Origin of the sequence: Planococcus wigleyi (assembly GCF_014836985.1) — a bacterium.
Taxonomy (GTDB): domain Bacteria; phylum Bacillota; class Bacilli; order Bacillales_A; family Planococcaceae; genus Planococcus; species Planococcus notacanthi.
Window position 1 is genome coordinate 228,721 of record NZ_JACSPU010000003.1, and the last position, 56,488, is coordinate 285,208.

Genomic DNA, 56,488 nt, shown 5'->3' on the forward strand with positions numbered 1-56,488 from the left:
TAGATTTGGTTCGTTTCTTAGGTTCTTCAAATATAGCCATCTTTATTCCCCCTCCTCATAATCAATCGCGCTATACGTATCTTTCTTCCTCACCATTGCATACAGGATGGCTTGATTCATTCGTTTCTGCGGGTTTGTGGCAGGGCGGATGATTAAGAACAATCCGAACAGCACAATGAAGCCTGTAAACGGCCAGACCAGCGATGAATGGACAAAAGGCAAGACAATCATCCGCAGCAAGATCAACCCGATTATTAGAAAAAGGTCGAACAGGTATAGCGCTTTGTTGATTTTCAGCTCCGTTGTAATTTCATTCGGGATTTGGTAGATCCTCATCGTTGCCAGCTCCTTTATAAAAAAGGACAGCGCAGTTTTGCGCCGTCCTCATCGGTTATCTATTTCTTCTGTAATTCTTGATGCGGTCCAGTGTGTTCGACTCTTGTTGATTCAAGTTATGCATGCGCGGTCGGCGGCTCTCATTTACACGCGTTCTATCGGTCTGTTGCGTATCTTGCAGTTGATTCCGATTGACTGTCGTTTCATTCACGATGTTCTCGCGGGAGGAACTGTCTTGGTTGATTGTCCGGCTGCTTCCGCTCCTCGATGGCGATGAACCTCCCGAAGCAGCTGGTGCTTCAGAATTAAAGCCGCCTGCACCCGAACCACGACTCGTATTCTCGGTCACGTTTCGGGAACCCTGCGCGATATTGCTTTGTGATTCAGTCACCACAACGTTTTCATCAATTGTTTGATCACCGCCGGAGCGATTGATATTGGTGGTCGTTTGTTGCCGTCCAGAAGAGCCGCTGCTGTTTTCTGTGCGACTTTGTCCAGTTGTTGAAGAAGGAGCAGAGTTGCTTGTATTCGGGCTGGCTGCAGCACTTAGACCCGAACCGGAACTTCCGGCCGAGTTATCACGAACCGTCGCATGGCCGTCTGCCTGTTCATTGATGCTTTCGACCTCGTAATCCGTCCGGCCCGTTGTCCGTTGCTCCATGCGTTCATTTTGGACACTGCCGGCAGTTGATGCCGCTGATGACCCGCCATTCGAGCGATCTGCATCGTTTGGTGATGGTGCAGAACCACTTGATCCGACTTGTCTTGCATTGCCTCCAGAAATACTAGAATCGACGCGTTCTAAATCGTTTGGCGAAGGTTTATGTCCTCCGGATGCTCCCGTGCCTTGCGAGGGCTCCTGAGGGCCTTTTTCGTCACTAGGTAGATTTCCTTTAGCTGAATTGACGTTTCCTGGAGAGTTATTACCGTTTCCGGATGTTCCATTTGTTTCTGTTTTGCCTTTCGAAAGTTCAATGCCGTCATTCGGCGATGGCGCCTGTTCGTTTTTAACGTCCTCATTTTTTTCAGCCAATCCCGCATTGGTACCTTTGTTGCCGGCCATTCCGCCAACAGCAACTCCAGCGGCTGTACCCCGAGCACCGTGTGCCCCACCTGCATCTTCACTGGCATTCGGTGATGCGGCACTTTCGGTAGCGGAACCATTCTTGGTACGTCCGCCAGTTGCCGTTCCGCTCTTGCCCTCTTCATCGTCTTCTTCTGAATCACCGGAACCCTTGGCACGACTCATGGTATTCATGACAGCGCCTCCGGCACCCGAAATCAGTTTACCGCCGGCATACGCGCCTGCTAAGACGCCCCAGCCGTTTTTCAGGCCGGCATCAATGCCGAATAACCGTTCCACGATGTTCGGTCCATCGATTACGGCAACCGAGAACGCAATTAACGCAATCAAATACGCCAAACCATCCAGTTCAGCAGCCACATAAGCGGTCCCAATCATGTAAATCTTCATGGAGAGGAAGATTAGGATGATGACGAGAAATGTATTCAGAATCGATTGCATGATTTTTTTGGTCTTTTGGCCATCGTGGATATCGGCCGGTGCCACAAGTAAGGCCAGGATGTAGTTGAACGTTAATTCAAAAGACAGCCTGGCCAGTTTGTATGCAATTGAGAAAAGCGTGAACGCCATGACAGCCAATGTCGTCAGCACCGTCAGCCAATTCACGTCGTAGCGGTAATAAGATTCATTCGTCCAAGGCATCAATTTACTGTCTTCCAATTCCAGCAATTCTTTTTCACTGACGGACCATGTTAATTTATGTGAAAGAATATCTTTGCTTTCTCGTGTTATGTCCAATTCGTTACGCTCTTCATCCAGCTTTTCTGTAACCGACAGATGCCCAATCATAGAGAGCGGCAGAGTGTTTGGCGGATTTAGTTCAGTTGTTTCCCAACCATTCTTATCGAACTCCAATAAATCCGTGAGCTGCCTGGAAATAATATTGTCAGATAAAGAACCTTCCCCTTCATCGTACAGCTCGGTCGTATTGATGGCGTTGATGGCCTCATCGGTAAATTCATTGGCTTTGCCCATTCCTTGAGACAGGGCGACCACAATGATCAGGGCGATAAACAAGTTCATGGCCATGCCTTCTCGGTCGAACTTCTTCTGGAATATCAGCATATAACCGGCGTAAAGCAGGCTGAACGCTAAAAGAATGTACAAAAAAGGGCGTATCGTGTCAACGAACGCCGCAATTTCTGGATTCTGAAAGAATTGTTTGACGAGCAACACATCGTCTGTCACGCTTTCGAGTCCATCTACTATAAAGGCAAGCCCTTTGATAAACACCCATCCCAACCAACGCACCATGTCGCTGATTGGGGTGCCGATGCTTAAAAACTCGCTAAATTCCTCAATCTTTTCTACAATTTCCGTGTCTTTCATGTAACTTCACCCCTCATTGGTCAACCGGAAATCATTTATAAAGTTCCACGAAGTGTTCGACCTCTTCCGTCAACTTCATGTCCTCGTAGCCGCCCACATCAAGATTCCCCTTCACTTTATTGTCTTCAACATAGAAGAGTTCATTGAAACGGGAGAAGTCATCATACGGTAATGCGGGGCGATTGTCTTCCGCTCCCTCTTCTGATTCATAGACATTATACATATCAATTATAATTTCTTCGTTTTCCGCTACGCCCTTCACGTATTGCTGGAAGTCCTGATTATTTTCATTCACAATCAAAATAAATCCGTCTTTATCTTCTTCCATGTATTCTTTAACGTCCCCCAGGTAAATCTGTTTGAAGTATTCCTTTTCGCCGCAGCCAGCCAACATTAGAACAACTGCTAGTAAAACACCAGTTCTTTTCATAAAATCACTCCTAATTATTAGTTATGACAATGCTTCATTACCATTACCTTAGTTTCGCGCTGGTTTCCTCTACTCCGTAACTCAAGGAGCCGAAAGTCACTACCTCTTTGTCTGGATAATGTTCTTTGAAGCATTGAAGAAATGCACTTCTGTCTAACTTAACATAACAAGCTGGGTTCATTACAGGGGATAGGACCTTTCCATCACCTATATCCACGGTTAGATAATCCCCTTTGGTTTCATCGTAAAAGGTGTACTCGAATACAAATACCTGGTCAAAATAATTGTTTTCCATCACATCAAATACAATATCTTCTTTCGCTTTGGCGTAATAGGGTGAGAAATAATCCGATAGTTGCTGCAGGGATGCGGCCTTCTTCATCGCCTCTTCCCTATTCTCTGCTTCAAAGACATGGTTGGTGCCGATCGATATTTCGAATTCATCGCTCTGGTAGAGAAACGAAACTGCGTAATTCATTTTAGGTGACCTCCTTTAGTCGGGTGTTTTGCTAGTAAATCGTGTACCGCTAGATTCAATTGGTCATCAAACTGTTCAATCAACGTGACAACTTTCTTTCCGCCTTCGGGATTTTCTTCTTTGTACACCGTCAACATGCCATCCGTTAGTTTGACGGTCAAGACTTCTCCGGCCTCGAGCCGGTCTTTGCGCGACAGCAAATAGCGGTCCAGCTGCTCTATCTTCTCGTTCATCCAGTTACACGCTCCTCTTCTTCTTTAATTTTCGTCAATGTGCCGTTTATCTTCGTTAAGATGACGGAGCAGAACTTGTCTTCGATTTGGTGATCGTTGGCCAAGATGAATTCCCGGAAGTCGACGATGCCCATCTCCATGTATTTCTCTGGGTTTTCAGCATCCACATTTTTAAGGAAGGTGCTGTTGAAGAGCTGCTGAACTTTGTAGTGATCATTCACGAACTGATTGAAGTCGATTTCTTTCTGCATCTCCGCTCTTCGTTTCTCGTGCCGTGCAGCGGCTTTCTTCTGTTTGACCGAAGCGACGGCTGCCGATTTTTCAGCACCCTCCTTTTCTAGCAACTGTTTGCTTAAGTTATCCGCAAAGTTATTCGTAGTAAAGGAAGCCCGAAGCTGGTTCAAGTCCGTCATGGAATGCTCGCATGGGATGTCGATGTCGTTAATGGAATTATCGGTATTGTAATACGCCGACAGGTACTCCCAGCGATATTTGAGCGCGGTTTTGCCGGTCAAGAAAATCGGATACGACTTGATGCGCTTCCGGTCCTTGTCTTGGCGTTTGATGATGCGGATCACAATCATCTCCCCTTCTTTCAGCCCCATGACTTCGGTGGCCGTCATCAGTCTCCTCGAATCCACACTCTCTGTCTTCGACTTGCTCATGGACAGCGTCTGGCCGGAGCGGGACTTCGTAAGGATCGTTTCATCGCCCAGTTTCTTGGAAATCAATTCCGCTGTCGATTCGTCTGCGGTCAATAGATAGAGCGTGTTCCCGCAGTTGCCGTCAATGGTCTTCCAGTCGTCGCCATACAGGTTCTCCAATTGGGCATACGCCTGGATGACCAAGTTGAAGCGGATGTTCCGGCCCAGGCAAACTGTGACGATGTTGGCCATTCCTTCAATCGCCGGCATGTTCCCGAATTCATCCAGGATAAAGATGACTTCACGATGACACTTGCCGCCTTCCGAATTCGAGGCGATGCGGGCTAAGTTCGTATAGACTTGCTTGACGTACAAGGACCCGATGACATTCAGTGTGGCGTCATAGTCCGGAACGATCATGAAGACCGCTGTCGGCTTGTCGAATTCCATGATGGCTTGTATTTCCACGTTACCACTCACTACTTCGTATTCCAGAAGTCCTTCGTGAATCATCACGCCATCTTTCCGTTCCCGTTCAATCAATCCGATGACATTCAACACGGTTTCCTCTTTGCCGACCTTTACAGTGAAGGAATCGCCAACCTGCAGCGGATGCTTGTGGAATAGCGTGAACATGCCGTCTGCGTCCGTCCGGATCGTGGCTGTTTCATTATTAGAAAAAGTGACATGAATGCGTGTATCTGGAGTGGTCTTCCCTTTGATCCAGCGGGAAAAGCCGATTTTCGACATATCGAATGAATTCCGAGATGTCAGCTTTGCCGTTCCGTCCAGCGTGAAGACACCGAGTTTGGCATTGGCGTTGGCTAAGATACTGGCTCGCGTTTGACCGCTGGAGAAGTTGATTGTGGCATACTGCATCTTGGCCGGATGATTCTCCGGGAACTTGGAAAAGAAATCGTCCAGGGCGCTGACTTCCTCCTCATCTTCATTCATCACCGTGCGCGTCCCTAAATCCGAGAGCATCAACGCGACGTTGTACATGTTGATTTTCTCCCGCTCCAGTTTGCATTGTTCGCATAAAGCTAAGATAAGCGCGGTACATAAATCCGTTGCTGAGTTCGCCCAGAAGGGATCCTTTGCTTTCGGATCGTGGTAAAGCATGAAGGCCACAGAGCGGGCGTATTGCTGTGATAAGGAATAGTTGCCTTCCATGAACGCATCGATGGTGAGCTGCAGCAGATTGTAGGACATGCTCTGGATGGGATTCATCAGATTCAGGACTTCGACGTGATACCCCAGCCCTTCGAGCGTATCTTTGGAAGCTGCGTACAGTTCGCCTTTTGGATCGTTCAGAATCATGCTGGCTTGCTTCTCAGCACGGCTGTAGATGTCGATGGCCGAGAAGACGAATGTTTCCCCCTTCCCGCTTCGTGTGGTACCGATGACCATGTTATTCACGGGACTGTCGTCGATGAAGATCCGCTTCTTATGCCGGGCTACCGGCACCCCGCCGCTGCCTTTGAACTTCTCCCCTTTTTCGGGGACATCTCGGTACTGTTGCTGGATTTCCTTGAACGTGGTGAAGCGGGCACTGCCTTTCTGCTCTTTCTTGATTTGGCCGAAGTTGGTGATGTATTTGAATGTAAGTACAACAGCCGGCACAAACGCGAGCAAGAACAGCACAGCATAGACAAGGCTTGCTGTTTCTAAGAAGGGGAAAGTATAAACCATTTCCGTTGTCAGATTAACCGGCTCCGGTTCAAGTAGGCTTCCGGTATTGAATGTCTTCTGGAATACTTCAACGATTGCATTCAACAAGGCATTCAGTGTAAGAAAAAAGATCGAGAATGACATCGCCAGTAGCAGCAATGGAATCCCAATCTTCTTCAGGTAATAAATAAGATTTTCATTGAACATCCATCTCTACCTCCTTTACAGCGTCGCCAATTCGTTTTGTTTCTTCTTCAATTCATCCGTGATGCCTTTAATGGCCTTGTCATCCTTTTTCTTGGCTTTTTTGGCATCCGCTAACTTGTCCTCAAGTGTTTTGATTTCGGCTGTCAGGACTTCGTGCAAATCAATTTTCTGCTCCAATTTATCGCTGTTGTTGTTGTTCAGCTCTGCTTTGGCTTCTTCAAGCTTTCCGAGCTTCAGCAGGCCATACGTTTTCATTTCTGAACGTTCGACCGTCATGTTGATGGAAGGGAGATTCATCATCAATTCGTAGTCTCCTTCAAAGTAAGCCAAATCGAATCGGGCTTCGTTTGTCGGATACAGCTGATTGAACTCACTGATTTGCTTGATTTTCTCCTCCTTGTCCAATTGCGGATTCTTCATGATGAGCGTTTCCACATACACGGTATCCTCCATGATCTCTACAGCCTTCTCAAATTCACTTTTTTCGAGATAAAGGGCGGCTAGTATCCGTTTTTGGCTTTCGCTCAACGTGTCCTGGGCTTCTAGGGATTCCAAGAACTCTTCCTCTTCTCCCAATAAGCCGTATTCATAGGTTTCAATCGTTTGTTCCTGCTGGTCAACAATGCTTCGTCCTTCCTCCAAAGCTTGCTCATACTGCACTTTCTGCAGGAAGAACAAAGCCCCCAAGAACAATAGCCCCGCGCCTAAGACGCCGGCTAAGGAGTATACCGTAACCCGCTGCCACTTCTTCAAACGGGAGATGCGGTCTTTATCGACATTGACGAGTGTCCGGTCAATCGTTTCCTCTTTCTTGAATTCTTCCGGTGTTTGTTTTTCGATCTGATCCAATAAAAAGAGCTTATCTTCCTGCTTTTCTTTCTCGACGCGGATTTTTGTGGCCCGGTCTTTGATCTGGTGATACAGGTTCGGGTAATCATAGGAGCCGAACGTGAACACGCCTTTATAGAGATCCAGGCCGTCTTTGCCGATCACAAAGAACTCCGCAGCTGCTTCCCGTTGTTCATTGCGGTACGTCAGCTCCAGTTCGTGCGTGAGTGCCACCGCTTGGCTAAACTCGAGCTTCTCATGGTTCGGGATGCTGTCAGCAGGAGCGCCCACGAATAATATCTTCAACATATAATAATTCTCCTTTCGCCGGTTATATAGAAAGAAGCCGCTCATTCCGGAGCGGCTTCTTCTGGTATAGCTATCAAAATTTGATATTGCTGTCGATGCCTTCTGCAATTCCGTAGGCGCCCATTACAACAATCAGGCCAACTGCCGCTCCAATGAAAAAGCCAATCGCTTTCGGACGTCCACGATCTCCGCCCAGCATCAGGAAGTATCCTCCAACTAAGAAAGCAAGCGCTGCGGCGATTAAGCCCAAACCTTGTGCCCATTCTAATAAAGCGAGAGCCGTGTTCGTTAATCCATCCATTTAAAACCCTCCTTTTTTCTAGGAATTCTGTGAAGCTGTTCCGGTACCAGCGGCTTTCCGCTCTTTCTTCAAGAGGTTCATCAACAACGGGATGTTTTCGGAAACCACTTCCCGGTGTTTTTCCTCTAACCAGTCATCGTAATCTTTGCCATTATAGGCCAAGAGATCCTCTGCATTCGCCTTCAGTTCCTTTTGTTCCTTTGTTGCTGCCATTCCTAAAACCGCCTTTCGTTTTTGGTTGGTAGTAGCACACCATTAAGAACAGTAAGGAGAGGCGAATTTATAGCAGGTTCATTCGCTAACTCTATGCAGCGTATAGCTGCAACGTACAGGGTTTTTAGCTTACCCAGAACTACAATCTGGCAACGGGACAACAGCCAGTTTTAGGAGACTCTGGCCAAACCATCTCGACGTATATCTATACCGCAGGTTGCCATCCGCGACAGACACGCACTATGAAGTTGTCCTTTTTGTTGCTTACTGTTCTTAAGGGCATGCTACTGATGGCTCATTTTACTTTTTTTATGCCACTCACTTTCAACAATTCGTCGTGCGCATTCTTCCGTTTGGCCAACAGCCGTTTGTTCGAAATCACCGAGCGCGTTCGATAGTAAAGATCCGTGATGTGCCGAACTTCACCAGACTCTTTCTCCACGCCAACAGCCCCTTTCAATTCGTAGACCTTGCCCTCAAATGTTTTCAAGCTGGACGCCGACGCCAAGTCGTATAGATAAAACCGCTCTGCCATCTGATTGCACCTCGCTTCCGTGTACTTGTCTTTAAATAAGATGTGTTCCCATGGGAAGTTATTCATGGAAATCCCCAGTGACTCGACCAGCAATCTCACATTCTGAGCGGTCGGGTTTCCGTTTTTTCGTTGCTCCCACATACTGATTGTGCTTTGCGGAATCTGTTTGCCGGTCCTGTCGGATAACTCAGACTGAGAAATGTTAAGCGCCATTCGTTGTTCCTTGATCCAATCGCCAAACCATACAGGCAATGTAAATCCCCTCCCATCATCGGTTCTAAAAACAGAACAATTTAGTGATTTGAGTGTATCAGTATACCGATAATATTACAACGGTATACCGATAAATAAAACAGTATACCGATACTTTAGGCCGATAAAGCCCTATTTCTAGGGTTTTTTGTAAGAGCGGCGTTTTTAGTTTTTAAGTCGAATGGTGTCGAATATAGGTGGGTATTGTAGGAGGGTTTTTGCAGTTCGGGATAAAGGAACACGAAACGTGGGCATATACACACCCGACACGATGACTTATGTATCATTTTGATTTTATCTGAATTTTGTAGGAAATCTATTGCCATTGTTAGGGATTATAGTTTGAGGTAAAATATCTTGTATTAAAGATTTATAAATGATCTGGTGAGTACAAGCGGTACATGGCATAAACCAGAATGTAAATGAAAAGAGGTATTGTATGCAAATTGATGAGGCAGTGACTACTCGAATTCAGCAGCTATTGAAGGAAAGAGGATGGACTGCAAACGAGTTGATCAGACGCTCGGGCGTCAAACAATCCACCATGGCCGAAATAATGTCTGGCAGATCCAAGTATCCGCGGATCAACACGATTAAGAATATTGCTCATGGATTCGGCATGACGCTGTCCGAATTTTTCGATCACAAAATGTTCGAGGATTAAGAAGCTATCAAGTAAAGAAATACGTTACGATCAGCATGATTAGGTAAAATGCAAGGAGCAGCGTAGCAATCCCGATAGCGAACCGAAGGATTGTTTTAAAGATGTAAACCAGTCCGCTCCAAAGGCTTTCAGAAAACATGGCCAAAACTACCAACACGCCCAACGGTAAAAATAAGCCTTTGGGAAGTGTTGCTACAAATAAGATGATCCCCAGAAAAAAAAGCCCCTTCAATTTAATATCCGCATTCATGAACTTCTCTTTTACTCTCGCAATTTCCATCGCTATTCCCTCCTTCTTTTATAAAAACTTATCAACTGTTGAGTCCGGTACACTTACAACGATAGTGTTGAGTTCACGATATCTAGACAAATCACCACTATCCATTTCAATAAGTTCGTATCCTTCGAACTATTCATTACTGGCTTGTGTAGGTGTGTTCTCTACTACTGGTTCATTAACACCGCAGGGGTCATTTCTTCTTTTCCCTCCTTTTATTTGTTTCAGCTAGGTTCCTTCTTGAACATCTGTTTCAAGGGTAACAATCTCTTGCGGATTTTTTCTGATTCGGTCCAGCCTAACATAAAGATGGTCGTTAAAAGTACAATTAAATAGTTGATTTTCTTTTTCATTTTAGCACTTCAATAATAGTTTTATTTAATGGTTCTTCATTCCTCATTGACTGGCACAAAATTTTACACACGGAGCTCAAATCATTTGCAATATTTATCCTCTATCACTTCTATATGAAACTAGCAGCCAATCAGATATGATTTACAATCATTCTATATTTTCTTTTGTAAAACATGAAACCCTCAGCATTTTTAATTGTTATCAGATACTGGCATGCTTGCATATGCGTATACACGTATGCAAGCATACATCTGACTAAATCTTCTAAAATAAAATCTGTTTAATTATCTACCTAACAAAGGTAGAAATATCTACCTCGCAAAAGTAGAAATATCCACCTAACACAAGTAGAAATATCTACTTGTGTTAGGTGGGTGGTTTTTAATGAAAGAATAATAAGAACTCAATATGATTATTCTTCATTTTCATTAAAGAATTCTGTCATATACTCAAATTGCTTTTGTTGTCTGTCAGTCAATTCATTTTTTGTGTAATATTCTACAAGTTCTGAAATGATAGCATAGGTTTTATTTTCGTCCATGAATTTTCCAAGGACTCCAATTTGAGTATGAAGATCATGAGGAACTTTAATAGATTTGACATTATTATTTTTACCCACTACCGACTTAGTTTTGCGAGCAGGTTTTGTCTTTAGTTCAGAAACTGGAATTGCAGTTTTTTTCTCTACTGGAGGAATTGAGACAGCCTTTTCTTTATTGATAGGCTCATTACTTGTAAGTTGTAGTGGATTTGATTGCTCATTATTAAACTTAAAATCGTTTTGGCTACTTATTACTACAGGTTTTGGTCTCTCAAGAGTATTAGTTTTTGTTTTTTTCTTAATTAAAGGTCCTTTCTTTGAGTTTTCAGACATGGGTATTTTCCTCCTCAAATCTTGCAAGTTTTTCCTCGATTTCATCCACTACATCTAAAAAGGTTTGATGTGCTTTACGATCATGATGATCCTCGTTTTTAATTCCGGTTACATCCCAAGCCTTTAAGCGTTCTAAATGCTTTATAACATTTTTGAAGACATTATCCTCTCCGAAAAGTTCAGTGGCACGTTCAACTGTACTTTGATCAACTCGGCCACCTGCTCTAAGAAGAACTGGCAATACACCAAGAACTTGTATATCTGCTTCATATTCGTCTGCCATAAATTGCAGATACGATACATAAGTTTCGGCACCTTCCAAAGATAGTTCTTGGGCTTGCAATATAATAAGGACATAATCAGAAGCCATCATGGCATTGTCAGAGTAATCACTGATAGTCGGTGGTACATCAATGAAAATATAGTCATAATCTGCTTTTAATGGTTCTAGTAGTGTTTTTAATAAAGTAATTTGATCTAAATCATTTTGATAGTTTTGATATAAAAATTTTGAAAAGTTTTTGAAAGAAACAGCTGCAGGAATCAAATCGAGATTTTCTGTAACTTTGACAACCACATCTCGGAGATTACCATTCTTGAAGCCATCAAATATAGTTTGATTAATCTCTTCAATTCCTGCTGATCGAGCAATCAAGGTACTCGCATTTCCCTGGGGGTCCATATCAACAAGCAATACCTTTTTATTATGTACTTTTGCATACTCCCAGCTCGTCATTACCGAGACTTTGGTTTTTCCTACTCCGCCTTTAAAATTACCTACAACTATTGTTTTGGCTACCATCGCTATTCCTCCTAATTCTTATCTTCTAAACAAACTTCTACCTAACAAACTTCTACTTCTGTATATATCTGATAATAACACAAGTGGAAGTTCGTGAGAATATAAAGTTAAATGTAATACAACTGTAATATTTGATGAAAGATCTAACCATAAGTAGAAAAGTAGAAATATCTACTTATGTGAGAATGAACTTGTTATTAACGTAAGTAGATAAGTAGAAATATCTACTTTTGTGAGAATAGAGATAGTTCTAACATAGGTAGAAAAGTGGAAATATCTACTTCATTTATAAACTGAGCTTAATTAGCTATAAGTAGAAAAGTAGAAATATCTACTTATGTGAGAATAGATTTATTATTAACATAAGTAGAAAAGTAGAAATATCTACTTGCGTTAAAATGAATTACTTTATAACAGAAGTAGAAATATCTACTTCTGTTATAAAGTAATTAGAAGAAATTTTAGTTTAAACCCTTAGGAGACAATGTTTGTAGACAATATAAAGTGCTCGTAAATTATCACGCTAACTACATAAGTAGAAAAGTAGAAATATCTACTTGTGCGAAGTTCAAACTAAATATTACGTAGGTAGAAAAGTAGAAATATCTACTTTTGTGAGAATGAAAAATATTCTAACACAAGTAGAAAAGTAGAAATATCTACTTATGCAATAATAATGATATATTCTCACTAAAGTAGAAAAGTGGAAATATCTACTTATGCTAGAATGCTCTCGTATATAACATAAGTAGAAAAGTAGAAATATCTACTTATGCGAAAAAGAATTTTATTCTAACAAAAGTAGAAAAGTGGAAATATCTACTTTTGTGCCCTTGGAAACCCTGATATAACGCTATTTACAGACTCTATTCATTGCTTTAGGTTATGAAGTAGAAGGAAATCTGTAGAGTTATTATTGGATAGGGAAGGGGGCTGCTTTGTGTTAATGATGACTAATGTTTTTGAAATACTTCTCCATGAAGGAATCCATAGTTACAAGAAAAAAAACTCATCTGCCCCTCTTCCTCACTTAATCGAAGATCAGAAACAAACAAAGAAACATAAAAAAGGTGCGATTGGCGTTACGCGTTCCAAGGAAGATCTATCGTCACCTGGTGGTGTCAAAGGGTACGTGATTACGTCGAAAGAGACTCTCTTGGAGGATTCTGTTGAACTTTCTCATTGGACCCCCAATGTACACAATTACTTAGGGTACGTCGATAAAGAAAAGCGGCATCTCAAGGGACACACCGAAAAGAACCTGCAGCAAATCAATACGTTCGTCGTCGACATCGACACGAAGAAACAGCCGTATACGGAAATTCTGACCGCTGCGCTCGATTACAGCGTGGGAATTCCAACGATGGTCCTGGAGACGCCGAAAGGGTTTCAGGTCTATTTCGTGCTGGAAACGCCGCTGTTCATCAGCAACCAGAACGACTACCGCGGTTTGAAAGTCGCGAAACGCATTTCGGAGAACATCCGGCGCAGCTTGGCCAAGGTTTTGCAAGGAGTGGATCTCTCCTGCAACGACTTTGGCTTTTTCCGCATGCCTTCAGAAGACAACATCCGCTGGTTCTCCGAAAAGATGGTCTTTTCCCTGCACAACCTGATTTCGTGGTCGAAACGGCAGGACGATGACCAAAACCGTGGATTATTCGTCGTGGAATCGAAAGGGGAGGGGCTTGATCCGACACATGCCGAGTGGTTCCGGGAATTATTAGCTACACGTCACGTAAAAGGAAGAGACGGACAGATTGGCCGGGACAACTTGATGTACACGCTCGCCTTGACTTGTTACAGCGCCGGAAAAGGACAGGGGGAGACGCTGGATCTGCTAGACGAATACAATTCCTCTCTCGAAGCGCCTGTGCGACACAGTGAGGTTCAGAAAATCGTCAAGAGCGCCTATAAGGGCCGTTTCAAAGGTGCAAGTCAGATTTATATTCAGGAGCTATTAGAAGCCTGGTTGCCAGGAAAGGATATTCCGGTCACGAATCACCTCGGAGGCTGGTACAAATTCAAGAAGGAACGGAAGGATCGCGTCCGCAGCCACTACGATGAGTGGGAAGAGGATCTGCTTGCCTATATCCAATCGGAGACCAGTACGGTTCAGCCAATCAAATGGACCACCCAAAGCGCATTATGTGAAGCCGTGGGCATTCCACGTAGCACATTCAACGAAGTCATCCGGAAATCCAAAAAAATTCTCATTAAACGAATCGGAAAAGGGCGCGGCGCGCAGACCGGGTTGACCTCTGTGGCGGTGCTTCTTCAGTGTGCCCTTGAATTCAACCAGCAGCATCGTGCTCTGTACTATGAAGCAATCTCGTTAATGAACGGCTCACGTGAGAACGCAAGCGCCTTGTGGGAGCTAGAAAACCAATTGGCTTTGCTGACCCGCTTCCCTGAAAACCGCCCTTTAACTGGAAAAAAATTCAATTCTTCTTAATTGTCCAATCTGCCAATACATATCTGTATACGTGTTCTGTTTGGAGATCCGTATTCTACTTACAGCTTCTTTTGTAGTTTAAGAAATTGATTTTGGGGATTTTCTGTTGACCTGTTAAACTAAATGTTAAGAAGGGCAGGGGAATGAGGATGCTGTATGGCTATGAGGAGTATCGATTAAAAGAAGGGATTTCTCCTGGTACGCTGGTGACGGAATTGGAACTGCTGAAGTCATTTGTTCGTTTTGTGAACTTGCGAAACGAGAAGCAGCTGGAGCCGTATGAAATCAAACCTGCGGATGTCCGAGCATTTTTGGATCAGGAGAAGGCGAAAGGGTTAAAGCCAGGTACTGTCAAAAGGAAACTGTCCCATATCCGTCAGTATTTTCATTACTTGTGGAAGGTGGGGAAGGTGCCAGTTGATTTCATGCCTAAATTTGAATACCAACTGGTGATAGAGAAACCTGTGGCGCAGCTTGATTATGCTGAATTTGTGCATGAAAAGAAAAAGGTACTGCAGCATCCGACTTTGATGTTGAATGCCAAGCTTTATTTTCTGTTTGCGATGGCAGGATTCCGTATGCGGGAGATTGAGCGGTTACGGAGCAGGCACTTCCGTGATCTGGGGGACCGGGTGGAAATGAACTTTGTAACGTCTCAAGATGTGTTTTGGCAGTTGGTTTTTGAGGACCCGATAGAAGTAGCGGTAATTGTGCAGGCAATGGAGCGTGCGGTTTTTCGGGAGCATGATTACCTGATCTCATCGGAAAAGAAGTATGGACCGGATTATGTGCGGAACAACATGAAGGATATTTATTCTGGCCTAACTTTGCTGCTACCGAAACCATTCAAGACGGAAGAGGTTCGGATTGCCTATATTTACGACTTGTATAAGGTTCAGGGGAAGTCTTTCGATGAAATGGTGGAATTATTAGGTATTAGGCCAGCGTCGCTTACATCCGCCTTAAAACTCGTTTTTGAACGTTATAATAAAATATAGGACTGTTAAGTAAATGAATCGTAATCTTATTTTCTTATAAATGATTGACTACTTAAAAGATGTCCTATTATCTGTCGGGAATTTGAAGAGAGAAAGAAGAGGCCATTGGTTCAGCATCTTCTTTCTTTTCTTAATAGCTCTTATAATTTGTAATTCATAAAAATTATAAGACAAATACGAAACTGTGATATGTAAAACCATATCTATTCAATAATCTGACATCTAATATGTTATACGTGTTTTAATAACTTATAAAGAGCTCACTTTTACTATTTATAATCATTGAAAGGAGATTTATTTATGACTTATTTTTATTATATTGCCTCTGATATCGAGTTGGTTCCAGAAGTTTATAAAGTATATGAATTGTATTTCGAAGAATCTAATGAACGTATTAAAGGGTTCGATTTTCCTCTTCAACTTGAAATTGAGAATGGAATTAATGTAAAAGAAGAAGCTGAAATTCTGCTGGAGTATATTTATAAAAAAGCTGAAAACCATAAAAAATGTACATTTCAAGTTGCAAAATTAGTCAATTCTAATAGGGTGCCATTCAAAGTCCTAGAGAAAAAACAAGTATTCTTACATAAAATAAAGTCATCGGATGAACTACTTTTGCCAGAAGGTCATCTGCTTACTATCAAAAAAGTTCCAGTGGTGTATTAAAAAAGAGGTCGCGATGATTTGATGATGACTCCTAGCTAAGTAAGTGCCAAATTAAATATCCCACCCTCCACGTTACGGAAGTATTCGGCGTTGCTTGAACAGGAAGGCATTCAATTCAAACGAACCCATAAAAATGCCCGTCTTTATACCGATAGCGAGTGCATGGCGGTAAGAAATCATTAGAAGAAGCTGTTATAGAGACATCTAGTGGGTTAAAAAAGAACATCTCTGTAGCGCCACGCGAGCACGATAGCGACGACATAGTAGCTGCTACGCTAAATGAAGTGAAACAGCTGAAAATCCAGCTACAGCAACAAGAAGAGCGCCAAAAAGAGCGAGATACGATGTTTGTGGAGGCGCTGGAGAAGATGCAGCGAAAAATTGATGTGTTGGAAGATCAGCAGAAGCAATTACTTGCCCCAGTACCGAAAGAACCAGAGTTAAATGCGCCAGAATCGTCCTCACAGCAGCCAGAAAGCAAATCTGAAACGACACACCTAAAAAAGACACACGAAGCTTATGGGCCAGGATCTGGAACAAATAATGAGGAAGTGGATCTGCTTTTGAAGCTGTCGAATCATTTTTTCGCAGAATTAGGCAAAAATAACCGAAGAGGAGATGAGAACTTGACTCTTAATTCTACTAACTTTCTGCATATCTACGCACAACACATGCCTCACCATGAATCGTTTATTGTAGGCAATACAAGCGCTTTACTTAAGCTGAGAGAAATGATTGATGAAGCATTAAAAGAAGGAGAGGCGACAAGGGACTTTACTGCATCGGATTTGGAAGATTATCAAACATTTGTCATGAAGATAGCAGACGAAGAAATCGCTTTATTTGAATCGTTAGAAATGCCTTATACGGACCAATACGGAGAAGTAAATTCCCATATCTTTTTTGTGAATGAAACACAAAATGGCAGTACACCGCGTTCTCCAATAACATTATCGAAAAATTATAAGAGAACTCCATGAGGTTAAAAGCGTTCTCTATTTCAGCGAAAACGAATGTAACTTAAGTGCAGTTAAGTTACATTCAGAGCAAATGAAATCTTTAATGAGTAATGTAAGGAGGCTTATTGCTGCATGAAGTATATTTGTCCAGTATGTGGTTACAAAGGGTTGGACGAACCTGCATATGCTGATTTGAATACCTTAAAGGACGGCTCATTCGACATATGCAGTTGTTGTCGATTTCAATTTGGGGTAGACGACGACATTGAACTAGAAAATGGAGACTTTTTAGCAGTCAAAGATACACACACTATTTATCGCGATATTTGGCTGAAATTTGATGCTCCTGTTTTTTCAACTAAAGAATATCCAACTGAGAATCAAGAACATGGAAAAGTGAAGCGAGAGTTCTTGGTGGATCAATTAAAAACTATTGGTGTCGATATTAACGAACAAGTAGAAAAGTAAACGTTTGAATGTAACTTAATGTGAATTAAATTACATTCAGAAGCAGGTTTTCTAGAAATGGTATTCCTTAGATTTAGAAATCTAATAAAGGAAAAGAGGATGATTGAATGTCTAATTTAGGCTTGTTTGGAACAGGAAATTGGCTAGGAATTTTGTCGATAACATTACTGATTGGCAGCATTTATTTTACCTTCACTTTTTTTGAGCACTTGAAAAGTGGTGAGCATCGATTAAGAAAGATAAACAAAATAGCTGCACTCATTTGTATTGCAGGTGCTTTATTAACTCCAGCGCTTTATCACTTCTACATTTATAACGAGATGATGAAGTAAAAAAGGTGTGTAGTAGTTGCATCTGTATAAACCACAAGTGGTCCGATTCTAGTTAAATAAATTTGAATGTAACTTATTAGCAATTAAGTTACATTCACTTCCCCTAAATTTCATTGATTATCTTGCTGATTTGCCAACATCAAGTTTTGAAATTATTAATATAACTTTGCAGGTACAATCTTGATATTATATACAAAATACTCACGGAGAGGTGCAGAAGAGTATATGTCTAAATTAACTTCAGCAATAAGTAATTTGAAAAAAAGATTAGACAAGGATGAAGCTCTGTTGGTCCAACAGGAGAATGGATATTTGGAAAAAGTATATGTGAAGCTAAATGCCCCTGCCACAAAAAAAGAAATCGAGCATTTTCCATTTAAGCTACCGCAAGATTATGAAGAATTTTTACGACTGCATCACGGTGGACGCCTCTTTTTCACTAAAGACGGTGGAAATAATGGGATAGAACTTTACATGATAGAACAAATTTTAGAACATAGATCGTATTACGCTGATGACTTCCCCGAAAACTGGTATCCAGTAGCCATGGGCTACGATGGTTCTTTTCTTATCATTACGGATCAGCATATAGAGGGCGGGTATTTAAGCTGGTACGAAACAGGAAATGATTTCGATGACGATATATCCATTGGAATGACATTCGAAGATTGGCTTGAAAAGTTGATTATCGCTCAAGGCTCTAAGTTTTGGGAATGGGATGTTAGAAGACCTACAGGGATATAAAAAATACTTTTCATTTGCCGGTAGAATCTAAAAGAGTACCTTTTCCTGTATGGGTGTCCTTTTTTGTAACTATTTCATAGTTCAACCCGTCTCCACAGACAAAGGGAGGGGTAAAAGTGAAACATTATTTTATCTATCTATTCTTATTATTGATGATAACGAGTGGATGTTCATCGTCGGCCCAGGATGCAAATGAGAAAACGACCGAAGAAGGTTCTTATGAGGCATTATTGAATATAGAAGGTGAGATTTATTACTCGTACGGATACGATGAGAAAGAGAAGTACACGGTTCTTGAGGAAGTTGGAGAAGTGAAGAAAACACTTGTGGGAGAAGAAATCATGCCCAAAGAACATTTGACCTCCAATTATTTAGAAAAAGGGACCCAAATCTTTTCGACAAAAGAAGATCCTGAAATATTTTTAGTTGAAGATCAAGGTAAATACGATGTTTTAAAAAAGAAGCCTTAATTCTTTTTATGTGCTGAACTCTGGAATCCGAGTAACTGTTCAGAATCTACTTGAAAAAAGATTGCTTTAAAATTTTTTCTATAGAATCTGAATGTAACTTAATCCTAATTAAGTTACATTCAGTTTATTGATTACAGAGGCTTTTATTCTTCTTTTTGTCTATCACTCTATTCACTTGCCGGCTCAATTACCTTTCCGTTTTCATCGTAAAGCGTAAAGGTAAGAAAAGTCTCTTTTAAATCTTCAGGGAGTTTTTTGTATACCAAAAACGTTGCATCTTCAGGAATAGGTGAAGTGAAACTGAAGTCCTCATCGGTAAATTCAGATTTCGCCGTAATGTGATCGATTTGTAAATCCGGGTTTTTTCCGGCCAGAATACCATACACGCCTTGATTCGTTTTAAGGTCACGGTATTTGACAATATTCGTTCCTGCACCTGATTCTACAATTTTGAATTGTCCATTCCACCCTTTAAGCAAATGTGCATACCCCACATATTTATCTGCTGTTTCAAAAAGCACAACGTACGATGTAGTATGGTTGATCTGTGTCATTTTCAGGATTTTAATTTCAATTTCCTCTTCGCTTCCTCTACTTTCCCATGTCGTCAAATCAGCAAGGATAGACGCTCGATTGTCTTTAACAGAATACTGATTAACATAAAATACTGTATAACCAACACCAATTACTAGAATACATAAAAGAGCAAACAACAACTTCTTCTTCATTTTTTACCTCCATCGGATTTTGTAGGATACCCGTCCATTCTTGCACTTTTTTCGTTTGTCCTGGTCATATTAGAAATCACCTTTGTCAGCACTCATTATACCAATCATTTCCAATGAAAAAGTTATTTTAAATTAGCTATTCATAATTTTTTCTTGATTTCGAATGTAACTTAATGGCAATTAAGTTACATTCGAAAGCCCTCCATTTCTGGAGGGCTTTTCTTCATGTCCACTCCATTGAAAATTTTTCTAAAAGTCTTCCTGTAACTAATAAATTGTATTTCGCGTCTAAAGTTGAAATGAGGAGGATTAAGAAGATGAGAGCCAAACTTTTATTTTTAAGTATGCTAATTATTTTTGTATTAGCTGGTTGTTCTCAAGAAAAGGAAGCTATAAAAAACGAAAAAAACACAAGCGATGCTGGAGAAAGTGTAAAACATACAGAACAAAAGCCTCCTCAATTAAAAATAGTGGTGAATGAGGAGGCGTTTTCTGCTGCTTTAGGTGGTTATGCCTGGAGTTACTTTGATCAAGAAGAAAATTCTATGGTTGAGATAGAGGCAGAAACTATCGGTGTTTCTGAATTAGTTGGTGATCGAAAGGGCCCAATCGTAAATACAAGTACATCCATTGAGCTTAAGTTTGAAGAAGAGCCAATCTCTTATCAGGTGAATATTTGGGATTCTACAGATAATGTAAAAGGCTCTTTCAAAGATATAGTGTTGGATGGGCAAACTGGAAAAACAATCTATGAAGTTGTCGCTACTTGGGAAAGAGGGACAGGGCATTATTTTTTTCCGTTAACTATTGAGTAGATTCTTTCAGCGGTACCATTGTCTAATTCAAGTTTCTTTTTATTGAATCTGAATGTAACTTAAGTCTAAGTAAGTTACATTCAAATGCCCAATTCACAGGGGCTTGCAAAAAAAAAAAATAACCTTATCGATTTTTAAGTTATACTAATTTTTAGAAATAGAGGGGGTTATTGGGATGGAAAAAACGCTGGTCATTTACATTGCTTTCGGTGCAGCCATCGGGTTCTTTTTCGGGGGGATTTGGGAGGCTATTGCGGCAATGGTGCTCATTTACATTGCGCTCAGAATCGATCACCTTATAAAAAAATTCGAATACAGAAGATAATTTATCTAAATTCACTAAATTCAAAGTCGCATTCGAAAAAGAGTACGGCTTTTTATTGAATCTGCAGGCAATATGCGGACAGTTGAGTGACATTCGGAAAGTTATTGAGGACAAGTAAGAAGGAGGATTTACGTGAAAAATAGCTTTTTGAACTCATTTAAGTTGGTTGTAGTTTTCTTTTGTTTAGGTGTCTTAGCTTTAATACTAGGTGTAAACGGGGAAGCAGTGGCCATATTTATTTCGAGACCTTCGGGTGCCGGGTCATGGACAACATCTGAAAGCATGATGAATGGATTTATATATATACCTACAGCTATTGGCGTTTTTTTCTTTGCACTAGCTACCATTGTTTTCACAATTTCTTATAAAAAAGTGCAAGAAAAATGAATATATAATTCTTTCTAAGAACTCATTCTTATTTATTTTTAAGAAGCTTCAGGGGAAAGTCCTTGTTTCGATAACTTTTTTATTTGAAGTAAAGAGCATGAATCTGAATGTAACATAAGTGTAATTAAGTTACATTCAAAACCCCCATTCTATTGACTTCATCCAAAAAATCGGTGAGACTGATTTTAATAGAAAAATGATACATTCAAAAGCCTATTCTATAAGGTTTGAAGTTTGAATTTTAGCAGGACTCAAGTGTACATATGAGGAATTATAGGAAGGATAGAAGCTGATAAAAGCAGCTTCTATCCTTTTTTGTTTATTTAAGTATATTTTTACGAACTGCTAATTAAGTATTAGTTATAAAGTATCTCTCATTCCATATGATAAAATCAGTTCACGGAAGTAGTTAACCCAAATTTAAGCACATAAAAAAACCCTACACATGTAGGGTCTTTTTTTAGCTATTATTAAGCTTTTTGAACGTTAGTAGCTTGTAGGCCACGTTGTCCTTGTTCAATTTCAAACGTTACATTTTGACCTTCGTCTAAAGATTTGAAACCTTCGCTTTGGATTGCTGAGAAATGTACAAATACGTCATCTCCTGCTTCACGCTCGATAAATCCAAAACCTTTTTCTGCATTAAACCATTTAACTGTACCTTGTTCCATAATTGTTGCCTCCTAGTGCGGCTATCCACACAATGTGTTACTACCCTTGCTCAAATACCTTAGACGAAAAACAAACTTTCTTCTCAATCTGAAAACGAACAAAAATAATTCTTTTTTAGAATAACAGATAGTTGATAAAATAGAAAGCAAAGGGCATCGATTCAATTACTCAAATAGTTTGTATCACATATATACTGTCACTTTAAGAGATAATTTGCACCAATTTTTAGCTTTATTTTGCATAGGGTTTTAAAAGACCAGTAACCTCTGCATTAAGGTTACTGGTCTTTTAATTTTTCCTCCATATTATAAAAACTTCTGCCCTTCTAGTTTTAGGTAATATTTAATTCGTAAGTCTATTGTCGATTTTCACTTTCATTTCCTTTATTACTTCTAAATCAAGAAGATCTATCAGCTCAAACACCATTTCTAACTTTCTATTTTCATCAGTAATAAATGAATCTAATATGTCCATTAAGGTCTCTTCTTCCTCTTCTATATCATCAAAACCTTTCTGATGATAGTTATTTATATCTTCTTGATAATGTTCATGACCAAATTTTTCTCTAATACTATGATATAAGTTTCCAAGTAATTCTCTATATAGTTCATCATCAGGATTAGTCATTAGAGCAATAATAATTTCATTAAAGTTGGTAAAGGTTACTAATGAAGGATCTTTTATTGCAAAGTCGTAAATATATTTTAAAATTTCATCTAAATTATCGTCACTAATATCTAAGCTCTTGAAGACTGATCTAAGGGACATAGCCTGAAATGCGCCTAATCCAGCACTTGTGTTAAACCAACCAACTTCTTTACATTTTTCTAATTGTAAATTAATTTCTTCTGTTAATGCCCTAAGCCCATAAAGAAATGATTTTTCTAGATTGTTTTCTATCTGATGTATACGTGCTACTATTCCACTATTATCTGATTCATAATAATCAATAATTGTATTTGGCGCATCTATATCCCAATGATTCATAAAATAATATTCATCAAACTTACTCTGGGAGTTAAGAGGATACATAAAAATATAATCTTTATTTTTATGTATCCAAACGACATTCTTATATTTTTCCAGCACCTCTAAACCGAGTTCTGTAAGAACAAAACAACTCTTATCTGTATGATTACTAATATCTTCATCACTTGCATGTGTCTCTATTCTATTAATTAATACAGCTTTTGTACCGTAAAGTGATTTAGATATTGCCTTAAGGATAACTTTCATTTCCACAACTGTTAAATGCTTTAATATTTCTCTAGGTAGATTCTCTCTTATCAATTCATTTCCTTGTAAATTTGAAACCACTTGAACAATATCAAGAAATATATTTCTTGATTCAAACACGTATATCAAGTGTGAATGACCAGAAAAGGTTTCTAAAGGAGCATTTACAAAAGTAGGTCTTTTATTTAACTCATGTAACACTAGAATATCTTCAACTTTATATTTACTATTCTTGTTGTTTATTGCAGGTGGGCTAAATTTCGTCATGACAACACTCCTTAATATTTTTTGATCGCAGGCTTTCGTAATTGACAACGTGCTGATTGCATATTATAAATAATAACATTTTCGTAGATTCCGTATTCACGCTCTATACAGTTCTGGTTTACATACCATGAGTTTATCGGAAGGGAAAAAGCGAGAAGAGAGCTTTTCTCTTTCTTTTCATCTGGAAAAGTGTAATTTTACAAGCACTTTAAAAAAGTTAAATTAAGCAGGTTCGTAAATTTCAAATAGAAAACTTATTTCTTAACGCCTGGTGCTTTTTCAGACACTGTCTTTATCTTCGTTAAGCCTTTGTCCTAATTTGTCCGTCGGCCTAATTCTTTCTGAATCATCTCAAGCTTGGCGGATCGAAGCTTGCGCTCGTATGGGTCCGTTTCGGATTCCGGCTTGGCGAGGTAGTCCTCGTTATACTTGATTTCCAGGTAGAGGATGTCAGTAGTCTCCATAACAGCATGTCGGTGGGACCTTTCCACTTCTGCTTCGATTTTTCCCAATTCATACGCTGCTGGATCTCGCTGAGCAATTTCGGCTTGAATTAGCGTTATTGCTTTCAGATCCGGACTCTTTTCATTGTTCAATCGTATCAGTCGCTCATACAACTTCTTATTCGTCATTTTTTTAACGTTCGCTTTACTGAATTTCGAAAATAAGTTCATCATGATCCTCCTTTAAAGCTCTATTGATGTAAGTACTCGTGTATTTCGTTGAATTGGTTGTTCAAAATAGAGACTTTCACTGATAAGTACACAGTACCATAAAGGGATTCACTCCTATAAGCTTAAATGAGACCCACATAGTTCAAGTCGCGCATGTTAATTGTCCCGATTTTATGTGTGATTATTTGTCCTTGGACATTTTCCTTCGTCATTCATGCAAAAACCACAAAAATGAAATGAGGGCTTTTAAAATGATTGGAAAAATTTTTAAGAAATTATTTTCTAGAGATTACGGGCTATCAGCAACTGATTTTGCCTCATTATTAGGTTATAAAACATGGAAGGAAGCTCAAAAAAATACCTATGCCATTTTCTTTACGCAAGCGGATGACTGTTGGTTTGCGACAGAACTTCCTGATGGTCAATGGGCAACGTGGAAAGAAGAAGGTGAAATGCCATATCCTTTCACGGTATTTGCGACTCGGAATGAAGCGATCGAACATCTCCGAGTCATGTTCATAAAAAGTGCCTTACCTGAACGCAATTGGATCGAGGAAACGCCAAAAAAGAAAGGCAAAGCTTTAGTTGATAAAGAAACTCAAATCCAAATCTTGCTCTCTGGAAACGCGTTACAATTTGCTTGTGAAACGCTGGGTGTGAAAGACATGAGAATTCGTGAATACGCGGAAGTCTTTACAGTAAGCATGGAGGAAGTGTATGACTACGCTTTGAAGCATGGATTCCCGCAAAGTGACTCGATGAAGAATCCGCTGATTGAAGGCTTTCATTATTACGAGAAAGACGGCAAATGGCACACTTTTTTCAGGGAGAGAGGCCAAACATTCGACGAAAAGAATTTTGATGATAAAGAGCTTGGAAAAAGGTACATCATTAAAACCCTGGTGCAATTAAGTGGCACTGGCCTGTACTGATAGTTACAAGTGCAAAGGGTCAACAGGCGTTAATTTCTTAAGCGTTTGGTTAAGGTTTTTATGGGTTTACACATGAGGGATTATCGGAAGTAGAGCATGAAAAATAAAAACAGATCCCATTCGAGCAAGACTTCAATTGGGTCTTTATTAAGTAGTGCTCGCCTCGGCAAGGTGGCAATTAAAATACAAACGGCCAGCTTTCCGATTCAACTTGCAAACATCTCCCATAAAATAATCGAGTATGGTAGAATTTCATCATATGTTTATAAATTATCTGGCATTTTATAGAAGGATGCGAGAAAGAGCAGGTGCGGAAATGATTGTCGGAATAGATGCAGGCGGTACGTTGATCAAAGTGGCGTATACCGAAAAAGGGAAAGTCCATTTTGAAAAATATCCGATTGCTGAAATGGAGCAGGTTGCCGACTGGGTGAATGGTCTTGGCGACTGTCAGGTTTGTGTAACAGGAGGGAAATCAGGTGTCCTTGTTTCATTGCTCAATCAGTCGGTTCAGGAGATGGTTGAATTCGAAGCGACACATCTTGGTGTACAAGTGTTGCTTAAAGAGATGAACCTTCTGGAGGATGCTTATCTGGTGACGAATGTTGGAACCGGAACGTCCATCCATTGTATCCAAGACAATGTCCAGGAGCGCTTAGGCGGTACCGGAGTCGGTGGTGGGACGTTGATTGGTTTGAGCCATCTGTTGACGGGTGTTACCCGTTACGATGAGATTGTGGAGTTGGCAAGCCGAGGATCCCGTGACCGGATCGATTTGAAGGTCAAGCATATCTATGAAGGCAAGGAACCTCCGATTTCAGGTGAATTGACGGCCAGTAATTTTGGGCAAGACTTATTTTCGATTTCAAGTGATCTGACAAAAGAAGAGTTGTTGGCCACGGTCATCGGGTTGGTTGGCGAAACGGTCAGTACGGTGAGCGTTCAAGCAGCACGGCAATGCAGAAGCTCAACCATTGTGTATATCGGTTCTTCTTTCATCGACAACCCATTATTAAAAGAAGTGGTGAAAAGTTATACGATTCTGCGTGGCTCTGTTCCCGTGTTTCCCGATAATGGAGAGTTCTCAGGGGCGATGGGCGCCATGTCTGTTTTAAACAAAAAGACTGTATAACTTCTCTGTAAAAAGACGTCTTCTGTCCAGCCATTGTGATGGCAGGATGGAAAACGCCTTTTTTAATGGAAAGAAGAGTTGATATTACGCTTTTGCAGTTTCAAGTTTCCAAAGCTGCAGCCCGCTCCAGGCAAAGACCAGGGAAGCAATATAAAAAATGCTGGCAATCGTCAGAAAATCGACGAGGTAGCCTGTGGCGATGACGGCAATGGCCGCGGCGACCGATGTCCAGACATGGTAGTTTCCGATTTGCGTCCCAGCGATTTCTTTTGTCACATAGCGTGCCAAAACCGTTTTTTCAGAGTTTTTCTGAACAGCTCCCAAGACGCCCATAAGCACTTGCAGAATGTATACATGCCAAACCTCTGAGGCCAGCGGAAAGAACAGCAATAGAATAGCCATTCCCCAGGAGTAGATAAAGAGCAGGGTTTTATCCCCGACCCGGTCTGCGTATTTTCCGATCAAGGGAAAGCATAGAGCGGCAGTCAAGGCGAACAGGCCGTATGCCCAGCCAAACTGGGCATAGCTGTCGCCGACGTTCCGGATCAACAGAATATAAAACGGGAATATCATGCTGGAGGCCATGCCGATGGTGCCTTGGTAGTAAATGAAACGTTTGTAGTTCATGGGCGATACTCCTCGTAAAATAAATTCATGAAGCGATGGTCCGGATCAAAACGGTCCTTCAGTTCGAAAAATTCTCCAGTTCTCGGATAAGCTTTCTCCATTTGTTTTTTTGTGGGATAACCGAAATAAGGCAAGTAATAACTGCCGTCATGCGCAAGTGTAGCATCGATCATTTCGCGCACAACTTCCTGCGTCTTTTCCACACTTTCTGCATCGGTTCCCTGATTGATCAACAGCACAAGCGAAAACATGTCCTCTTTGGCGTAGGACAGGACCGCATTGTCATTTTGTTCAACATAACGGATGGTGACATTCAATAAATTGAAATCGGGGTGAGCTTCAAGCACAGCTTTCAAAGCAGGAATATATTCTTCAAATTGCCCGATCGGAACAAAGTATTCCTGAAGAATTTCGGTTTTTCGGCTATTATCGTACTCCATAAATTCTGAATCTGATCGCATGGCATTGTTTCGGGAAACCAGATTGCCATCGATTTTTTCTGTGTAGATTTTTTGGGTTTCCCAAAAGCTGTTTTTGCCGGCATCGTTAATGCGCGAAAGGCCAAGGAAAAACTTCGGCACAGCGATGAGGTTTTCAGTCTTCAACTTTTGGTAGTCAGCCAGCTGCTTCTGGTCTTGTGCAGACTTGTAAGTGATGGTGTACATCTCTTCCATAAAAGTTTCGGGTGAAATGGAAATGCGGGCCAAGTGCATGGCGGCCTCTGGGTCATCTTTTACTTGCTGTTTGAAATAAGAAGGATAATCACTGTAAGACATGCTGTTTGTTTCGATTTCATACAACTCATCGTCCGTAAGCTGGAGCGTGACATCCAAGATGATGCCGAACAAGCCATAGCCGCCGATGACAGCAGCAAACAACTCCCTGTTTTCTGTGGGACTTAACTGAAGAATTTTTCCATCCGCATTCATGAAACGCATCGAGGACACCGTATCCGATAGACCCCCGTTGCGGATGTCCAGTCCATGGGCGTTGACGCTCAGCGAACCGCCAACCGTGAAGATATTCTGTGATTGGCTGACTTTCAGCGATAAACCATGTGGGTTGATGGCTTCCTGAATGTCCGCCCATGTCGCACCGCTTTGGACTGTCACTGTTTTTGCTTGCAGGTCGACTTCCAAGATTTGATTGTATGGCTTCATATCGATCATGATGCCGTTCGGGTACACCGTCTGTCCGCCTTGGCTATGCTGCATGCCTGCGATGGAGAGGATATCTTCGTTTTTCTTGGCTTCTGTAACGATTTCCTGAAGCTCCGCCTTGCTCATGCCTGCCTTCACGGTTTTAATGTCGACGGGCAAAAGCCGCTGATGCAGTTCGTCAGCGGGGCCATTTGATTGTACCGAATAAAGGTAAATGGACAAGCTGAAGATGCACAGGTAGAGAAGGACCATCCAAACTGTTTTCATCCTACCGCCATCCCTTCGCTCAAATTACTTTATTGATAAGACCGCAACGATACGGAATGGTTCCCATGTTACGTAAATAATAGATAAAGATGAATTCTTTCTTACGGATTGGAATTTAAAAAAGAGACGCCGCGTCTGGGGCATCTCTGAACCTGCTTCTTATTCGCTGATGATGGTCAGTTTTTCGCGGATATCGGTACGCTCCTGCTTTGCGGGAACATGGGCAGGGTAGCCGATCATCATCGTAGCGATGATTTTCTCGCCGGGCTTCACGCCGATGGCTTCGCGGAACACGGGGTTGTAGATCCAGTCGTTGGAGCGCCAGATCATGCCGATGCCGCGTTCCCATGCAGCCAGCTGGAAGTTTTGCAGCATGGAAGAAACTGCGCCGTAGTCTTCATCCCATCTTCTTTGTCTCGGATCTTCAGGCATGACGACAACCAGGTGCAACGGAATGCTGCGGAAGTAATCGGCTTTATTCAGCGCTTTGGGCGGGATTTCTCCATCCGGTGTACGCATGGCTTCAAGAAACGCCTGGACGAACTTTTCTTTTCCGCCGTCTGTATACAGCAGAAAACGCCAAGGTTCATTGACTTTATGGTTCGGTGCCCATTTAGCCACGTTCAAAAGCTCGATGATCTCTTCGACATTGACGGCATCAACCTTGAATTTCTTGATTGAGCGTCTTTCTATGATATTCTGATCAATAGCGTTCATCATTGTGAGTCTCTCCTTTTCGCAAAGTACATGCGGGTATCTATCTTCATCCTACCATGTATAGGCCGGAAAAGCGTATCAAAACAGACAAAAAGAACAAGGCTGACAGCCCGAAATATTGGTAGAATAGAAGCATAAGCAAGGAGTGGATTAAGTTGAAAAAAGCTGTAGTCATCGGGGGAGGCATTACTGGCCTTTCCGCCATGTATTATTTGCAGAAGCTGAACCGACAGGAAAACCTTAATCTTGAGTTAGCGTTGATTGAACGGGAGCCGCAATTGGGCGGTAAGATCAAGACTGTAGCAGACGATGAATTTATTATGGAAGTTGGAGCGGATTCCATCGTTGCACGCCATGCCAGCGTCATGCCGCTGATTGAAGAACTTGGGCTTAAGGAACGGGTTGTCTACAACGGCACAGGGATTTCTTATTTATATGCCAATAATGTGCTGCATGCCATTCCAAGGGATACGGTATTTGGCATTCCTATGAGTAAAGAAGCGCTCTTTAGCTCGACGCTTGTTTCTGAAGAAGGGAAGCAAGAAGCATTAAAGGACTTGGAGAGCACCAACGATAGCTTTACACGGGACAGTTCGATTGGGGAGTTTCTTGAAGCTTTTCTTGGCAAGGAATTGGTCGAAAACCAGATCGCACCTGTTTTATCAGGGGTCTATTCGGGAAATCTCCACGAATTGACCTTGGCTTCGACATTGCCGTATCTGGTTGACTATAAGAATAAATACGGCAGCATCATTAAAGGGTTTGAAGCGAACAAAGAGTTTTTCCAAGGAACGGCGAACAAGAAGTTCATTTCTTTTGATGAAGGGATGCAGGTTCTGATCGATGGCTTGGAGAACAAGTTGGAAGATGTCCGTATTCTGAAAGGGACTGGAACCAAATCGGTTAAGAAAGACGGGGAACGTTACTTGGTTGAGCTCGAAGACGGAGAAGCGATAGAGGCGGATTATGTGATTTTAGCGACGCCCCATCAAGTGGCCCAGAAGCTTTTAGGAATAAAAGAGTTGGATAATGAATTTGACCAATTCCTGAATTCGTCATTGATCAGTGTCTATATGGGATTTGATATTCCAGACGAGCAGCTGCCGGAAGATGGGACCGGTTTTATCGTCTCACAAGAAAGCGATCTGCATTGCAATGCCTGCACGTGGACCAGCCGAAAGTGGAGCCATACGTCGAAGAGCCATAAATTGCTGGTTCGTCTATTTTACAAGAGCTCACATCCCAGCTATGGCATGCTGAAGGATTTATCTGAAGACGAACTGGTTAAAGTGGCAAGAGAAGATGTCCGAAAAAGCTTGGGAATCGAAGAAGCACCTATGGCTGTTGAAGTGACCGGCTGGAAAGATTTGATGCCAAATTACCATATGGGCCATAAAACCGCGATCAGTGCATTGGAGCTGAAAATGGAGAGCTTAGTGCCAAATGTGAAACTGGCTGGTTCTTCTTATTTTGGTGTAGGGATTGGCGCCTGTATTCAAAATGGTGCTGACTTAGCGAAAATCATCGCCAACCAACTAGGTGATGTCGAGAACGAATAGCAAAAGAGACCTTAGCGGGTCTCTTTTTTCGATGGTTAACAAAAAAATAGCCAGATTTTTATCTCTGAAATCAAAAAAGCCGTTTATCCCTAAAAAGGACAAACGGCTAATTGAGAATATCGGTAGATTTTTATCAATTAATTACTTTGTTTCAGTAAGATCGGGCACTGAAAGACCAAGGCCATCAGCTACGCGTTTACCGAATTCAGCATCTGCTTTGTACAAATGGCTGATTTGGCGAAGTTTGATGTCTTCTTTGTCAACAGCGCTTAAGCCGCCAACGAATGTAGCAACAAGACGTTCTTGCTCTTCCGGGCTTTGCAGACGGTAAAGATCGCCTGGCTGTGTGTAATAGTCTTCTTTGAAGTATGGTACTGAATCAGTAACGCCGGTTACTTCCAGTGGAGCTGGTTTAGCAGCTGCAGTTTCAGTTGGGCCGCCGTAGCTGTTTGGCTCGTAATAAACAGAACCACCGCCGTTGTTGCCAAAGTTCATTTGTCCGTCGCGCTGGTAGTTGTTGACTTGGTTTTTCGCTGCGTTGATCGGCAGCATCTGGTGGTTAGCGCCTACGCGGTAACGGTGTGCATCGTGGTATGCGAACAAACGGCCTTGAAGCATTTTGTCCGGAGATACGTCGATACCAGGAACCAATGTACCTGGAGAGAAAGTAGCTTGCTCAACTTCAGCAAAATAGTTCTCTGGGTTGCGGTTAAGCACCATGCGGCCAACTTCGATCAGTGGGTAGTCTTTGTGAGACCATGTTTTCGTTACATCGAATGGGTCGAAGCGATATGTGTTCGCATCTTCCAACGGCATAACTTGTACATACATTTTCCAAGCAGGGAAGTCGCCTTCTTCAATGGCGTTGAAAAGGTCTTCTGTGTGGAAATCAGGATTTTCGCCAGCGATTTTGTCAGCTACTTCCTGAGTGATGTTTTGGATGCCTTGCTCAGTCAAGATGTGGTATTTGATCCAAACAGATTCGCCTTCAGCGTTTGTCCATTTGAATGTATGGCTACCAAAACCATGCATGTGGCGAAGTGTCGCAGGGATTCCGCGGTCGCCCATCAAATAAGTAACTTGGTGCAATGATTCTGGTGATAATGACCAGAAGTCCCACACTGCGTTAGGGTTTTTCAAGTGCGTACGTGGATCGCGTTTTTGAGTATGGATAAAATCAGGGAATTTAATTGCGTCCTGAATGAAGAAGATTGGCGTGTTGTTGCCGACTAGGTCATAGTTTCCTTCTTCTGTATAGAATTTCAACGAGAAGCCACGTGGATCGCGGACAGTATCAGCAGATCCAAGTTCGCCTGCAACTGTTGAGAAACGGGCGAATAGTTCAGTTTTCTTGCCGACTTCTGATAGGAAAGCAGCTTTTGTATATTTAGATACATCATTAGTGACTTCGAAATAACCATGAGCGCCTGCGCCTTTAGCATGTACTACACGCTCAGGAACACGTTCTCTGTTGAAGTGTGCAAGTTTTTCAAGAAGATGAACATCTTGCAATAGAACTGGGCCGCGTTGTCCGGCTGTCTGTGAGTTTTGGTTGTCTCCGACTGGGGCACCCCAGCTGGTTGTTAAACCTGTTTTGTTTGTACTCATGAATCGAACACCTCATTCTCTTTTTTTATGTTAATCACTACAAACTTAATGATACCATTTTTTAAATGAAAATCAATCCTAAGTAATAATCATTATAATTAATGAAATTCTCTTTGTGTCAAACTATTGACTTGAACCCGCTAAAAGAATGAAAGAAGAGCAGCACCGGCTTGACCGATGCTGCTCTTTTCCATCTTTATTTGCGCTTGCGCTTTTCTTGTTACTTCATGACATTCAAACGCTGGTAGCTGTCGAAATGTTTGCCCCAGTAGCTGTCATTCATGCTGGTGATTTGCACTTTAGCGCCTCCGGCATGAAGGAAACTGTTGTTGCCGATATAGATGCCGACATGGGAAATCCCCGCACGATACGTATTTTTAAAGAATACAAGGTCGCCGACTTGCGGTGAACTTACAGTGGAAGAGATGGCATCAAGTCCGGTTGTGTTGGTGCGTGGCACTGTAATGCCAGCTTGGTTGTATACATAATAGATGAAGCCGCTGCAATCAAATCCGCCTGGAGCGGCACCGCCCCATTTATAAGGAGTGCCTAGGAAAGAGTTGGCGATTGAGACGACTGATGAAACTTTTCCGGAAGTCGAAGGTGCTGCTACAGGATTAGATATGGTCACAGGCTGCTTGCTTACGGAGGTGCCGTCGACTTTCAATGTTTGGCCAACACGGATCGTGCTTGTTTTCAAACCATTTGAGCTCATCAATTGAGAAACTGACATGCCGTAACGTTTCGCGATGTTCGTTAATGTATCGCCGCTCACTACGCGGTAGGTGCTGGTTTTAGAGACAGCAGGAGCAGCGGCTGGTGCTTTGACGACTGTTGCGGGTGCAGTTGCTTGTGCTTTTCCGCTGACTGTCAGTTTCTGTCCAGGTCGGATGTTGCTGCCTGACAGTTTGTTCAATTGCTGAATGGAGCTGACGCTGGTGCTGTGGATGCGTGCTATGTGTGATAAAGTGTCTCCTGCTTTTACTGTATATGTACTGGCAGAACTGGCTGATGTTTTAGGAGCGCTGGTCTTTGTTGGAGTGGCTGCCGGAGCTGAAACTGCTGCGACTTTGAGTGACTGCTTCGGATAAATTGAATTGGATGATAGCTTATTCCAAGTCAACAATTGGTTCACTGAAATGTTATTGCTTGAAGCGATCTTCCATAGCGTATCTCCTGGCTTCACTGTGTAAGTACTGGCTTCTGTATCGGAAGTCCCGATTGCAAATGTTAGTGCAGTTGCTGCAAATAATGTAAAAATAATCTTTCTCATTCCCTAACCCCTTTTTCTCTATCTATTTATAGATAATTCAATCTATTATCTCTGAGTTACTTAATTCTATATAATTAGTTCTCCATAGGCAATAAGTTTTAATATTACATTTGTGTTACAAAGATAAAGGTAGCAGAATTCCGGTTTGAAAATATTTTTTAATTGATTTTGCCAACAGGTGATTGAGCAACGACTTCTATTACTAACTATCGGCATTTTTTATGAAAAGTTAATGGCTAATGTTAAAAAATTATCTTTCATTTTCTGAAGTGAAAGGGAAAGCCACTGTTCGCCTTTGAAGATTTCAATCGCTCATAAACGAAATATCTCTAAGATGTAGGCCTTTTATAAAAATAGGGACTAATATCACATAAAAGATGAGTCTTTGAATTGTTGCAATATTACTTTTTTTCTGACATCATGAAATTAAGTCGTTAAGATAACGCTTTCATAAAAGGAGGAGGAAAAAGAAATGTATGCGACGCTTGGCAAAATCTTTGATCAGACGGTAAGCCGATACCCGGATAAAGAAGCACTGGTTGATATAAGAAGAGGGCAAAGGTGGACCTTTTCGCAATGGGATGAAGAAGTCCATCGGTTGGCGAATGCGCTGACGGCAGCAGGAGTCAGCAAAGGAGACCGGGTTTCAAGCTTTTTGTTCAACAACAGTGAATTGCCTACCGCATTATTTGCATGTGCAAAAATTGGAGCTATCTTCAATCCGATCAATTTCCGCTTAAAGGCCGAAGAGCTGGCGTATATTTTGAACGATGCTACTCCTGAAGTTGTTTTGTTTGAGGAAGCGTTAAAAGAAACGGTTGCAGGGGTGGCGGCCCAGTTTCCAAGTATCCAATTCTGGTATATAGATGAGGACGTGCCAGATTATGCAGTCAACTACCGTGAGCGGGTCAACGCCGCGTCTACGGCAGATCCGACTGTAGAAGTGGATGAAATGGATACGTATGCCATCATGTACACAAGCGGAACGACCGGGAGGCCGAAAGGTGTAATTCATCGCCATCGCGATATGGCTGAACAAAGCATGACATGCATTGCGATGCTGAAATACACTAGAAATGAGGTAGGCCTTGTTATTGCACCAATGTTTCATTGTGCAGAATTGCATTGTTGCATCATTCCTCGTGTTCAGGCTGGTGCGTCCAGCATCATCATGCACCAATTCAATCCTCAAGTTGCAGTGGACACGGTCGAAAAAGAAAAAGTTACGGTCATGTTTGCAGTGCCGACCATGTGGAGCATGATGTCCGACATCGAAGAAGCGGATTTGAAAGTCAAAACATTGGAGCGGGGATTGTACGGCGCGGCTCCAATGGCACCAGTCCTGGTTAAACGCGTCAAGGAAGTGCTTGGAATCGATTTGATCCAGGCGTATGGCCAAACGGAAATGGGGCCGGCCATCACGTTTCTTGCCGAAGATGAGCAGTTGACCAAAGCAGGATCAGCAGGTAAACCTGCCTTTAACCACGAGATCCGAATTGTCCGGCCGAACGAAAAAGGTCCAGCGGAACCGGATGAAAGATTAGGTGCATTCGAAGTGGGGGAAATCATCGTCCGAGGGCCAAGCATGATGGCCGGTTATTTCCATCGGCCGCAAGCGACGTCCCGTGTGTTGTATAAAGGCTGGTATCACACCAGTGATTTAGGATATATGGATGAAGATGGCTATTTGTTCGTGGCCGATCGTGTGGATGACATGATCATCAGCGGTGGAGAAAACATTTATCCGCGTGAAGTGGAAGATGTGTTGCATGAGCATGAGCAGATTCAGGATGTAGCGGTGCTGGGAATTCCTGATGAAAAATGGGGCGAAGCGGTCATGGCATTTGTGGTCGTAAAAGATTCTTCATTGACGGAACAGCAGCTGGAAGAATTCTGCATCAACAACGACAAGCTTGCGCGCTTTAAACGGCCGAGAACATATCGCTTTGTCGATGAACTGCCCCGCAATGCCAGCGGCAAAATACAAAAGTTTTTGTTGCGGGAACTGTACGCGAAAAGTAATGTATAAGAAAATGGCCCCTCAGCCAATTACTGAGGGGCTTTCAAATGAAAAAGGGGAGTGTTGTTTATGCAAATGAAACCAGTGGAAGAAACGATTGCGGGTGTATTGGGAATTGAATTCGGTGATATTACTCCAGACAGAGTAACAGCAACCATGCCTGTGCATGCAGCTACTCATCAACCTTTCGGGCAGCTGCACGGAGGAGCTTCTGTTGTATTGGCAGAATCGGTCGCGAGTGTCGGGACCTGGCATTTAATCGACCAGGAAAACGAAATTGCGGTCGGTCTGGAGATCAATGCCAACCACCTGCGCGGCAAGCAAGAAGGTATTGTGACCGCTATCGGCACACCTTTACATAAAGGCAGAACAACAATGGTATGGGACATCAAGATTATAGATGAAGAGAAAAAGCTTATTTGCGTTTCGCGGTGCACGGTGGCGATAGTCAAAAAGAAAAAGTAACGAACAGTTTCCATTACGGTCAATCTATTGGCCGTAGTGGATTTTTTATGGAAAATAAAAAATGTTGTTAACAAAAACAAATTGTTGTTGTATACTGAATTTTAAGAAAATAATAGCGCTTACATTTTTAAATTGCCTTTTTTTCAAAAGGTTTTTTTAAAACAGTTAACATACCGTCCGTTCAGTATTTACATACCGTCCGTGTAGTATGGTGAAGGAGGAATAAAAATGGCGGATTCATTATTTGATTTGACAGGGAGAACGGCGTTGATTACAGGAGGGGGAAGTGGTCTTGGGCGGAACATAGCAGAAATTTTTGCGGAGTATGGAGCGAATATAGCCGTTTGCTCCCGCAAAATAGCTAATTGCCAAGAAACCGTTGATCATCTGGAAAGCCGCTATGGCGTTAAAGCACACGCTTATGAATGCAATGTCGGCAGCGAAGAACAAGTGAAAGCTGTAGTGCAGTCGGTGTTGTCTGATTTCGGCAGTATTGACATCCTGGTCAATAACAGCGGCGCGACATGGGGGGAAGAAACAGAAAAAATGCCACTGGATGCATGGGAAAAAGTAATGAATGTCAATGTTACCGGGACTTTCCTTATGTCCAAGGAAGTGGGCGGACACATGATTCGCAGTGGCTACGGAAAAATCATCAATATCGGTTCGGTCGCCGGTTTAAGAGCGGAACCGCCGGAAGTGCTGAATGCCATCGGATACAGTACGAGCAAAGCGGCTGTCCATCATTTCACCAAAGATTTGGCGCGTAAATGGGCAGGCTACGGATTGTATGTCAACGCTATTGCCCCCGGTTTTTTTGAAACAAAAATGACAAAGCACGTCATTGCACAGCATGCAGAAACAATTGTTCATAAAAATCCAATGAAAAAATTGGGGGACACCAGATCGCTTCAAGGCGCCGCACTTTTCCTGGCAGGCGCCGCCAGTGATTACATCACTGGCCAAGTGATTGCAGTGGACGGCGGAAGTTCATTATAAAAATTCTGGCTGAAAGTTGAAAGAGCATCAAGTTCAAAAGGAGGAAAAGCATGGATAGACCTTGGTTAAAGCATGTAGCAGAAGGCAATCCGAAAAGCATTGAGATACCGAATATCTCATTGGTGGAATTGTTCAGGCAGTCGGCAGAGGAATACGCGGACCATACAGCGGTCACTTTTTTCGATAAGACTTACAGCTATCGGGAACTGGAGGAGGCGATTATTCATTTTACGAAAAAACTGGCTGGAATAGGTATTCGGAAAAATGACCGTGTGGCCATCATGCTGCCGAATTGTCCGCAATATCCCATCAGTTTTTATGCCGCACTATCCTGTGGAGCTACCATCGTGCAGTTGAATCCAATGTTCCAACCAGCAGAACTTCTTCACATTCTCGATGATTCGGAGACAAAAGCCTTAATTATATTGGATCGGTTAATGCCTTTGTTCGACAGCATCAAAGATCAGACTTCGGTCCAACATATACTGGCTGTTTGCCTCGACGGTGATGCCGCAGAATCTGCTCCAATTGGCGGTATGCCTCGCCTGACGATGGATCCCAAAGAAGATGTAGCGGTCATTCAGTATACAGGCGGCACAACCGGGCTCCCGAAAGGTGCCATGCTGACGCATCGCAACATCGTCGCCAATACCCTGCAAAGTGCTGCAACTTCTGAAGTAACAACCAAAAAAGGAAAAGAGAAGGTGCTGACCATTTCCCCTTTGTTTCATGTTTACGGCATGACCAGCGGCATGAGCGTCACTTTCTATAACGGAGGCAACATGATTCTGGTGCCGAAATTTGATGTTGGCCAAGTAGTGGAGCTGATTGAAAAAGAAAAGCCCACTGCATTTCCAGGAGTGCCTACCATGTACATCGCATTGCTGGATTATCATCGATCGAGAAAATTCGATTTGAGTTGTTTGGAATCCTGCAGCAGCGGATCAGCTCCTTTGCCGCTGGAAGTACTTGACCGTTTCAATGCAATCAGCGGCACCACTATGGCGGAAGGCTACGGTTTATCCGAGGCATCGCCTGTAACCCACAGGAATCCTGTTCGAAGCTTACAAAAAGTGGCAGCATCGGCATTCCGTTGCCGAATACCGATTCGCGGATTGTCGATATCGCGACCGGGCAAGAGACCTTGCCGGTCGGCCAAGTAGGTGAATTGGTTGTGCGGGGCCCGCAAGTGATGAAAGGCTATTGGAACAGGCCGGAAGAAACCGCTGTGGTGATTCGGGAAGATTGGCTGTACACGGGAGATCTCGCGAAAATGGATGAAGACGGGTTCTTTTACATCGTGGGCCGGAAAAAAGAAATGATTTTGGCGAGTGGATTTAACGTCTATCCAATCGAAGTGGAAAACGTCCTTTATCGCCATCCCGCCATACGGGAAGCAGCTGTTTTCGGAGTTCCGGATGCGTATCGTGGAGAAACCGTTCGAGCGGTTGTCGTCTTGAACGAAGAAGTGACAGAAGAAGAGCTGATCGCCTGTTGCCGCACCCAGTTATCGGCTTATAAAGTGCCGGAAGCGATTATCGTTGTGGAAGAACTGCCTAAAACGGCTGTCGGGAAAATACTGAAACGTGCATTGCAAAAACAGTACGCCGATTTATAAAAAATCAGGAAACGGGGAGATCAACATGCATTTACGTTTATCAGAAGAACAGGAAATGATTCAAAAAACAATACGCCGATTTGTGGAAAAAGAATTGATTCCACTGGAAAACGAAGTCCTGAAAAATGAAAGGGAAGGGCGTCCGAGCCTGGAACCGGAAAAAATGAAAGAACTTCAGAAAAAAGCCAAGGACTTCGGCTTTTGGGGCATCAATACTCCAGAGGAATACGGTGGGTCGAATCTTGGCCAAATGATGCTGGCCATCGTTTTGATGGAAGTTTCCAAAACCTTTGTGCCGTTCACATTTGGAGGTTCGGCTGACAATATCCTGTATTACGGCAATGAAGAACAAAAGAAAAAGTACCTGATCCCGACCATCAATGGAGAAAAGAAATCCTGCTTTGCCATGACGGAACCGGAAGCCGGATCTGATACGCAAAACTTGAAAATGACGGCTGTCAAAGACGGAAATGAATGGGTCTTAAACGGGGAGAAAACCTTTATCACAGGCGGAAATGAAGCTGATTTCGTCATGGTGATCGCTATTACGGATAAAGAGCTGCACCAGCAAACAGGGCGTTCCGGTGTTACTTGCTTTATCGTCGACCGGGACATGGGCTGGAAATCCGAATACATCGATACGATGGGCGAATGGGGACCTGCCGGATTGGTCTTCGACAACGTCCGTGTACCAGAAGAAAACGTCTTGGGTGAAATTAACGGCGGCTACAATTTGGGGCTTGAATGGATTGGTTTTGCGCGTTGGGTAGTTGGAGCGCGGGCAGTTGGGATGAGTGAACGGTTGTTGCAGATGGCGATCGATTATTCGAAAGACCGTAAAACCTTCGGCAAGCCGATTGCGGAACGCCAGGCGATCCAATGGCCGATTGCTGATTCAGCAGTGGAAATCGAAGCGGCAAAATGGCTGGTGTTAAATGCTGCTTTCACATTGGACCAAGGCGAAGATAATCGCCATTTGGCATCGATGGCGAAACTGTATGGCGCAAACATGGGCAACCGGGTCGTGGATCGGGTTCTTCAAATCCATGGCGGTATGGGCTATACACGTGAATTGCCGATTGAACGCTGGTACCGTGAAGCACGGCTATGGAGAATCTACGATGGGACGGACGAAATTCAACGCATGATCATTTCAAGAAACTTATTGAAAGGCCACGTGAAAGTGGGCCAATCGGTTTAAACGAATGGAAGAAAAGGGAGGCATACCAATGGGGAATTCATTTGAAGGAAAAACAGCTTTTGTTACAGGGGGGAGCCGCGGAATCGGCCGCCAGATTGCCGAACGGTTTGCGAGTGAAGGCGCCAATGTGGCGATCATCGACGTGAACGAGGAAGCGCTACAGACAGCACAGCAAGAAATGGCTGGCAAAGGTTATTCCATTTATACGAAAAATGCCAGTGTTACGGACAAAGAACAAATAGAGCAAGCGATGAAAGAAGTATTTGATCAATTCGGTTCGATTGATGTACTCGTTAATAATGCAGGCGTCATTCGGGATAATATGCTGTTTAAAATGACAGATGAGGATTGGCTGACGGTTACCGATGTCCATTTGAAAGGCGCATTTTATGCGACACGTGCTGCGCAGCAATACATGACCCAAAACAAATACGGCCGCATCATCAATATTTCGTCGACTTCCGCACTTGGCAATCGTGGACAAGCCAATTACGCCACAGCCAAAGCTGGTCTTCAAGGATTTACCAAAACCTTGGCAATCGAACTCGGAAAATACGGCATCACAGCCAATGCAGTGGCACCTGGTTTTATCGAGACGGATATGACGAAAGCGACTGCTGAGCGCATTGGCGTACCTTTTGAAGAATTGATCAAAGCGAGTGTTTCCACTATTCCGGTCGGCCGCAGCGGCAAGCCTGAAGATATTGCGAACGCCGTCGCCTTTTTTGCGGATGAACGTTCTTCATTTGTCAGCGGACAGGTTTTATACGTAGCGGGTGGACCGAAAAACTAAATGGGGAGGTGCAGCTATGCTGAAAGAAAGCATTGGGAAACGTTCAGACAAAGTGAAAAACACGATTGAAAGAGGGGCGGTCCGGAAGTTTGCAGAAGCGATCGGTGACCCTGCTCCCATTTTCATCGATGAACAGGCAGGTGCCGCTTCGCGCTACAAACAAAACATTGCACCTCCTACATTTCCAGTGACCTTTGATGCCGGGAAAATCGACGGATTGGATCTTCCTTCCAAAGGATTGATCCATGGGGAGCAGATTTACCATTATGAAAGGCCGTTGCTTGTTGGAGAAGATGTCTATTGCTGGATGGAAGTAAAAGATTATTATGAGAAAAGCGGCAATTTCGGCGAGATGGGATTTTTGGTCGTCGTAAAAAAAGGGCAAAGCCCAGACGGTGAACTATTGTTCACGGAAGAACGCATCGTCATCATCAACGAAGCGGCCAGAAAGGGGATGGCGGTATGAACCGGATAGTGGATTTACAGCAAGGTGACCGTTTGCCATTTATTCAATTGGATCCAGTATCGCGTTTGGATTTAATCAAATACGCGGGAGCATCCGGCGATTTTAACCCCATCCATACCATCGACGCAGAAGCTGAAGCGGCAGGATTACCAGGCATCATCGCGCATGGCATGTGGACCATGGGGAATCTGGCGAAAATTTTTACGCCTCATCTGGAAGAAGGGTTTATCCAACATTACGCCATTCGTTTTAAAGGCATGGTCTTCCTGGGGGATGTCATTACGTTGAAAGCGACTGTTGTTGAAAAGCAGGACAAGCAAGTGACATTTGAAGTTCAAGCAGCCAATCAAAGCGACAAAGATGTACTGAAAGGTGAACTCGTTTTTGCATTCTAAGCACTTGTTTTTTGAGAAAAGGGAGGCGGACATTCGTGAAAAGAGATGCAGTGATCGTATCGGCGGCACGAACAGCAATCGGAAGGCAAGGCGGTGCTTTGTCATCCCTTCCTGCTCACATTTTTGGAGCGGAAGTAATTAAAGCGGCAGTAGACCGGGCAGGGATCGACACAGCTGTGATAGATGATGTCATCATGGGTAATGTCTTGGCTGGCGGCGATCGTCTGTTTTGATTACCGGAAACACCAGACTGAAAAGGTTCAGCCTGTGCTCCGTGAGATGCTTGGAAGTTTTCTGATTGGATGGGGGTAAAAAATGCTATAATACGACAGAGCTTTTAAGACTAAGAAAGGCAGTGGGCTGCGTGAAAAGTGAATTAATCAAACAAAGCATCAATCTTTTTGTGGAGAAAGGATTCAGTGCCACTTCCATACAAGATATCGTTGATACAATCGGGGTAACAAAAGGTTCTTTCTACTATCATTTCAAAAGCAAGGAAGCACTGTTGATGGATATCCATTCGCATTATATTGATGATCTGTTAAAAAGGCAGAAGACCATCCTGGATACTGAAAAAAGCCATAAAGATAAATTAATAGCCATTGTCGAACTCATTATTGTTGATATTGAAAAACAAGGGGCAGTCGGCCGTGTGTATTTCCGTGAAATTCGCCATTTGAAAGAAGAGAATGCTGCCGTCATCCGGCAAAAACGGGCAGATTTCCGAAACAATATCGAAGTATTGTTGAAAGAAGGCATTAGAGCGAACGAGTTCCGAAGAGAGCTGCAGCCTAAAATCATTACATTTGCCATTTTGGGCATCACGAATTGGAGCTACCAATGGTTCAGTGTCGAAGGCAGTTTGACCGTAAAAGAACTTTCTGCGATGTACACGGATTTTATCCTGCATGGCATTCAATCTCCAAATGCGTCCAACTAAGAGCGTCTCCTAACTTCAATCATTGGAGTTGGGGAGGTGCTTTTTCTTATTGCCATTATTAGTTTCCAACTCCAGCAAAAACCGCTTAAAATCAAGCCCTCCTCTGTAACCGCCGATGGTGCCATTTTTGCTGATGACCCGGTGGCATGGCACAGTGATGAGCAAAGGGTTTGCACCGATGGCGGAGGCCACTGCCCGCACAGCTGAAGGCTTGCCGATCTGTTCAGCAATTTCGGAGTACGTAACGGTTTGGCCGTAGGGAATCTTGTGGAGTGCTTCCCAGACTTGTTGCTGAAAAGTTGTTCCTGCTGCATCGGCAGACAAAGAAAATTCCTGTTGGGACCCATCCAGGTAAGCTGTTAATTCTTGTTTAGAGTCCGACAGCAAACTGTCGTTTTGTTCCAGGCTTGCCGCTGGAAAATGCTTATGGATATAAACCGATAACTCGCTGAAACTGTCACCGGGTGAGCCGATGTAACACAAACCGTTTTCAGTTTTGGCGATGTGCAGTTGCCATTGGCCATGTTCGAAAATAGACCAATAAATGAGGGAACCAGTTGTACGCATTCGCTTCTCATCCTTTCTGATAGTTGAAGAGTTTTCTTGGGTAGGATGGTTGTGTATCTTTGCTGTTACTTCTTACTTTCTTCAAAATAAGGTTTTAGTACAGGAAAAGCAAGCAGATAAAATAGTGGATGAAGAACAGTTTTAATCATTGCGATACGGGAATAAAGGGACTAGCAAAAGAAAGGGAGGGATTACGATGGCAAGAGATAAAAATTTGGAAGAACTGAAGGAAAAACAGTTGGAAAAGGAACAAAGAGAACAGGAGAAAGAGATGGAAATGACAGACAGCGGACGGATCCCCAATCTGGAAGACGACAAGGAAGAGCGTACAGAAGAGAAAGGACAATAGCAGCTGACTTGATTTCCCGCATCCTGGTTTCGACCGGGGTGCGGGTTTTTCATGGGAAGGCGTGTTACTATAGACATTATCAAAAAACAAAGAGAGAGTGGTCTATATGTTCAACTCCTTAATTGAATTAATGGAAGCGAAAGATTTGAAAGACAAGCGTTCAATTCCATGGAATCAAATATGCCAAGAAGAGCGATTATCCGAACGATTTATTAAAGAAAACGTGGACCAAGTGAATTGGAAGCTGATTTCAACCCATCAGGAATTGTCTGAAACGTTCATCCGTAAGTATAGAAACCGTCTGTTTTGGGATGAGATCATCAAAGCTCAAAAGCTTTCCGAAGCCTTTATCGAGAAATTTGCAGATGAAAAGAAATGGCGTCCCATTGCAAAAGAAGAGCTGAGCAAAAAGCAGCAAAAGACATTCGAAAAAGAAGGGCAGTCATTCGATTCAACAGAATATTGGAAGTTTGTCTCGATGAAGCAGCAGTTGGCCAACTCCAAAGGGTTGTCGCCTGCGTTTATTGAAAAGCACCAAGACAAACTAGATTGGACAGAGTTGTGCCGCCATCAGTATTTACCGATGCCGCTGATCCATCGCCATGCCCGCAAAGTGAATTGGACACTGGTGACGCGCCATCAAGTTTTATCCGAACGTTTTATCGAGAAGTACAGCAATGACGTCGAATGGGAGACCATCACTTTTCATCAATCGCTATCCGAACGCTTCATCAACCGCCACCAAGCGAAAATGAGTTTTATTTCAGCGGAAGAAAGGCGTTCTGAAGCCTTTTTATATACCCATTTCAACAAGTTGGATGCGGCGTCGATTCTGGAACATCAACAATTACAGAATGTAAAAAAGTATGATCCTTTGGACGTCTATGTGCTGACTAAAAACAGCGAAAAGAAGTACATTTTGAAGTTTCACGATCTTACGGAAAGTTTAGAACCGGTCCGGAAAGCCGATGAAGAGGAACTTTACGAGCACTTGGAAGAACACGATTTATTGGCAACTGCAGGAGAAGATTTTCCTGAACTGTTGATCGTCGGTGACCTGCGGTTCTGATAAGGGTTAGTCCTTTACGGAAATTGCTGATGATCAGGAAAAATCGAAAACTGATTGATGTAAATAACCGCCTCTCTGCCAGATGGAGAGACGGTTATTTTTTGTTTTTGCGGAAAACAGGTTATACTGAATAAAAAAATTGAAAGTTGGGATTCTATACATGGCGTTTACTGATTTATCAATTGCGAGCGAAGCGACGATCCAGCCAATTTTGGAAATTGCAGAACAGGCGGGGATCTCTAAAAAAGCCTTGGAATTATACGGAAACTATAAAGCGAAAATAAACGTGGATCAATTGCCGCCAGTCCAAAAAATGGGACAAGTGGTGCTGGTGACAGCAATTAGCCCAACACCTGCAGGAGAAGGGAAGTCTACTGTAACTGTAGGGTTAGCGGATGCCTTCAAGCAATTGAATGAATCAGTGGCTGTTGCGTTGCGTGAACCCTCTTTGGGACCGGTAATGGGTGTTAAAGGCGGAGCTACTGGCGGCGGGTTTGCGCAAGTACTGCCAATGGAAGACATCAATCTGCATTTCACAGGAGATATCCATGCCATTACATCAGCGAATAATGCATTGGCAGCCTTGATCGACAATCACTTGCACCAAGGAAATGTCTTGAAAATCGACCCGCGCCGCATCACCTGGAAGCGTGCGCTGGACATCAATGACCGAGCTTTGCGGCAAGTGACCATCGGCCTTGGTGGGCCTGGACAAGGAGTGCCAAGGCAAGACGGTTTTGATATTACGGTAGCTTCGGAAATTATGGCGGTGCTTTGTTTGGCGGGTTCATTGGCGGACTTGAAAGAACGGTTGGCACAAATGGTCATCGGCTATACGTACGACAGAGATCCTATAACGGTAAGAGACCTTGGAGCGGAAGGGGCTTTAACGCTCTTGCTGAAAGAGGCTTTTAAGCCGAACTTGGTGCAGACAATTGAAGGTACACCTGCTATTATCCACGGCGGTCCGTTTGCGAACATCGCCCATGGCTGCAACTCACTGATTGCCACGAATACGGCAAGAAGAGTGGCTGATATTGTCGTCACAGAAGCGGGGTTCGGTGCAGATTTGGGTGCGGAGAAGTTCATGCACATCAAATCAAGAAAAGGCGGTTTCCATCCGGATGCGGTGGTCATTGTGGCGACTGTGCGTGCGCTTAAAATGCATGGAGGCGTTGCGAAAACTCTATTGGCTGAAGAAGATGCGGAAGCAGTCAAACGAGGCATGGTCAATTTAGCAAAGCATGTGGATACGATCCGGCAATTCGGTATCGAGCCGGTTGTAGCATTGAACCGCTTTTCTGGGGACAGCGAAGCGGAATTGGCTGCAGTGCTCGATTGGGCAGAAGCAGAAGGTGTGGCAGTTGCCATGACAGAAGTCTGGGAAAAAGGCGGAGCTGGAGGCATTGCCTTGGCGAGGCTGGTTAAACAGGAACTGGAGCGTCCGACAGATTTCCATCACTTGTATCAGGAAGACGATTCGATCGAAGAAAAACTTCGGACGATTGTCCAGAAAGTTTACGGTGGAGCGGATATTCAATTATCGGATTTGGCACAAAAGCAACTGGTTGAATTGAAGAAATACGGCTGGGATTCCTTGCCGATCTGTATGGCGAAAACCCAGTACTCGTTATCGGATCAGCCTAAACTGCTGGGGCGGCCAGAAGGATTCACCATCACGATCCGGGAAATCATTCCGAAGCTTGGAGCGGGATTCTTGGTCTGTCTAACGGGTGACATTATGACGATGCCAGGTCTGCCAAAACAACCGGCTGCTTTGAATATGGATGTTACTTCTGACGGCAAGGCTGTCGGTTTATTTTAAAGAAAAGGGCTCGCAGCTTATATGCGAGTCCTTTTTTGGTTTTTAAAAAATTGAAATCCTACTCGCTTTAATTTAACTTAATAATCAGAAAAAATAACGCCATTATGGGAAATGAATGGTAGAATATAGGTGTCAAAGCATCATCAGTAAGGGGAGGAAATTATGCCAGGGACCATTGTTGAAAGTATTTACGGAAAGCTGCGAGGCCAGCAACAGGGCAATGTCATTGTTTGGAAAGGCATCCCCTATGCGAAGCCGCCTACCGGCAACCGTCGCTTTCGGGCACCTCAGCCGCCGGAGCCGTGGTCGGAAGTGCGCGAAGCCCTTCTATTCGGACCATCAGCTATACAAGCCAGCAATGGCATCATGGAGTTTTTAGGAAATCGAGCAGACAACACCAGTGAAGATTGCTTGTACTTGAATGTTTGGTCGCCAGCAGCTGATAACCATCGCCGTCCGGTTATGGTATGGATCCATGGCGGGGCTTTTACTACTGGTGCCGGATCCAGCAAAACCTATGACGGCAGTTCTTTCGCAACTGAAGGAGACGTTGTCGTTGTCACTTTCAACTACCGTCTGGGTGCTCTTGGATTTTTGCATTTAGGGGGCATCGGAGGTGCTGACTTTTCGGGTTCCTGCAATTGTGGCATCTTGGATCAACTGGCTGCACTTCAATGGGTTCAGGACAATATTGAAAAGTTCGGTGGAGATCCGGACCGGGTAACGGTTTTCGGGGAATCTGCCGGTGCGATGAGCATAGGGGTCCTGATGGCGATTCCCAAGGCAAAAGGGCTGTTCCAACAGGCAATCCTGCAAAGTGGGGCAGCAGCAAATGTCCTCAGTTCTTCCATTGCGGAAAAAGTCAGCAGCCGTCTTTTGGCTGCATTGAACATCGGGCATGGAGAAGTAGACAAAATCAGGGAGATTCCAGCGCAGCAATTAGTGGATACGGCTGCTTTGCTTCCGGCGATGAGCCTGGTTCCAGTTATAGAAGGCGATTTGCTTCCAGTACACCCTGAGCAGGCACTTGCCAAAGGGATAGCTAAAGATATGCCGGTACTGATTGGCACAAATAAAGATGAATACCGGCTCTTCAGCTTTTTTGACCCTCGTTGGAAACAAGGGGATCAAGAGGAAATCATTTCGATTTTTGAACATACATTTGGCCTTAACTGGTTGGGAATTTCACAGTATTTGCTAAATGGAGAAGAATTGAACCAAAACATTTACGATAAGCTGATGACGATGAGCCTATTTACATTTCCCGCGCTGGAGCTTGCAGAACTGCAGGCTAAGCAGGGTGCTCCTGTTTGGATGTATCGTTTCGACTGGGAGACGCCGGTTTTTGGAGGAGAGCTGAAAGCTTGCCATAGCCTGGAGCTTCCGTTTGTCTGGAACACATTATCTAAAGAAGGCACCGAGCGGTTGACCGGGAACTCGGAGGAACGGCACAAACTGGCGGAAGAAATACACCATTCCTGGATCAGATTTGCCAGAAGCGGCAATCCCAATGCGCCGAAACTGCCGGAGTGGAGGGCTTATAATTTGGAACACCGCCCCGTCATGATTTTTAATCGGGAGAATGTGCTCGTCCATGATCCGAACAGCGAAGAACGAAAGAAATGGAAAAATCTCATGGTTCATCTGGAAAAGTCCCGTTAACAGCAGAAACGGATGAACGGGAGGGACGAATATGAAAAATGAAATCAGGGTCACAGATTTTATTGAACAAGGAACAGCGATCTACATAAAGGCTGAAGTTTACGATCATCAACAAAACCAATGGTACGAAGAAGAACTGAGGTTTTTGGATGAGTTGCTGTATGGCGATTTGGTTCATCCCAGAAAGTCGCCTTTAACAGAACAATGCCGTTTGGAAACCATTGCCTATTTAAAACAGTATTTTGGACGCGCTACCGATTGAACTGACAAATTCCATCTGTGGATCTTGCAGAGCCATGTCCCGCCTTTTTGTGCAAGCGAGTTCTTTTGGTGAATCTAGTTATGGTCAAAACAGGTTCTTGAAAGGGAGAGGTCCGTATGAAATTCCAATCAACGCGCCAGCAACAGACAGCTTTAAGTTTGACTGTTTACAACGATGGATTCGCCTTAGTCAAAGAGACACGAATGATTCCAGGAAACCATGAATTGGAGGAAGTTCAGTTTATGGATATCGCTTCACGGATTGAGGCGGATTCCGTCTTGGTTGATGGGCTTCACGTACTCGAACAAAGTTATGACTGCGATTTGATCAGTAAGGAAAAACTCCTGGAGAAATACATTGATGAAGTGTTGACTGTCAGGAATGCGGAGTTGGGGGAAGAGATGCAAATCCGGCTTCTCAGTGTGACAGGCAGTATTATTGGGAAACGGGTCGATACAAAGGAAATCGTAATTGACCCTGTTGGCCAATTGATTCTTCCGGCGCTGCCGGAGGGGTTATTGACAAAACCGACTCTGGTTTGGAAAATAGCGCCTATTGAAACAGACACAGAAGCGAGAATTTCTTATTTGACTCAAGGCTTGGAATGGCGAGCAAATTATGTGGCGGAAATCCGCGATTCTAAGCTGGTTTTTTCAGGCTGGATTCAACTTTCCAACAATAGCGGGATGGATTTTTTCGATAGCCGGCTAAAATTGGCTTCCGGAAAGGTGAACCGATTTGCAGATGCCTATCCACTGAATGAGTCAATCAGGCTGTTTGCCAAAGCAGAGGAACCTGATTCGGCATTTGAAGAACATGGCTTTGCCGATTATCATGCTTACAGCATGGAACGGGCAATAACCATCATAAGGGAACAGACCAAACAAATCAGTTTCCTGAAAGTGGGGAATGCAGCATTTCGTAAGCTTTACAAAGTGGAAACTGGAAGCAAACAAGTAAAAGTCATTCTTGAATTTGATAATACGGAAGCCAATAACTTGGGCATGCCCTTGCCTAAGGGATTGCTCAAAGTATATGAACAAGACCAGGACGGTGAAATGGAGTTTATCGGAGAAAATGCGATTAACCATGTGGCAGCCGAACAGAAACTATCCTTGGTGATTGGAGATGCGTTTGATCTCATCAGTAAAAACTGGGAGAAAAAGCGCGACAGACGCGGACATTTTGACTATGTCACGCATGTTTATAAAATAAAGAACCAAAAGGCGGAGAATGTTCGGATCGATGTCAGCCATCGAATACTTGAGCGGATTTGGCAGATGGAATCATCTACACATGATTACGAAGTAAAGCAGTCAAATGAACTTGAATTCCGAGTCCGCATCCCTTCGGGGAAAACGGCCGAAGTGGAATTCACATATAAAGTGGATCGGACCGATGAGCGTCTTAAGCAAAGTCATGAAAAGTGAGAAGCATCCTCTTATTGGAAGCTGATAAAATTAATTTCCTTTTAATGGTGATGTTTTAGCTGAGGTTTGATAAAATTATTTTAAGCATCATCATTTTATGGACAAAGGGGAATTGGTAAGATGTTTAAAAAAATGGCTTCTGAAGCACTTGGATTATCGGATATTGGGAAAATAATTGACCCGCAGGATTTTGACAAAACGGATTCTGATGATTATGTCATGACTGAAGATGGAGAGAAAATCTATTTTCTGATCAAAACAAAAGCGGATGAATATTGCTTCACTAATTTGGCCATCATCCATGTCGATGGAGAAAGTGCGATGTCTTCAAAACGTACGTTGAGACGCTATCCATATTCTCAGTACAGCATTTCAAATGTTGTTCTTGAAACTGCGGGCAAGATCGATTTAGATGTTGAACTTGCGTTTACTGTAGGGTCGATTCCTTTTAAAATTGATGTCCAAAAACAGCAGGCGGAGCGTTTGACAGACCTGTATAAATCGCTTTTAAGAATCGCTGAACATACCCATGAAAATGCAATCATCATCAATATGGCCAACGACAGCCTGGAAAAAGCGGTGACGGTTCTGCAGAATTCAAGATCGGGTGATGTGGCATTAAGCGATCAGTATTCGAAGCTGACCGATTTTGGTTTTACCTGGATGACATCTGTCCGCAACCAATACCATGTCAAAGACTTTGGCGATGTATTTGAAAAGTACATCAACAATTGAAATGAAAAAGATGGATGCCGAATGGGTGCCATCTTTTTTTAGTATGGTCCTGCAACAGTGAAACTGAAAAATACGGACAGGAAATTAGAGTGACAGTCTAGAGAGCTGCCTGACAATGAAGGAGGAAGCCAATGTATAAAACGATATTGACGCCAAGGGTTTCAGAGACGGATGGTGTGGGCCATATCAACAATACAACCTTGCCGGTATGGTTTGAAGCAGCCAGAAATCCCTTATTCGATTTGTTCACACCCGACCATGATTTTGCGAAGTGGAAAATGGTCATCGTCAAGACTGTCTTGGAATTCACGGGGCAAATCTATTTTGGCAAAGACGTGGCAGTGAATGTATGGGTCAAGAAAATCGGCAACAGCAGCCTGGAATTATACGAAGAACTTTACCAGGAAGGAAATCTTTGTGCACGGAACACGGCCGTTTATGTGAATTATGATTTGGACAGCCAGAAGTCTGAAAAGATTCCAGAAGCGATCCGCCAGGAATTGGCTAAACACCTTTGGGAAGAAAAAGATAAATAATATTTTGTCTGAATAAACGGAATACTTATTTAACAGAAGCATCTCTTGAAAAGCGGAAACAGCGTGCTATAATAAGACCATTCAAATACGATTCACTCATATAATCGCGGGGATATGGCCCGCAAGTTTCTACCGGTTTGCCGTAAACGAACTGACTATGAGAAGCAACGAAGCACGGGAAATGCGTCTTTTTGGCGTTTATTTCTTTTTGTTTCCTTTCGAATTTAAGCTCGAAGGACATTGCTCCACTCATGGTTATGGATGGATGCACGTTCTGAGGGCTTTTTTTCTTGCCTTCAGCCGTGACAGAAGAGGAGCTGACAGCATGAAGAAATTACAGGATAAAATCATATCGGACGGCAAAGTCTTGTCGGAATCGGTATTAAAAGTAGATTCATTTTTAAATCACCAAATTGACCCGCCGTTGATGCAGGCAATTGGAGAAGAATTCGCTTCACGCTTTAAAGAAGACGGCATTACAAAAATTCTGACACTGGAATCTTCAGGGATTGCTCCAGCGATGATGACTGGACTGGTCTTAGGCGTACCGGCGGTATTTGCCAGAAAACGCAAGTCGTTGACATTGGTTGACCACATGTACACTGCCAGTGTCCATTCATTTACGAAAAATGAAACCAATGATATTTCCGTATCAAAAGACTTTTTGAAAAAAGAGGATGTCGTGCTGGTCATGGATGATTTCCTGGCTAACGGGCAAGCGGCGCTGGGCTTATTGGACATCGTAGAACAAGCAGGGGCTAAACTGGCGGGCATTGGCATCGTTATCGAGAAAGGTTTCCAGCCAGGCGGGAAGTTGCTGCGTGAACGCGGCATCCGTATTGAAACCTTAGCGAATATTTCATCTTTGGAAAATGGCAACGTGTCCTTTTATGAGGAGGCGAAAATTCAATGAAGAAAGCTTTAGGAGAAACAGCTTTAGGATTCCAGCATGTATTGGCCATGTACGCGGGAGCGGTGTTGGTTCCATTAATTGTGGGAGAAGCACTTGGCCTGACGCCAGAGCAATTAACATACCTGGTCGCAATTGATATTCTTCTTTGTGGAGTGGCGACAATTTTGCAGATTGTCAGCAACCGGTTCTTCGGTATCGGACTTCCCGTTGTGCTGGGCTGTACGTTTACTGCAGTTGGACCAATGATTGCGATCGGTGGCCAATATGGCATTTCCGCTATTTACGGGGCTATTCTTGTTTCTGGAGTGTTTGTTGTACTGATCAGTGGGTTTTTCGGCAGCCTTGTGCGCTTCTTTCCACCAGTTGTTACAGGAACCGTCGTTACGATCATTGGGATTACGCTTATTCCAGTAGCCATCAACAATATGGGTGGAGGACAGGGAGCCAGTGATTTTGGTTCTCTTGCCAACATCGGCCTATCTTTCGGAACCTTACTGTTCATTGTCATCATGTACCGTTTTTCTACAGGTTTTCTCAGAGCAATCTCTATCCTGTTGGGGTTAATTGTCGGTACTGTAGCTGCTGCTTTTCTTGGCAAAGTGGATGTTTCTCCTATCGCTGATGCTTCGTACTTTCACATGGTCGAGCCTTTCTATTTCGGGATGCCGACATTTGAATGGCCAGCCATCCTAACGATGATTCTGGTGGCGATGGTGTCATTGGTTGAATCGACTGGCGTTTACTTTGCACTTGGTGATATTACAAAAAAGAAACTCAAAGAAAAGGATTTGGCAAAAGGATACCGCGCAGAAGGGTTAGCCATTGTACTTGGAGGAATATTCAACTCCTTCCCGTACACAGCATTTTCACAAAATGTGGGGCTGATTCAGATGTCGGGCGTCAAATCACGAAAAATCATTTTGATTACAGGAATCATGCTGATCACGCTTGGATTTGTTCCGAAAATCGCGGCGGTCACAACAATCATCCCGCCGTCAGTTCTTGGCGGCGCCATGATTGCGATGTTCGGCATGGTTATTGCGCAAGGCATTAAAATGCTCAGCACCATTATCACGGATTCACAAGAAAACTCTATGATCATTGCCTGTTCTGTCGGAATCGGCCTTGGAGTTACAGTAGTTCCTGAGTTGTTTGTCCAGTTGCCTTCAAGCGTTCAGATTTTGACAAGCAATGGTATCGTAGCGGGCAGTGTTACAGCTATCGTCTTGAACATTCTGTTCAATATGCTTCCTTCTAAAAAAAGACAGCGTGCATCTGCACCTGTAGTGAAAGAAAGCGCAATTAATCAAGGGTGAAAATAAAAAATGAGCAAACCGCTTAATTGCGGTTTGCTCATTTTTTATTTGCTGTGCACGAAAAGAAATTGAAGAGTTTTTTCAAGTGTGTCTTGTGCATCTTCCGTATTTAAATCGTATTGATATTCATGCTTCAGGTTTTTCTGGGTTCCTTCAAAAAAGACTGAGCTGAACTGAACTTGATTGGTTTTCAAAACCTCCACCAGTTCAGTGGACTGGGAAACGAATGGGTCTGCATCGCCCACTGTTATAAAAACAGGTGGATATTCAGGGCTGATATGCTGGACTGTAGAAAGTTCATCGATTTTTGGGAAAGATTCGAAAGGTTCAGCGCCTGTATATGCTGTCAAAAAATAATCGATATTTGGAAAAGCAGTGGCTCGTACAGTGTCTAAATTGTATAGGCCACACAATAGCAATGCTCCTTGCAGTTGGCTGTTGGCAATGGCCGGCTGAATGGCCATGGTTTCGGCTAATTCAACGTTTGATACAAGCGCTGCCACCTGACTGGCAATTTGCGCACCTGCAGAATCGCCTCCTACAAAGACCCGTTCCATGTCGCCGCCATATTCAGCAGCGTGCAGCTGCATATAAGCAAGCGCCTGGTTTGCCTGCAGAATCGGGCCCGGGTAAAGGGCTTCTGGTGCCAACGCGTAATCGATATTCGCCACTACATATCCGGCATCCGCTAATGCCAGCGCATAATCCTGGCGGCTGTCTTTGGATCCACCGACGTATCCGCCGCCATGAATCCATAAAATGACAGGCATGGATGCAGTAGCGTTTTCAGGGTGATAGATATCCAAAAAGCTATTGTCTGAATCACTGTACGCCAAGTTTTTGACGATCTTAACCCGCTCAGTGATTTCATTGATATCAGGAGGAGGGCTGAAAACAGCAGAACCCGAAATTTGTATGGATGCTGAAGCATCGGGAGAAGCATTAATTTCCTCAGAAATGATGACGGCAAACATAAGCGCGACCAGAGAGGCAGAAGCGATCCAATTTTTTTGAGTCCAAGTTCTGGGTTTAGCTCTCACACGATTCATCCTTTAAAGTGAATTTTCATTGATGGTGTTAAGGTGATAATCGATCCGTCAAGAATAAATTTGGTGTTCTATTGCCTGCTATATTGTCCAGCGTCTTTATATAATAGCTATGCTAACACGAATAAAGACAGGGACCAAAGAATTAAGTTCATCAAAAAGAAATATATTTGTAATGTTTAAAAGACGGGTATGTAATACAAAAAGGGTATTCAATCGGGTAAGGCTTTTTTAGGCTTTCGAAAGGAGTGAGCGGATGTTTGGATTAGCCGATTTAATATCGTTGATCATTTCTGCATTTATTATTTTACCAATTGTTGTTTTTTTGAGAGAATCGGGTTATTTAGTGATGAGTTTGATATTGGGAGTAAAGAATCCAAGAATGACGATTGGGTCAGGACCGCGTATCGTTAAGATTGGAATGTTTGATATCCGGAGATACTACCATTTATACAGTTGGTTTTCTTACGACTCACTGAAAAGACAAGGAAAGTTTGCCTATGTATCGTTGTATGCAGGCCCAATTTTAGTGAATATGATTGTAGCCTTAATCATAAATGCCCTGTTGGCAAATGGCATAATTGAAGAGTATGCGACGTTTTGGGACCGCTTTGTCTTTTACGCCTTTTATTATGTAGTATTTGATATTGTGCCGATGAAAACTGCAAACGGTATGCCGAATAACGGACTGATTATTTATGAAATGTTCCGATACGGCAGAAGAACCGACTTTAATAACGAGCCATTCCTACCGTCTACTTCTGAAGTAGAAGAAGAGTACCAAGAGGATATGGAAAAAATAGAAGAAGTTAAAGAACAGCAAAAAGAACAAATTGAAGAAGAACAGAAAAAGTCGAATATTTCTCCGGCTGAAGAAAAACAGATCAAAGAAGAAATTGAAGGAGACAAAAAAGAAACTCAGGAATATTTGGAGAAAGTTAAAGATAATAAGCAAAAAGATCTGGAGAAGCATGAAGACAATCTGCCGAAATAATTTTGCTGTGTCTTATCGCTCTAAGAAATCAGAAGAGATATCTTTAGTTCGAGATAATGAAGTGATAAGATAAGTACGTAGATATAAAGTAAGACGAAGGAGTGCAGCAGAATGTCAAAACAAACAATGGGAATTCACCATATTACAGCAATTGTTGGAGATCCACAGGAAAACGTAGATTTTTATGCAGGAGTATTGGGATTGCGGCTGGTAAAGAAAACAGTAAACTTTGACGATCCGGACACCTATCATTTGTACTTTGGAGATGAAACGGCGAAACCCGGCACCATCATCACCTTCTTTCCGTGGGGAAATGCCTATAAAGGGAAAATCGGTGATGGCCAAGTAGGCGTGACAAGCTATGCAGTTCCATCTGGCGCTTTAGTGTTTTGGCAAAAGAGACTGGAAAAATTCAAAGTTCCGTTTTTAATAGAAACCCGTTTTGGAGAACAGTATATAACGTTTGATGATCCACATGGCCTGCATCTAGAGCTGGTCGAAAGGCAAGATGGAGAACCGAACACGTGGGGAATTGGCGAAGTGACAAAAGATGTGGCCATTAAAGGATTCGGCGGAGCCACACTGTATACCGCCAATGCAGAAAAAACGGCTGAATTATTGGAGACGGTCATGGGCCTTGAAAAAATCGGCGAAGAAGATGATTTGATGCGCTTCCGCGCAGCGAGTGATCTTGGCAACCTGATTGATGTGAAACTGTCCCGAGTCGGTACAGGGCAGATGGGTGTCGGAACGGTTCACCATATCGCATGGCGTGCACAGGATGATGCAGACCAGTTGGATTGGAAAGAGCAAGTGGAAGCCTATGGACTCGGCGTAACTCCGGTCCAGGACCGAAATTATTTTAATGCCATCTATTTCCGCGAATACGGGGATCTGCTATTTGAAATCGCCACCGATCCACCAGGATTTGCGATTGATGAATCACCTGAAGCACTCGGTGAAGCCTTGATGCTGCCAGAGCAATACGAAAGCCAAAGAAAAAATCTTCAGCGGAACCTGCCGCCAATTCAAGTAAGAAGCGTGGATTGAAAAAAGTGGAAGTGGCCACCAATAGAAATAACAGAAAGCACCGCCAGAAAAACCTGGAGGTGCTTTCTGTTATTTGGAAACGAAACTTTTCAATGCCAAGTTGATATTTTGAGGGCGTTCAGCCAGCCGTCTCATGTAATAAGCGTACCAGTCTTGGCCAAAAGGGACATAGGTAGTGAAAGAATAACCTTCTTTTGCCAGGTCTTTTTGCATTTCTGTCCGAAAGCCATAGAGCATCTGGAATTCAAAGCTGTTCAAAGGAATGTTCTTTTCTTTTACAAAAGCTTTAGCTTCTTCGATAATATGATGGTCATGCGTCGCAATGGATGTATATCCAGGAGATTGAAGATGCATTTTAATCAGTTTCAGGTAGTTGTCGTCAATTTCCTTTTTGTCCTGCAAGGAGACTTCTTCGCTTTCCTTATAGGCGCCTTTTACCAGGCGGAGACGGACATTCTGCAGATTTTCAATGTCCTTTTCGGATCGGTATAAATAAGCTTGGATCACAGTCCCGACATTGTCGTAATCCTTCAGCAAAGCTTCGAGGA

The 56,488-nt window shown here is 43.0% G+C and carries 62 protein-coding genes, 2 pseudogenes and 1 riboswitch (2 of these 65 running past the window's edge); of the genes and pseudogenes, 38 read left to right on the forward strand and 26 right to left on the reverse strand.

Going from position 1 to position 56,488, the window contains the following annotated elements; genetic code table 11:
• The 11 genes from H9630_RS09780 to H9630_RS09830 all read right to left on the reverse strand — a co-directional run.
• On the reverse strand, positions 1-40 hold the beginning of the coding sequence (locus tag H9630_RS09780) for a hypothetical protein (RefSeq protein WP_191715309.1). It extends 590 nt beyond the left edge of the window; only the first 40 of its 630 coding nucleotides appear in the window; the start codon lies at positions 38-40; its stop codon lies beyond the left edge, outside the window.
• Positions 41-42: 2 nt separating this feature from the next.
• Positions 43-336, reverse strand: coding sequence for a DUF5592 family protein (locus H9630_RS09785; RefSeq protein WP_149456981.1), 294 nt, complete (start codon positions 334-336; stop codon positions 43-45).
• A gap of 55 nt (positions 337-391) precedes the next feature.
• The gene (locus tag H9630_RS09790) at positions 392-2,749 is read right to left on the reverse strand and encodes a pLS20_p028 family conjugation system transmembrane protein (RefSeq protein WP_191715310.1); all 2,358 of its coding nucleotides are present in this window, start codon (positions 2,747-2,749) and stop codon (positions 392-394) included.
• A 31-nt stretch (positions 2,750-2,780) separates the two neighbouring features.
• Positions 2,781-3,179, reverse strand: coding sequence for a hypothetical protein (locus H9630_RS09795; RefSeq protein ID WP_191715311.1), 399 nt, complete (start codon positions 3,177-3,179; stop codon positions 2,781-2,783).
• A gap of 43 nt (positions 3,180-3,222) precedes the next feature.
• The gene (locus H9630_RS09800) at positions 3,223-3,657 is read right to left on the reverse strand and encodes a hypothetical protein (protein ID WP_191715312.1); all 435 of its coding nucleotides are present in this window, start codon (positions 3,655-3,657) and stop codon (positions 3,223-3,225) included.
• Positions 3,654-3,890 (reverse strand): hypothetical protein, encoded by a 237-nt coding sequence (locus H9630_RS09805; protein WP_191715313.1) that lies wholly within the window; start codon positions 3,888-3,890, stop codon positions 3,654-3,656. The genes H9630_RS09800 and H9630_RS09805 overlap by 4 nt, the downstream gene beginning before the upstream one ends.
• On the reverse strand, positions 3,887-6,412 hold the full coding sequence (locus H9630_RS09810) for a VirD4-like conjugal transfer protein, CD1115 family (RefSeq protein WP_191715314.1): 2,526 nt from the start codon (positions 6,410-6,412) through the stop codon (positions 3,887-3,889). The genes H9630_RS09805 and H9630_RS09810 overlap by 4 nt, the downstream gene beginning before the upstream one ends.
• Positions 6,413-6,427: 15 nt before the next feature.
• The gene (locus tag H9630_RS09815; RefSeq protein WP_191715315.1) at positions 6,428-7,549 is read right to left on the reverse strand and encodes a hypothetical protein; all 1,122 of its coding nucleotides are present in this window, start codon (positions 7,547-7,549) and stop codon (positions 6,428-6,430) included.
• A gap of 73 nt (positions 7,550-7,622) precedes the next feature.
• Positions 7,623-7,850, reverse strand: coding sequence for a hypothetical protein (locus H9630_RS09820; protein ID WP_191715316.1), 228 nt, complete (start codon positions 7,848-7,850; stop codon positions 7,623-7,625).
• An 18-nt stretch (positions 7,851-7,868) separates the two neighbouring features.
• Positions 7,869-8,063, reverse strand: a complete 195-nt coding sequence (locus H9630_RS09825) for a hypothetical protein (RefSeq protein WP_191715317.1) — start codon at positions 8,061-8,063, stop codon at positions 7,869-7,871.
• A gap of 295 nt (positions 8,064-8,358) precedes the next feature.
• Positions 8,359-8,850: a helix-turn-helix domain-containing protein gene (locus H9630_RS09830; protein ID WP_149456990.1), complete on the reverse strand. Its 492-nt coding sequence runs from the start codon at positions 8,848-8,850 to the stop codon at positions 8,359-8,361.
• A 439-nt stretch (positions 8,851-9,289) separates the two neighbouring features.
• Between H9630_RS09830 and H9630_RS09835 the strand changes: the two genes are divergently transcribed.
• Positions 9,290-9,514, forward strand: a complete 225-nt coding sequence (locus tag H9630_RS09835; protein ID WP_149456991.1) for a helix-turn-helix domain-containing protein — start codon at positions 9,290-9,292, stop codon at positions 9,512-9,514.
• A 7-nt stretch (positions 9,515-9,521) separates the two neighbouring features.
• Here H9630_RS09835 and H9630_RS09840 read toward each other — a convergent pair whose 3' ends face one another.
• The 3 genes from H9630_RS09840 to H9630_RS09850 form a co-directional block, all read right to left on the reverse strand.
• Complete coding sequence (locus H9630_RS09840) at positions 9,522-9,794, reverse strand: hypothetical protein (RefSeq protein WP_149456992.1); 273 nt, start codon at positions 9,792-9,794, stop codon at positions 9,522-9,524.
• Positions 9,795-10,557: 763 nt separating this feature from the next.
• Positions 10,558-11,019 carry a hypothetical protein gene (locus H9630_RS09845; protein ID WP_191715318.1) on the reverse strand — a complete coding sequence of 154 codons (462 nt, stop codon included), beginning with the start codon at positions 11,017-11,019 and terminating at the stop codon, positions 10,558-10,560.
• Positions 11,012-11,821 (reverse strand): ParA family protein, encoded by an 810-nt coding sequence (locus H9630_RS09850; RefSeq protein ID WP_149456994.1) that lies wholly within the window; start codon positions 11,819-11,821, stop codon positions 11,012-11,014. The genes H9630_RS09845 and H9630_RS09850 overlap by 8 nt, the downstream gene beginning before the upstream one ends.
• Before the next feature lie 946 nt (positions 11,822-12,767).
• Between H9630_RS09850 and H9630_RS09855 the strand changes: the two genes are divergently transcribed.
• From H9630_RS09855 to H9630_RS09890, 8 genes are all read left to right on the forward strand, one after another.
• Entirely contained in the window at positions 12,768-14,273 is a 1,506-nt protein-coding gene (locus H9630_RS09855) for a primase C-terminal domain-containing protein (RefSeq protein WP_225218512.1), read from the forward strand.
• 143 nt (positions 14,274-14,416) lie between these two features.
• Entirely contained in the window at positions 14,417-15,271 is an 855-nt protein-coding gene (locus H9630_RS09860) for a site-specific integrase (RefSeq protein ID WP_191715320.1), read from the forward strand.
• A 300-nt stretch (positions 15,272-15,571) separates the two neighbouring features.
• Entirely contained in the window at positions 15,572-15,937 is a 366-nt protein-coding gene (locus H9630_RS09865) for a hypothetical protein (protein ID WP_191715321.1), read from the forward strand.
• 158 nt (positions 15,938-16,095) lie between these two features.
• A complete protein-coding gene (locus H9630_RS09870; RefSeq protein WP_191715322.1) occupies positions 16,096-16,917 on the forward strand; it encodes a hypothetical protein in 822 nt (273 codons plus the stop codon).
• Between the two features lie 111 nt (positions 16,918-17,028).
• The gene (locus H9630_RS09875; RefSeq protein ID WP_191715323.1) at positions 17,029-17,364 is read left to right on the forward strand and encodes a hypothetical protein; all 336 of its coding nucleotides are present in this window, start codon (positions 17,029-17,031) and stop codon (positions 17,362-17,364) included.
• Between the two features lie 107 nt (positions 17,365-17,471).
• Positions 17,472-17,696 carry a hypothetical protein gene (locus H9630_RS09880; RefSeq protein WP_191715324.1) on the forward strand — a complete coding sequence of 75 codons (225 nt, stop codon included), beginning with the start codon at positions 17,472-17,474 and terminating at the stop codon, positions 17,694-17,696.
• A 225-nt stretch (positions 17,697-17,921) separates the two neighbouring features.
• Entirely contained in the window at positions 17,922-18,440 is a 519-nt protein-coding gene (locus tag H9630_RS09885) for an SMI1/KNR4 family protein (RefSeq protein WP_191715325.1), read from the forward strand.
• Positions 18,441-18,556: 116 nt separating this feature from the next.
• Positions 18,557-18,910, forward strand: coding sequence for a hypothetical protein (locus tag H9630_RS09890; RefSeq protein ID WP_191715326.1), 354 nt, complete (start codon positions 18,557-18,559; stop codon positions 18,908-18,910).
• A gap of 167 nt (positions 18,911-19,077) precedes the next feature.
• On the opposite strand, the gene H9630_RS09895 is transcribed toward H9630_RS09890, so the two are convergent.
• Entirely contained in the window at positions 19,078-19,638 is a 561-nt protein-coding gene (locus H9630_RS09895) for a hypothetical protein (RefSeq protein WP_191715327.1), read from the reverse strand.
• Positions 19,639-19,955: 317 nt separating this feature from the next.
• Between H9630_RS09895 and H9630_RS09900 the strand changes: the two genes are divergently transcribed.
• The 3 genes from H9630_RS09900 (at position 19,956) to H9630_RS09910 (ending at position 21,165) form a co-directional block, all read left to right on the forward strand.
• Positions 19,956-20,453, forward strand: a complete 498-nt coding sequence (locus H9630_RS09900) for a hypothetical protein (RefSeq protein ID WP_191715328.1) — start codon at positions 19,956-19,958, stop codon at positions 20,451-20,453.
• Between the two features lie 175 nt (positions 20,454-20,628).
• Complete coding sequence (locus H9630_RS09905) at positions 20,629-20,778, forward strand: hypothetical protein (RefSeq protein WP_191715259.1); 150 nt, start codon at positions 20,629-20,631, stop codon at positions 20,776-20,778.
• Between the two features lie 132 nt (positions 20,779-20,910).
• Positions 20,911-21,165 carry a hypothetical protein gene (locus H9630_RS09910; RefSeq protein ID WP_191715260.1) on the forward strand — a complete coding sequence of 85 codons (255 nt, stop codon included), beginning with the start codon at positions 20,911-20,913 and terminating at the stop codon, positions 21,163-21,165.
• Between the two features lie 470 nt (positions 21,166-21,635).
• Here the strand turns inward: H9630_RS09910 and H9630_RS09915 are convergent, their stop codons facing one another.
• The 3 genes from H9630_RS09915 to H9630_RS09925 all read right to left on the reverse strand — a co-directional run bounded on the left by H9630_RS09915 (position 21,636) and on the right by H9630_RS09925 (position 24,017).
• Positions 21,636-21,836 (reverse strand): cold-shock protein, encoded by a 201-nt coding sequence (locus tag H9630_RS09915; RefSeq protein ID WP_036810671.1) that lies wholly within the window; start codon positions 21,834-21,836, stop codon positions 21,636-21,638.
• A 343-nt stretch (positions 21,837-22,179) separates the two neighbouring features.
• A complete protein-coding gene (locus tag H9630_RS09920; RefSeq protein WP_191715329.1) occupies positions 22,180-23,340 on the reverse strand; it encodes an SAP domain-containing protein in 1,161 nt (386 codons plus the stop codon).
• Positions 23,341-23,654: 314 nt separating this feature from the next.
• Positions 23,655-24,017: a hypothetical protein gene (locus tag H9630_RS09925; RefSeq protein ID WP_191715330.1), complete on the reverse strand. Its 363-nt coding sequence runs from the start codon at positions 24,015-24,017 to the stop codon at positions 23,655-23,657.
• Positions 24,018-24,265: 248 nt separating this feature from the next.
• On the opposite strand from H9630_RS09925, the gene H9630_RS09930 reads away from it, so the two are divergent.
• Positions 24,266-24,946, forward strand: a complete 681-nt coding sequence (locus tag H9630_RS09930; RefSeq protein WP_191715331.1) for a hypothetical protein — start codon at positions 24,266-24,268, stop codon at positions 24,944-24,946.
• Between the two features lie 316 nt (positions 24,947-25,262).
• Positions 25,263-26,078: a type II pantothenate kinase gene (gene coaW / locus H9630_RS09935; protein WP_191715332.1), complete on the forward strand. Its 816-nt coding sequence runs from the start codon at positions 25,263-25,265 to the stop codon at positions 26,076-26,078.
• 84 nt (positions 26,079-26,162) lie between these two features.
• Here the strand turns inward: coaW and H9630_RS09940 are convergent, their stop codons facing one another.
• From H9630_RS09940 to H9630_RS09950, 3 genes are all read right to left on the reverse strand, one after another.
• Positions 26,163-26,705 carry an MFS transporter gene (locus tag H9630_RS09940; RefSeq protein WP_191715333.1) on the reverse strand — a complete coding sequence of 181 codons (543 nt, stop codon included), beginning with the start codon at positions 26,703-26,705 and terminating at the stop codon, positions 26,163-26,165.
• The gene (locus H9630_RS09945) at positions 26,702-28,132 is read right to left on the reverse strand and encodes an FAD-binding oxidoreductase (protein ID WP_191715334.1); all 1,431 of its coding nucleotides are present in this window, start codon (positions 28,130-28,132) and stop codon (positions 26,702-26,704) included. The genes H9630_RS09940 and H9630_RS09945 overlap by 4 nt, the downstream gene beginning before the upstream one ends.
• 159 nt (positions 28,133-28,291) lie before the next feature.
• Positions 28,292-28,849: a nitroreductase family protein gene (locus tag H9630_RS09950; protein WP_191715597.1), complete on the reverse strand. Its 558-nt coding sequence runs from the start codon at positions 28,847-28,849 to the stop codon at positions 28,292-28,294.
• Positions 28,850-29,004: 155 nt separating this feature from the next.
• Between H9630_RS09950 and H9630_RS09955 the strand changes: the two genes are divergently transcribed.
• Positions 29,005-30,408, forward strand: coding sequence for a protoporphyrinogen oxidase (locus H9630_RS09955; RefSeq protein WP_191715335.1), 1,404 nt, complete (start codon positions 29,005-29,007; stop codon positions 30,406-30,408).
• 141 nt (positions 30,409-30,549) lie between these two features.
• Here the strand turns inward: H9630_RS09955 and katA are convergent, their stop codons facing one another.
• Positions 30,550-32,016, reverse strand: a complete 1,467-nt coding sequence (gene katA / locus H9630_RS09960; RefSeq protein WP_191715336.1) for a catalase KatA — start codon at positions 32,014-32,016, stop codon at positions 30,550-30,552.
• 220 nt (positions 32,017-32,236) lie between these two features.
• A complete protein-coding gene (locus H9630_RS09965; protein ID WP_191715337.1) occupies positions 32,237-33,289 on the reverse strand; it encodes a C40 family peptidase in 1,053 nt (350 codons plus the stop codon).
• Between the two features lie 472 nt (positions 33,290-33,761).
• Here H9630_RS09965 and H9630_RS09970 point away from each other — a divergent pair, with 472 nt between their 5' ends.
• The 11 genes and pseudogenes from H9630_RS09970 (at position 33,762) to H9630_RS10015 (ending at position 42,186) form a co-directional block, all read left to right on the forward strand.
• Positions 33,762-35,318: a fatty acid--CoA ligase gene (locus H9630_RS09970; RefSeq protein WP_191715338.1), complete on the forward strand. Its 1,557-nt coding sequence runs from the start codon at positions 33,762-33,764 to the stop codon at positions 35,316-35,318.
• A 60-nt stretch (positions 35,319-35,378) separates the two neighbouring features.
• Complete coding sequence (locus H9630_RS09975) at positions 35,379-35,774, forward strand: hotdog fold thioesterase (protein ID WP_191715339.1); 396 nt, start codon at positions 35,379-35,381, stop codon at positions 35,772-35,774.
• A 228-nt stretch (positions 35,775-36,002) separates the two neighbouring features.
• A complete protein-coding gene (locus H9630_RS09980; protein WP_191715340.1) occupies positions 36,003-36,773 on the forward strand; it encodes an SDR family NAD(P)-dependent oxidoreductase in 771 nt (256 codons plus the stop codon).
• Between the two features lie 50 nt (positions 36,774-36,823).
• Positions 36,824-37,920 (forward strand): annotated as a pseudogene (locus tag H9630_RS09985) (AMP-binding protein); the annotation flags it as partial.
• A gap of 171 nt (positions 37,921-38,091) precedes the next feature.
• Positions 38,092-38,391: an AMP-binding enzyme gene (locus H9630_RS18910; RefSeq protein WP_318247995.1), complete on the forward strand. Its 300-nt coding sequence runs from the start codon at positions 38,092-38,094 to the stop codon at positions 38,389-38,391.
• Between the two features lie 25 nt (positions 38,392-38,416).
• Entirely contained in the window at positions 38,417-39,592 is a 1,176-nt protein-coding gene (locus H9630_RS09990) for an acyl-CoA dehydrogenase family protein (protein WP_191715341.1), read from the forward strand.
• Between the two features lie 28 nt (positions 39,593-39,620).
• The gene (gene fabG, locus H9630_RS09995) at positions 39,621-40,385 is read left to right on the forward strand and encodes a 3-oxoacyl-ACP reductase FabG (RefSeq protein ID WP_191715342.1); all 765 of its coding nucleotides are present in this window, start codon (positions 39,621-39,623) and stop codon (positions 40,383-40,385) included.
• Between the two features lie 16 nt (positions 40,386-40,401).
• A complete protein-coding gene (locus H9630_RS10000; protein ID WP_191715343.1) occupies positions 40,402-40,851 on the forward strand; it encodes a MaoC family dehydratase N-terminal domain-containing protein in 450 nt (149 codons plus the stop codon).
• Positions 40,848-41,246 (forward strand): MaoC/PaaZ C-terminal domain-containing protein, encoded by a 399-nt coding sequence (locus H9630_RS10005; protein WP_191715344.1) that lies wholly within the window; start codon positions 40,848-40,850, stop codon positions 41,244-41,246. Before H9630_RS10000 ends, H9630_RS10005 begins: the two co-directional genes overlap by 4 nt.
• Positions 41,247-41,281: 35 nt before the next feature.
• Positions 41,282-41,473, forward strand: a pseudogene (locus H9630_RS10010) (thiolase family protein); the annotation flags it as partial.
• A 137-nt stretch (positions 41,474-41,610) separates the two neighbouring features.
• Positions 41,611-42,186: a TetR/AcrR family transcriptional regulator gene (locus H9630_RS10015; RefSeq protein WP_191715346.1), complete on the forward strand. Its 576-nt coding sequence runs from the start codon at positions 41,611-41,613 to the stop codon at positions 42,184-42,186.
• Positions 42,187-42,201: 15 nt separating this feature from the next.
• Here H9630_RS10015 and H9630_RS10020 read toward each other — a convergent pair whose 3' ends face one another.
• A complete protein-coding gene (locus H9630_RS10020; protein WP_191715347.1) occupies positions 42,202-42,753 on the reverse strand; it encodes a methylated-DNA--[protein]-cysteine S-methyltransferase in 552 nt (183 codons plus the stop codon).
• A 196-nt stretch (positions 42,754-42,949) separates the two neighbouring features.
• Here H9630_RS10020 and H9630_RS10025 point away from each other — a divergent pair, with 196 nt between their 5' ends.
• The 10 genes from H9630_RS10025 to H9630_RS10070 all read left to right on the forward strand — a co-directional run bounded on the left by H9630_RS10025 (position 42,950) and on the right by H9630_RS10070 (position 52,850).
• On the forward strand, positions 42,950-43,102 hold the full coding sequence (locus tag H9630_RS10025; RefSeq protein WP_191715348.1) for a hypothetical protein: 153 nt from the start codon (positions 42,950-42,952) through the stop codon (positions 43,100-43,102).
• Between the two features lie 106 nt (positions 43,103-43,208).
• The gene (locus H9630_RS10030; RefSeq protein WP_191715349.1) at positions 43,209-44,171 is read left to right on the forward strand and encodes a hypothetical protein; all 963 of its coding nucleotides are present in this window, start codon (positions 43,209-43,211) and stop codon (positions 44,169-44,171) included.
• Positions 44,172-44,331: 160 nt separating this feature from the next.
• Positions 44,332-45,996 carry a formate--tetrahydrofolate ligase gene (locus tag H9630_RS10035; protein ID WP_191715350.1) on the forward strand — a complete coding sequence of 555 codons (1,665 nt, stop codon included), beginning with the start codon at positions 44,332-44,334 and terminating at the stop codon, positions 45,994-45,996.
• Positions 45,997-46,158: 162 nt separating this feature from the next.
• Entirely contained in the window at positions 46,159-47,658 is a 1,500-nt protein-coding gene (locus H9630_RS10040; protein ID WP_191715351.1) for a carboxylesterase/lipase family protein, read from the forward strand.
• A gap of 31 nt (positions 47,659-47,689) precedes the next feature.
• Complete coding sequence (locus H9630_RS10045) at positions 47,690-47,920, forward strand: hypothetical protein (RefSeq protein ID WP_191715352.1); 231 nt, start codon at positions 47,690-47,692, stop codon at positions 47,918-47,920.
• A 116-nt stretch (positions 47,921-48,036) separates the two neighbouring features.
• On the forward strand, positions 48,037-49,350 hold the full coding sequence (locus H9630_RS10050; protein WP_191715353.1) for a DUF4139 domain-containing protein: 1,314 nt from the start codon (positions 48,037-48,039) through the stop codon (positions 49,348-49,350).
• 120 nt (positions 49,351-49,470) lie between these two features.
• Entirely contained in the window at positions 49,471-50,085 is a 615-nt protein-coding gene (locus H9630_RS10055) for a PH domain-containing protein (protein ID WP_191715354.1), read from the forward strand.
• 131 nt (positions 50,086-50,216) lie between these two features.
• Positions 50,217-50,621: an acyl-CoA thioesterase gene (locus tag H9630_RS10060; protein ID WP_191715355.1), complete on the forward strand. Its 405-nt coding sequence runs from the start codon at positions 50,217-50,219 to the stop codon at positions 50,619-50,621.
• A gap of 76 nt (positions 50,622-50,697) precedes the next feature.
• A riboswitch (purine riboswitch) is annotated at positions 50,698-50,799 on the forward strand.
• Between the two features lie 147 nt (positions 50,800-50,946).
• A complete protein-coding gene (locus H9630_RS10065; protein WP_191715356.1) occupies positions 50,947-51,534 on the forward strand; it encodes a xanthine phosphoribosyltransferase in 588 nt (195 codons plus the stop codon).
• Positions 51,531-52,850 carry a nucleobase:cation symporter-2 family protein gene (locus H9630_RS10070; RefSeq protein ID WP_191715357.1) on the forward strand — a complete coding sequence of 440 codons (1,320 nt, stop codon included), beginning with the start codon at positions 51,531-51,533 and terminating at the stop codon, positions 52,848-52,850. The genes H9630_RS10065 and H9630_RS10070 overlap by 4 nt, the downstream gene beginning before the upstream one ends.
• Positions 52,851-52,894: 44 nt before the next feature.
• Here H9630_RS10070 and H9630_RS10075 read toward each other — a convergent pair whose 3' ends face one another.
• A complete protein-coding gene (locus H9630_RS10075; RefSeq protein WP_191715358.1) occupies positions 52,895-53,890 on the reverse strand; it encodes an alpha/beta hydrolase in 996 nt (331 codons plus the stop codon).
• 262 nt (positions 53,891-54,152) lie between these two features.
• Here H9630_RS10075 and H9630_RS10080 point away from each other — a divergent pair, with 262 nt between their 5' ends.
• The gene (locus H9630_RS10080) at positions 54,153-54,890 is read left to right on the forward strand and encodes a hypothetical protein (RefSeq protein ID WP_191715359.1); all 738 of its coding nucleotides are present in this window, start codon (positions 54,153-54,155) and stop codon (positions 54,888-54,890) included.
• Positions 54,891-55,001: 111 nt separating this feature from the next.
• Positions 55,002-55,940 (forward strand): ring-cleaving dioxygenase, encoded by a 939-nt coding sequence (locus H9630_RS10085; protein ID WP_191715360.1) that lies wholly within the window; start codon positions 55,002-55,004, stop codon positions 55,938-55,940.
• 69 nt (positions 55,941-56,009) lie between these two features.
• Here H9630_RS10085 and H9630_RS10090 read toward each other — a convergent pair whose 3' ends face one another.
• A protein-coding gene (locus H9630_RS10090; RefSeq protein WP_191715361.1) for a proline dehydrogenase family protein crosses the window boundary here: on the reverse strand, positions 56,010-56,488 show its 3' portion. Its footprint extends 430 nt past the window's final position; 479 of the gene's 909 nt are visible here — the last part of the coding sequence; its start codon lies off the right edge, out of view; the stop codon is at positions 56,010-56,012.

Coding starts and splice junctions, on each gene's coding strand:
- H9630_RS09855 (WP_225218512.1), top strand. CDS start 12,768: ATGATGACTAATGTTTTTGAAATACTTCTCCATGAAGGAATCCATAGT.
- H9630_RS10025 (WP_191715348.1), top strand. CDS start 42,950: ATGGCAAGAGATAAAAATTTGGAAGAACTGAAGGAAAAACAGTTGGAA.
- H9630_RS09815 (WP_191715315.1), bottom strand. CDS start 7,549: ATGTTGAAGATATTATTCGTGGGCGCTCCTGCTGACAGCATCCCGAAC.
- H9630_RS10060 (WP_191715355.1), top strand. CDS start 50,217: ATGTATAAAACGATATTGACGCCAAGGGTTTCAGAGACGGATGGTGTG.
- H9630_RS09845 (WP_191715318.1), bottom strand. CDS start 11,019: ATGTCTGAAAACTCAAAGAAAGGACCTTTAATTAAGAAAAAAACAAAA.
- H9630_RS18910 (WP_318247995.1), top strand. CDS start 38,092: ATGATTTTGGCGAGTGGATTTAACGTCTATCCAATCGAAGTGGAAAAC.
- H9630_RS09895 (WP_191715327.1), bottom strand. CDS start 19,638: ATGAAGAAGAAGTTGTTGTTTGCTCTTTTATGTATTCTAGTAATTGGT.
- H9630_RS09970 (WP_191715338.1), top strand. CDS start 33,762: ATGTATGCGACGCTTGGCAAAATCTTTGATCAGACGGTAAGCCGATAC.
- H9630_RS09880 (WP_191715324.1), top strand. CDS start 17,472: ATGTCTAATTTAGGCTTGTTTGGAACAGGAAATTGGCTAGGAATTTTG.
- H9630_RS09975 (WP_191715339.1), top strand. CDS start 35,379: ATGCAAATGAAACCAGTGGAAGAAACGATTGCGGGTGTATTGGGAATT.
- H9630_RS10040 (WP_191715351.1), top strand. CDS start 46,159: ATGCCAGGGACCATTGTTGAAAGTATTTACGGAAAGCTGCGAGGCCAG.
- H9630_RS09980 (WP_191715340.1), top strand. CDS start 36,003: ATGGCGGATTCATTATTTGATTTGACAGGGAGAACGGCGTTGATTACA.
- H9630_RS10050 (WP_191715353.1), top strand. CDS start 48,037: ATGAAATTCCAATCAACGCGCCAGCAACAGACAGCTTTAAGTTTGACT.
- H9630_RS09900 (WP_191715328.1), top strand. CDS start 19,956: ATGAGAGCCAAACTTTTATTTTTAAGTATGCTAATTATTTTTGTATTA.
- H9630_RS09825 (WP_191715317.1), bottom strand. CDS start 8,063: ATGGCAGCAACAAAGGAACAAAAGGAACTGAAGGCGAATGCAGAGGAT.
- H9630_RS09945 (WP_191715334.1), bottom strand. CDS start 28,132: ATGAAAACAGTTTGGATGGTCCTTCTCTACCTGTGCATCTTCAGCTTG.
- H9630_RS10055 (WP_191715354.1), top strand. CDS start 49,471: ATGTTTAAAAAAATGGCTTCTGAAGCACTTGGATTATCGGATATTGGG.
- H9630_RS09785 (WP_149456981.1), bottom strand. CDS start 336: ATGAGGATCTACCAAATCCCGAATGAAATTACAACGGAGCTGAAAATC.
- H9630_RS09940 (WP_191715333.1), bottom strand. CDS start 26,705: ATGAACTACAAACGTTTCATTTACTACCAAGGCACCATCGGCATGGCC.
- H9630_RS09820 (WP_191715316.1), bottom strand. CDS start 7,850: ATGGATGGATTAACGAACACGGCTCTCGCTTTATTAGAATGGGCACAA.
- H9630_RS09840 (WP_149456992.1), bottom strand. CDS start 9,794: ATGGAAATTGCGAGAGTAAAAGAGAAGTTCATGAATGCGGATATTAAA.
- fabG (WP_191715342.1), top strand. CDS start 39,621: ATGGGGAATTCATTTGAAGGAAAAACAGCTTTTGTTACAGGGGGGAGC.
- H9630_RS09790 (WP_191715310.1), bottom strand. CDS start 2,749: ATGAAAGACACGGAAATTGTAGAAAAGATTGAGGAATTTAGCGAGTTT.
- H9630_RS09990 (WP_191715341.1), top strand. CDS start 38,417: ATGCATTTACGTTTATCAGAAGAACAGGAAATGATTCAAAAAACAATA.
- H9630_RS09950 (WP_191715597.1), bottom strand. CDS start 28,849: ATGAACGCTATTGATCAGAATATCATAGAAAGACGCTCAATCAAGAAA.
- H9630_RS10035 (WP_191715350.1), top strand. CDS start 44,332: ATGGCGTTTACTGATTTATCAATTGCGAGCGAAGCGACGATCCAGCCA.
- H9630_RS10020 (WP_191715347.1), bottom strand. CDS start 42,753: ATGCGTACAACTGGTTCCCTCATTTATTGGTCTATTTTCGAACATGGC.
- H9630_RS10005 (WP_191715344.1), top strand. CDS start 40,848: ATGAACCGGATAGTGGATTTACAGCAAGGTGACCGTTTGCCATTTATT.
- katA (WP_191715336.1), bottom strand. CDS start 32,016: ATGAGTACAAACAAAACAGGTTTAACAACCAGCTGGGGTGCCCCAGTC.
- coaW (WP_191715332.1), top strand. CDS start 25,263: ATGATTGTCGGAATAGATGCAGGCGGTACGTTGATCAAAGTGGCGTAT.
- H9630_RS09920 (WP_191715329.1), bottom strand. CDS start 23,340: ATGACGAAATTTAGCCCACCTGCAATAAACAACAAGAATAGTAAATAT.
- H9630_RS09800 (WP_191715312.1), bottom strand. CDS start 3,657: ATGAATTACGCAGTTTCGTTTCTCTACCAGAGCGATGAATTCGAAATA.
- H9630_RS09810 (WP_191715314.1), bottom strand. CDS start 6,412: ATGTTCAATGAAAATCTTATTTATTACCTGAAGAAGATTGGGATTCCA.
- H9630_RS09805 (WP_191715313.1), bottom strand. CDS start 3,890: ATGAACGAGAAGATAGAGCAGCTGGACCGCTATTTGCTGTCGCGCAAA.
- H9630_RS10065 (WP_191715356.1), top strand. CDS start 50,947: ATGAAGAAATTACAGGATAAAATCATATCGGACGGCAAAGTCTTGTCG.
- H9630_RS09875 (WP_191715323.1), top strand. CDS start 17,029: ATGAAGTATATTTGTCCAGTATGTGGTTACAAAGGGTTGGACGAACCT.
- H9630_RS10045 (WP_191715352.1), top strand. CDS start 47,690: ATGAAAAATGAAATCAGGGTCACAGATTTTATTGAACAAGGAACAGCG.
- H9630_RS09835 (WP_149456991.1), top strand. CDS start 9,290: ATGCAAATTGATGAGGCAGTGACTACTCGAATTCAGCAGCTATTGAAG.
- H9630_RS09905 (WP_191715259.1), top strand. CDS start 20,629: ATGGAAAAAACGCTGGTCATTTACATTGCTTTCGGTGCAGCCATCGGG.
- H9630_RS09965 (WP_191715337.1), bottom strand. CDS start 33,289: ATGAGAAAGATTATTTTTACATTATTTGCAGCAACTGCACTAACATTT.
- H9630_RS09915 (WP_036810671.1), bottom strand. CDS start 21,836: ATGGAACAAGGTACAGTTAAATGGTTTAATGCAGAAAAAGGTTTTGGA.
- H9630_RS09850 (WP_149456994.1), bottom strand. CDS start 11,821: ATGGTAGCCAAAACAATAGTTGTAGGTAATTTTAAAGGCGGAGTAGGA.
- H9630_RS09930 (WP_191715331.1), top strand. CDS start 24,266: ATGATTGGAAAAATTTTTAAGAAATTATTTTCTAGAGATTACGGGCTA.
- H9630_RS10030 (WP_191715349.1), top strand. CDS start 43,209: ATGTTCAACTCCTTAATTGAATTAATGGAAGCGAAAGATTTGAAAGAC.
- H9630_RS10000 (WP_191715343.1), top strand. CDS start 40,402: ATGCTGAAAGAAAGCATTGGGAAACGTTCAGACAAAGTGAAAAACACG.
- H9630_RS10085 (WP_191715360.1), top strand. CDS start 55,002: ATGTCAAAACAAACAATGGGAATTCACCATATTACAGCAATTGTTGGA.
- H9630_RS09795 (WP_191715311.1), bottom strand. CDS start 3,179: ATGAAAAGAACTGGTGTTTTACTAGCAGTTGTTCTAATGTTGGCTGGC.
- H9630_RS09860 (WP_191715320.1), top strand. CDS start 14,417: ATGAGGATGCTGTATGGCTATGAGGAGTATCGATTAAAAGAAGGGATT.
- H9630_RS09885 (WP_191715325.1), top strand. CDS start 17,922: ATGTCTAAATTAACTTCAGCAATAAGTAATTTGAAAAAAAGATTAGAC.
- H9630_RS10070 (WP_191715357.1), top strand. CDS start 51,531: ATGAAGAAAGCTTTAGGAGAAACAGCTTTAGGATTCCAGCATGTATTG.
- H9630_RS09865 (WP_191715321.1), top strand. CDS start 15,572: ATGACTTATTTTTATTATATTGCCTCTGATATCGAGTTGGTTCCAGAA.
- H9630_RS10080 (WP_191715359.1), top strand. CDS start 54,153: ATGTTTGGATTAGCCGATTTAATATCGTTGATCATTTCTGCATTTATT.
- H9630_RS09925 (WP_191715330.1), bottom strand. CDS start 24,017: ATGATGAACTTATTTTCGAAATTCAGTAAAGCGAACGTTAAAAAAATG.